Origin of the sequence: Streptomyces sp. NPDC050560 (assembly GCF_044457285.1) — a bacterium.
GTDB lineage: Bacteria > Actinomycetota > Actinomycetes > Streptomycetales > Streptomycetaceae > Streptomyces.
Map to the genome: position 1 here is coordinate 110,939 of NZ_JBITGT010000011.1, position 57,013 is coordinate 167,951.

Here is a 57,013-nt window from a genome sequence, read left to right on the forward strand (position 1 = left end):
GTCTCCGGTTGCTCCTGCCCGTCGTCGTGGTTCAACGCCGCGCGGGCGGTGGCTAGCCTGGACGGCATGTCCCTCAGTACCGCTCGACCCGATCCACTGACCGTCGAGGTCGAGGACCTCATCGGCACCGTCGTGGCGCGTTACTACGAAGAGTACGAGCGGGCGGCCGCCAGGCACGCGCTGACCGGCCCCCAGGCGCGGATACTGGCCCTGCTGACCCCCGCGCCGCTGCCGATGCGGCAGATCGCGCGGGCGCTGAAGTGCGAGCCGTCCAATGTGACCGGCATGATCGACCGGCTGGTGGCCAGGGGGCTCGTGGAGCGGCGCCTCGACCAGGACGACCGGCGCGTCAAGCTCGCCGCCGCCACCGAGCGGGGCGCCGCGATCTCCCGGCATCTGCGGGAGTCCCTCGACTTCGCGCGGGTCCCGCTGGCGGGCCTGACCGACGCCGAGCGCCTGACCCTGCGCGACCTGCTCCGCCGCATGCTGGCCTGACCGCCGCCCCGTTCCGCACCCCCGGGCCCCCGCGCTCCCCCGGCCGCCGCCCCGCCCGGCCGGCCCGTCACCCGCACCCCCGTCCGTTGACACCCTCCGCACACCCCTTTACCTTTGTCTTCAAATGTGATTTGCAAGCAAAGCATATGGAGGAACGATGACCATCCTCGTCACGGGGGCCCGCGGCAACATCGGCGCCCGTCTCGTGGCCGGGCTCGCCGCGGCCGGACACCCCGTGCTCGGCTCGGCCCGCGACCCGCGCGGCCTGGCGCTGCCGCCCGGTGCGAGCGCCAGAGAGCTGGACATCACCGCCCCGGGGGACGCGCTGCGGGGCGTGGAGGCGGCGTTCCTCTACCCCGCGCGCGAGGGCGTCGGGGCATTCGTCGAGGCGGCCGTCGCCGCGGGGGTGCGGTACGTGGTGCTGCTGTCGTCGCCCGCCGCCTTCGAGGCGAGCGAGCACAGCGGGCCGATCGGCCGCGTCCACCGGGCCGCGGAGCGCGCCGTCCGGGAGTCCGGCATCCCCGCCACGGTGCTGTACCCGACCTGGCTCGCCACCAATGTGCTGCGGGACTGGGCGGGCGCGATACGTACGTCGGGGCGGGTGCGGCTCGCCCATCCCGACGCGGAGTTCGCCCCCGTCCACCCGGGCGACATCGCCGCCGTCGCCGCCGACCTGCTCACCCGCGAGACCCACCGGGCGCTCTTCCAGATCGCGAGCGGCCCCGCCTCGCTGCGGCAGCGCGACATCGCGCACACCGTCGGGGAGGTGCTCGGCACGCCGGTCGAGGTGGCGGCGCTGAGCCCGCAGGAGGCCCTGGCGGCGCGGCCGCCGCATCTGCCGGAGGACGTGTTCAGGGCGCTGACGGCCGCCGAGGCCGCGGCCGTCGGGGTGCCGTCGCTGGTCACCAACACCGTCGCACGCGTCACGGGCCGCCCCGCCCGCGACTTCCGCACCTGGGCGCGCGAGAACCGCGACCGGCTGCTGAACCCTGAGCCGGGGCCTGGCACTTGAGACGACACCCTTACATGCCTTGACAGTTATATGTACGTGTGAGCATATTAGCGTCATGGAAACAGCCGTGTGGAGCGCGCTCGCCGATGTGAACCGGCGCACGATACTCGGACACCTGCTGGCAGGACCGCGTCCCGTCGGGGAGCTGGCCGAGGCGTGCGGGATGAGCCAGCCCGGCATGTCGAAGCATCTGCGGGTGCTGCGCGAGGCCGGGCTCGTACGGGTGGAGCGGGACGCACAGCGCAGGCTGTACGCGATCGACCCCGCGCCGATGGCGGATCTCGACGCCTGGCTCGCCCCGTACCGGCGGCTGTGGAACGACCGCCTCGACGCCCTCGGCCGCCGTCTGGACGCCACCGCGCGCGAGGAGCGCGAGCGGCCCGACGGCGCCTGAGCGGCACGCAAGAAAGGGAGCGAACCCCCATGACCACCATCGACCCCGGCACCTTCGTCACCCACCAGGGCCGCGACGCGGTGCGCTTCGAGCGGATCTACGACCACCCCGTCGAGAGGGTGTGGAGCGCCGTGACGGAGCCCGCCGAACTGGCCCACTGGTTCCCGCAGCCCGAGATCACCGTCGAACTCGCCGTGAACGGCGTCATCACCCTGGCCGGCGATCCGAACATGCCGGACGACTCCCTCACAGGACGTGTCGTCACCCTCGACCCGCCCCGCGCCTTCGCCTTCACCTGGGGCCCCGACGAACTCCGCTTCGACCTGGAGCCGCTGGACGGCGGCAGGACCAGGCTCACCCTGACCGACGTGCTGGCGGAGCGGAACTCGGCCGCCATGAAGGCCGCCGGGTGGGACGTGTGCCTCGCCTCGCTCGACGCCCGGCTGGAGAAGCGGCCCGTCGCGCCCACCGACTGGGAGGACAGGTACGCGGTCTACACCGCGGAGGGCTTCCCCACGGGGGCGCGCGTACCGGGCCGGGACTGAGCGCGCCGCGAGCGGGGCCGCGGCCCGGCGGCCCGGGCGCCGAGGCTCCCAAGGCAGGCGGGTGCGGGGGGCGTTCAGTAGGACTGTAGTTCCACCAGCGTGCCGTCCGGGGTCCGCAGATGGGCCGTGCGCAGGTTGGCGCCCCAGTCGGGGCGGTCCTGGGGCTCGGTGACCGGGGTCGCCCCGTGGCCCGCGAGGCGGCGGGCCGCGTCGTCGACGTCCGGGACCCGCAGGACGAGCATCGCGGCGTCCTGCGCGGGCGCGGCCGACGGCAGGTCGCCGGTGCCGACGGCGGCGGCGAGGCTCGCGCGGGCGAACAGCACGAGGACGGTCCCGCCGTCCAAATCCCAGTTGGCGTAGCCGGCGGCGGGGATCACCTTGACCGGCTCGATGCCCAGCAGGTCGCGCAGCGCGCCGGTCCAGAAGCGGGCCGCGGTGTCGAAGTCCCCGACGAGCAGGCGCGGGTACAGGGCGTCCATGCCGTGATCTTATCCCGGCCGGTGTGCGGGGCCGCCGCGTGGCGTCGGGCTCAGTACCGGTGGTGGCAGTAGCGGTGGTACGGGTCGCACTGGTAGCCGGACGGGTCGTCGGGGGAGGTGGGGTCCGCCGTCGGCGTGGGGCTCGTCGGGTCGTCGCTCGGCGGGTCCGTCACCGGAGGCGTCGTCCCGGGCGCGGAGGTGGTGGGGTCGGCGGACGGGGTCTGCTGGTCGTCGCCGCCCCCGCCCTGGCCGCCGTGGTCGTCGTCGTGCCACCAGTCGTCTGCCGTGCCGCCGCTCCAGGACGGCAGTCCTGGCGCCGAGCGGCTGCCGCGCGAGGCGGGCTGGTCGGCGCCGCGGCCGACTGACGAGGAACCGGCCGCGGGGGCACCGCCGCCGCTGCCCGACGCCGTCCTTGACGACGGTGTGGCGGGCGACTTGGAGCGGGCGCTCGGGCTGTCGGAGCCGTCGGGGGTGGAGGGCACCGCCGTGGGCTCGTCGGCGGCCGTGTCCGGGGCGGCGACGCTGTCCGGCTCCGGGGAGGACTCAAGGCCCACCTCGGCGAAGCTCAACCCGCCCGCGGCGAGCAGCAGTCCCGTCGTCGCCAGCATCACCGTACGGCGCTTGCGCCGGTGCGCACGCCGCGCCCTGCGCCCCCCGCCCGCGGCGGCCGCCCTGCGCAACTCGGCGCGGCCGGGGCGCGGCCCCGCGGGCTCCTCGGGGACGGAGAGGAGCGGCTGCGGTGCGGTGTCGTAGGCAGCGGTGTCGTACGGGTACGCGTACTCGTGCGCGTGGCCCTGCTCCTCGGCGGGGAGGGGGCCGGCGTCGGCGCGGAACGCCGCTGCGGGCGCGGCGCATCCCTGGCAGACGAGGGCGCCGTTGAGGTGCCTTCGGCACGAGTGGCAGTAATCCATGACAACGGCAGGCTAGGCGGTAAGTCCGTCATATAGAAAGCCGGGTCGGTGAATTTTGTGCAGGGGGCGTCAACTCCCGCCGTCGACCCGGTGTGTGACACCGGGAGAAAACGGGACCGGACTCCCGTGCTCCGCCGGGGCCTTGCCCGGTGCGGGCGCCGCCCCCGGACGCACGGCGTGCGCGTCCATCACCGGCGGCCCCCGACCCATTGACACCCCCACCACCTGGTTCTACTGTCTCGCCAGCATTTCGAACGCATGACGATATATCGAACGAGCGGAACGTACTTCTCCGAACAGCCGGGAGCAACCGTGCGCATCACGGGAATCAGCACACATGTGGTCGGGACACCATGGCGCAATCTCACCTATGTCCAGGTGCACACGGACGAGGGTGTGAGCGGCGTCGGGGAGACCCGGATGCTCGGCCATACCGACGCGCTCCTCGGCTATCTGAAGGAGGCCGGGGCCAACCACCTCGTGGGGAGCGACCCGTTCGCCGTCGAGGACCTGGTGCGGCGGATGAAGTACGGGGACTACGGGCGCGCGGGCGAGATCGTGATGTCCGGGATCGCCGTGGTGGAAATGGCCTGCTGGGACATCAAGGGCAAGGCACTCGGGGTGCCGGTGTGGCAGTTGCTCGGCGGCCGGGTCACCGACCGGGTCAAGGCGTACGCCAACGGCTGGTACACCACGGAGCGGACCCCTGAGGCGTACCACAAGGCCGCCCAGGGCGTGGTGGAGCGCGGCTACCGGGCCCTGAAGATCGACCCGTTCGGCACCGGGCACTACGAACTCGACCACGAGGCCACGCTCTACGCGGTCTCGCTGATCGAGGCGGTGCGCGACGCGATCGGGCCCGCCGCGGAACTGATGCTGGAGATGCACGGCCGGTTCTCGCCCGCGACCGCGGTCCGTCTCGCGCGGGAGATGGCGCCGTTCCGTCCTGCCTGGCTTGAGGAGCCGGTGCCGCCGGAGAACCTGGCGGCGCTCGCCAAGGTCGCGGGCAAGGTGGACCTGCCGGTGGCGACGGGCGAGCGCATCCACGACCGGATCGAGTTCCGGGAGCTGTTCGAGTCGGGCGCCGCCGACATCATCCAGCCCGACGTCGGCCATATCGGCGGCGTCCTGGAGACCCGCAAGCTCGCCGCCACCGCCGAGACCCACTACACGCTGGTGGCCCCGCACAACGTCGGCGGGTCCGTGCTCACCGCCGCCTCGCTCCAGGTCGCGGGCTGCACCCCGAACTTCAAGATCCTTGAGCACTTCAATGACTTCGCGGACGCCGAGATCAAGAAGGTCGTCAGGGGCGCGCCCGTGGTCGATCCCGGGACCGGCTGCTTCACGCTGTCCGACGCGCCGGGCCTCGGCGTCGAGCTGGACACCGACGCGGCGGCCGAGTTCCCGCAGCAGCGGGCCAGGTTCGACCTGTGGGCCGAGGGCTGGGAGAAGCGCGCCCCCGAGGACGGCCGGTGAGCAGCGCCGTCCTCGTCGAGGCGCCCGGCCGCTTCCGCCTCGTCCCGCACGAGCCGGTGCCGCCGGGGCCCGGGGAGGCGCTGGTGCGGGTGCGGGCCTGCGGCCTGTGCGGCAGCGACCGCGAGCTGTTCAGGGGCGATCGCCCCGGGGAGTACGTGCGCTACCCGGTGGTGCCCGGGCACGAGTGGTCGGGCACCGTCGCGGAGGTCGGCGCGGGGGTGCCGCCCGCGCTGGTGGGCAGGGCCGTCGTCGGCGAGGGCTTCCGCAACTGCCAGGTGTGCGAGCGGTGCCGCGCAGGGGACACCACGCTGTGCGCCGCCGGGTACGCCGAGACCGGCTTCACCGAGCCCGGCGCGCTCGCCCCCACCCTCACCCTGCCCGCCCGGCTGCTGCACCCGCTGCCCGAGCCCACGGGCGACACGGGCGACCTGCGCGACACGGGCAGCACGGACGGTACGGGAGGCGAGGGCGGCACGGGCGGCCTGGATCTGGCCGCGGCGGCGCTGCTGGAGCCCGCGGCGTGTGTGGCGGCAGCGGCGCTGGCGGCCGCCGCGCTGCCGGGGCAGCGGGTCGCGGTGGTGGGCACCGGCACCCTGGGGCTGCTCGCGGTGCAGTTCCTCGCCGCCGCCTCACCCGCGCACCTGCTCGCGGTCGGCGCCGGGACCGGGCGCGGGGACTTGGCGCTGCGTCTTGGCGCCACCGAGGTGCGCGACCGCGCGGACCCGGGGCCCGGCGGCTACGACACCGTGATCGAGGCCGCGGGCTCGCCCGCCGCGGCGCACGAGGCGGCGGCGCTGCTCAGGCGCGGCGGCCGGCTCGTCCTCACCGGCATCCCGGGCGCGGGCGCCGTCGGGCTCGACCCCGCGGACCTCGTGGTGCGCCGGCTTGAGGTGCGCACCGTGTTCGGGGCCACCCCGGCCGCCTGGGCGCACGCGGTACGGGCCTTCGCGGCGGGGCTGCTCACGCCACGGGCGCTGGTCACCCACGAACTGCCGCTCGCCGAGTACGGCAGCGCGGTGGACCTCGTCGGCTCCCCCGGCACCGGAAAGATCCTGCTCACGCCCTGACCCGCGGCGCGGCCCCACCGGGCCGGGCCGTCCCACCGGGTGCGGCGCGCGCCGCGCCTCGCACCGCCATCGACCGTAAGGACAGCACGTGACCGACAAGTCCCCCGCGGCGGCCCGCAGGCCAGGAGAGCGGGCGCTCGACGCCCTCGGTCTCGCACCGCCGCCGCCCGTGCCCGCCGACGCCTCCCCGCACACCTTCCCCGACGGCGGCACCTGGCGTGTCGAGATCCCGTCCGTCGAGGGTCCGGAGGCGGTCGCCACCGTGCTCAAGGAGTCCGCGCGGCTCGACGTGCCGGTGCACAGGATCAGCCAGGGCAGCGGCGTCTGGATGCTCACCGACGACGAGATCACCGAGATGGCCGGCGCCTGCGCCGCGCGCGGCGTCGAACTCTGCCTGTTCACGGGCCCCCGCGGCACCTGGGACATCGGCGCCTCCACCCGCAGCCCCTCGGGCGGCGGCGGCCTTCGCGCCCGGGGCCACGACGCGGTCGCCGGGTGCGTCGAGGACGCGCTGCGCGCCGTCGAACTCGGCGTGCGCTGCCTGCTGGTGGCCGACGAGGGGGTGCTCTGGACGCTGCACAGGCTGCGCGCGCACGGCACCCTGCCCGCGGACACCACCTTCAAGGTGTCGGCGCTCGTCGGCCCCGTGAACCCGGTCTCGTTCGCGGTGTGGGAGGGCCTGGGCGCCGACTCCGTCAACATCCCGTCCGACCTGACCCTCCAGCACCTCACCGAGATACGCCGTCTCTCCCGCACCCCGCTCGACTTCTACGTCGAGGCGCCCGACGACCTCGGCGGCTATGTGCGGATGTACGACACCGCCGAGCTGATCAGGCGGGGCGCCCCGCTCTACCTGAAGTTCGGCCTCTCCAGGGCGCCCGGCATCTACCCGTACGGGGCGCATCTGCGGGACGTCACGCTCGACACCGCCCGTGAGCGGGTGCGCCGCGGGCGCCTCGTACTCGACCTGCTGGCCCGGCACGGGGCGGACGGCGGGATGTCGCCGCTCGGCGCCCGGCTGCCCGGCGAGCTGCGGCGGTTCACCCACCCGGTGACAGAAGAAGGGAACTGATGCCATGCGCGTCCGTATGTCACGCCGCACCGCGATACCCGTCGTCGCGATGGTGCTCGCGGGTTCGCTCGCCGCCTGCGGCCAGGAGGCCAAGGGCGGCAGCCGCTACCACCCGGACAGTGCCAAGGACAACACCATCGGCATCGCGATGCCGACCAAGTCGTCGGAGCGCTGGATTCTCGACGGCGAGAACATGGCCGGCCAGTTCGAGAAGGCCGGCTACAAGACCGACCTCCAGTACGGCGACAACAAGGTGGAGAACCAGGTCGCCCAGTTGGAGAACATGATCGCCAAGGGGTACCGGCTGCTGGTGATCGCCGCCATCGACGGCAGGGCGCTCACCGACGTGCTGGGCCGCGCCCACGACGCGGGCATCCGGGTGATCTCGTACGACCGGCTGATCCTCGGCACCCCCTACGTCGACTACTACGCCTCGTTCGACAACGAGCGCTGCGGCAGGGTCGAGGGGCAGTACATCGTGGACAAGCTGAGGCTCGGCAAGCCGGACAAGAACGCGGAAAAGAAATACAACATCGAGCTGTTCGCGGGCTCCCCCGACGACAACAACACCAAGTACTTCTGGAACGGCTCCATGAAGGTGCTCAAGCCGTACCTCGACTCGGGCCAGCTCGTGGTGCGCAGCAGGCAGACCAGGCTGAACCAGACGGAGATCCTGCGCTGGGACGGCGGCACCGCGCAAAAACGCATGGACGACCTGCTGACGAAGAACTACGGCGAGCAGGACGTGGACGCGGTGCTCTCGCCGTACGACGGCCTGTCGATCGGCATCCTCTCGGCGCTGAAGAGCGCCGGGTACGGCACGAAGGGGCACCCGCTGCCGATCGTGACCGGTTCCGACGCGGAGCTGGCGTCGGTGAAGTCGATCATCCGCGGGGAGCAGACGCAGACGGTGTTCAAGGACACCCGCAAGCTCGCCAAGGTGGCCGTGCAGATGGGCAACGCGATGCTCACCGGCAAGAAGCCCGAGGTCAACAACACCACGGACTACGACAACGGCAAGCGGGTCGTGCCCGCCTACCTGCTGACGCCCGGCTCGGTCGACAGGTCCAACACCGATCTGCTCGTCAGGACGGGCTACTTCAAGAAGGGCCAGCTCTCGTGAGCGGCGCGGAGGACCGGGAGGCGCGGGAGCCGGGGGCCGCGTCCGGCGCCGCCGCCGAGCCGCTCGCCGAGGCCGCCCCAAAGATCGACGCGCCACCGAGCGCGGACGAGGTCGCCGCCGCGGAGAGCGCCGTCACCGAGGAGCTGGCGGGCGACGAGGCGCCGCTGCTCGAAATGCGCGGCATCACCAAGCGGTTCGGCGCGGTGACGGCGCTGTCCGACGTGCGCCTGACGGTGCTGCCCGGCGAGATCCACGCGGTCTGCGGGGAGAACGGCGCGGGCAAGTCGACGCTGATGAAGGTCCTCAGCGGGGTCCACGCACACGGCAGCTACGAGGGCGACATCTACTTCGACGGCGCCCCCGTCGCGTTCAAGGACATCAGGGCGAGCGAGCGGCACGGCATCGTGATCATCCACCAGGAGCTGGCGCTGGTGCCGTACCTGTCGGTCGCCGAGAACATCTTCCTCGGCAACGAGCAGACCAGGCGCGGCGTCATCGACTGGAACGACACCCTGCGGCGCGCCGCGGGGCTGCTGAAGCGGGTGGGCCTCAGGGAGAACCCGACGACGCCGGTGGCCGACCTCGGCGTCGGCAAGCAGCAGTTGGTGGAGATCGCCAAGGCGCTGTCCAAGAAGGTGCGGCTGCTGATCCTGGACGAGCCGACGGCCGCGCTCAACGACGACGACAGCTCCAAGCTGCTCGAACTGATCGCGGAGCTGCGGGACCAGGGCATCGCCTGCATCCTGATCTCGCACAAGCTCGGCGAGATCACCAGGATCGCGGACTCGGTGACGATCCTGCGCGACGGCCGCACCATCGAGACGCTGCCGGTGCGCCACTCCCGGGGCGCGGAGCCCGAGCTGTCCGAGGACCGGCTGATCCGCGGCATGGTCGGCCGCGACCTCGACCACCGCTTCCCCGACCGCACCGGCTACGACGGCGAGGACGCGGGCAAGGTCGCGCTGACGGTGACGGGCTGGACGGTGCGCCACCCGGTCGACCACCAGCGCAGGGTGGTCGACGACGTGTCGCTGACCGTGCGGCGCGGCGAGATCGTCGGCATCGCGGGCCTGATGGGCGCGGGCCGCACCGAGCTGGCGATGTCCGTGTTCGGCCGCTCCTACGGGGTGTACGAGGCGGGTTCCGTGGCGGTCGACGGGCGCCGGGTGGACACCCGTACCGTGCCGGCCGCGGTCAGGGCGGGGATCGCGTACGTCACCGAGGACCGCAAGACGTACGGGCTCAACCTGATCGACACGGTGCACCGCAATGTGTCGCTGGCCTCGCTGCCCGGCATGGCCCGCAGGGGCGTCGTCGACGAGCACGAGGAGCGGCGGGTGGCGGAGAGCTTCCGCAGTTCGATGAACATCAAGACGCCGACGGTGTTCGAGCAGGTGGGCCGGCTGTCCGGGGGCAACCAGCAGAAGGTCGTCCTGAGCAAGTGGATTCACGCGGGCCCCGAGGTGCTGATCCTCGACGAGCCGACGCGCGGGATCGACGTGGGCGCCAAGTACGAGATCTACACGGTCGTCGACCGTCTCGCGGCCCGCGGCAAGGCGGTGCTTTTCATCTCCTCGGAGCTGCCCGAGCTGCTGGGGATGTGCGACCGGATCTACACGATGGCCGAGGGGCGGCTGACCGGTGAGGTCTCCCGCGCCGACGCCACCCAGGAAGTCCTCATGCGGCAGATGACGACGGATGGAAGCCGAGGCACGTCATGACCACGACGACCCCACCCCAGCAGGACTCCCCCGCGCCACCGAGCGGCGAGGGCCCCTCGGCGGGTGCCTTGCTGCTGCGCAGCATGCGGACGAACATGCGCCAGTACGGGATGCTGATCGCCCTGGTGTTCATCGTCGTCCTGTTCGAGATCTGGACCGACGAGGTCCTGCTGCTGCCGAACAACGTCTCGAACCTGATCCAGCAGAACGGCTACATCCTCATCCTCGCGATGGGGATGATGATCGTCATCATCGCGGGCCATATCGACCTGTCGGTCGGGTCGCTGGTGGCGTTCGTCGGCGCGGTGGCGGCCGTGCTGATGGTGAAACACGACGTCCCCTGGGGCCTCGCGCTGGTGATCGCGCTCCTCATCGGCGCGGCCGCGGGCGCCTGGCAGGGCTTCTTCATCGCGTATCTGGGCATACCGTCGTTCATCGTGACGCTGGCGGGCATGCTGCTGTTCCGCGGTCTGACGCAGATCATCCTGGACGGGCAGTCGATCGCGCCGTTCCCCGGCGGCTTCCAGGACATCGCGCAGGGCTTCATCCCCGAGTGGGGCCCCTACACGCAGTACCACAACCCGACGCTGCTCATCGGCCTCGTGGTGATCGTGCTGCTGCTCCTTCAGGAGTGGCGTGACCGCAGGCGGCAGCGGCAGTACGAGCTGGAGGTGCTGCCCGCGGGGCTGTGGGCGCTGAAGTGCGTGGCGATCGTGGCCGCCGTGGTGGCGTTCACCCTGACCCTCGCCAGCTTCCACGGGGTTCCGGTGGTGCTGCTGATCATGTGCGGGCTGCTGATCGTGCTCGGCTATGTGATGCGCAACGCGGTCATCGGCCGCCATGTGTACGCGCTCGGCGGCAACAAGGCGGCGGCGACGCTCTCCGGCGTCAAGGACAAGCGGGTCACCTTCCTGGTGTTCGTCAACATGGGCGTGCTAGCGGCGCTCGCGGGCTGTGTGTACGCGGCGCGACTCAACGCGGGCACCCCGCAGGCCGGTGTCAACTTCGAACTGGAGGCGATCGCCGCGGCGTTCATCGGCGGCGCGTCCATGAGCGGCGGTGTCGGCACCGTGCTGGGCGCCGTGATCGGCGGCCTGGTGCTCGGCGTCCTCAACAACGGCATGTCCCTCGTCGGCATCGGCACCGACTACCAGCAGGTCATCAAGGGCCTTGTGCTGCTGGTCGCGGTCGGCTTCGACGTCTGGAACAAGCGCAGGGTGGGCCGCTAGCCTCGCGCCGGTAACGCCTGCTCGGTCACCGACGCCGTGGTCGTCGGCTCCCTGCTGATCGCGCTGCTGCGGCACGCGGACCGGGTGCGCATCGTCTGCCTCGCCCAGGCCGCGGCGTACGGCAGGGGCGAGGTGCTGCACGTATGGGTGGACTCGCCGACGTACACCACCCGGCGCCACGGCGAGGTGCCGCTGCTGCACGCGACGGCGGTACGGGCCGCGGACGGCTCGCTGACGGTGTTCGCGGTCAACCGCGGGCGGCGGGCCCCGCTGCCCCTGGAACTCACTGCGGGCGGTGTCGGGTGACCGCCGCCGGGCGGCCGTGCCCCGGTGGATTGAACCGGTCGCGGGGGACGGCACGTTGTGGCGCCGACGGCCCGGTGGAGTCCCCCGGCGGAAGTCGACCGGCTGTCGGCCGACGGCACTCCAGTCATTGGAGTGGGAAGGTCCGGTTCCCGGGACGAGGAAGGGTAAAGGCCCATGCCGGAAGAACACACCCCGCAGCAGTCTTCCCGAAATGCCGTCGAGAGGGTGGTGTGGAGAGTTCGAGCGGCGGCGGAAGGCTCGCTCAATAATGCCCGCGCGAAAGCGCTGAAAAAGGAAGTTGACGCGCAACGGCAGCGGATAGGCAGCGCCCTGAAGGACCTGGGCAGGGCCGACGCATTCGCCCAGGAGGGGCGCGACCGCAAGCCGGCCGGGGCACCGGAGACGGAGACCGGTCTGATGCGGGACCAGGCACAGCAGGACCGGCATCATCAGGACGAATACTGGAAAACGCTCGAAACGGCGCGCAAGCACGGCGGCAAGCGCCGGAGGGACTGGGACGACAAGGATTCCGCACAGGTTCAGGCGCTGCTCGACGGCACCGCGCCACTGTGGGGAACCAAGGTCGAGTGGGTGTCGGAGAAGGAGCTGGGAAAGTTCGTCCCCGCCATGGCGCTGCGGGATCTCGCATCGAGGACCGCGGCCGACGGGGCACGGCCGGCAGCCGCGGACGAGTCCGCCGCCCGGGAGAACCGGGGCCCCGATGGGCCTTCCGTCGCCGAGACCGCCGCGATGCCCCTCACAGGGGGCGGGCGCACCAGCAAGGAGAAGCCCACGGACGTTCCCCTGCCCGGTCACGGGCCGCACCAGGGCAGCCAGGGGCAGGGGCAACGGCGCGGGCGGGCGCCTCGTGCCCGCTGACATCCCCGCTTCACGCGGGCGCCCTCCGGCGCCCGCCGGGCCGGGCCACCGGCCGCCCCCCTCCCAAGGCCCGCGCGGCGTCGCGCGCGCCGGTCGTCCCGGCCACTAGGCCCAGCGTGACCGGCCGGAGCGCGCGGCAGGCCGTGGGAGGAAGCGGGGGGCTGCCGGTTCCGATCCGCCTCCGGGAGGCGGATCGTACGTGGATACGAGCGCGGGCCCCGTGGTGTTCAACGGGCCCTGCGGTTGGCGAAGTTCTTTTCCGTCGGCTTGAAATGGACGGTGACGCGCGGTCAGCCGGCGAACGCGGGCTGTGCCACCCCCTGCCCGGCCCCCGGCACCACCAGCAGCGACCCGGCGAGCGGGTGCGGCGCGGCAAGGCCGACGCGCGCGCTGGTGATGTACAGGTCGCGCAGGCCGGCGCCGCCGAAGGCGCAGGCGGTGGGGCGGCTCACGGGCAGTTCGACGACGCGGTCGAGGCGGCCGTCGGGGGTGTAGCGGCGCACCGCACCGCCGTCCCAGAGCGCGACCCACACGGCGCCTTCGGCGTCGACGGTGAGCCCGTCCGGGAAGCCCGCGCCCGGCTCGACGGTGGCGAAGGGCCGCCACGGCGAGACATGGCCCTCGTCCGCGGGGCGGGTGTCCGCGACGCACACGGTGCCCGTGGGGGTGTCCGCGTGGTAGACGAGGGTGCCGTCGGGGCTCCAGCCGACGCCATTGCTGACGGTGACCTCGGGGCGGATGACGGCGGTGGCGCCGTCGGGCGCGAGCCGCACCAGGCTGCCGCCGCCCGGCTTCTCGTCGTAGTGCATGGTGCCGGCCCACAGCGACCCGTCGGGGGCGACGGCGGCGTCGTTGCCGCGGCGGCCGGGGACGGGCTCGTGGAGCAGCCAGCGGAAGCCGGAGCCGTCGGGCCCGTAGGCGGCGACGCCGTCGCGGAGGTTGACGACGAGGCCGCCGCCGGTGCGCGGCTTGGCGGCGCCCACGTGCTGCTCGGTGGTGAGGACCGTGCGGTGCCCGGTGGCGGGGTCGTAGCCGTGCACCCGGGAGCCGAGGATGTCGACCCAGAGGAGCCGGCCCGCGGCGGCGTCCCAGGTGGGCCCCTCGCCGAGGGTGGCGGGGCCGCGCACGGCGACCTCGGGCGAGGTGAGCCTGACGGTGGTGGGGGGCGGGGTGGCTGCGCTGCTCATGACGTGGCCGTTCCTCCGGGTGCGTGGCCGGTGCTGACGTGGCCCTACTCTGCCCGGTGCCCGAGGCGTTCGGACAGTTCCACGGCGCCCTTGGCGGCGAGTCCCCCCAGTTCGGCGCCGCGCTCTTCGTTCCAGCGGACCACGGGCACCGAGATGGACAGCGCGGCGACGACCTGCCCCGAGCGGTCCCTGACGGGCGCCGCGACACAGCACACGTCGGAGTTGGACTCCCGGCTCTCGAAGGCGACGCCGCGCTCCCTGATCCGCTCCAGCTCCCGCCTGAGGACCTCGGGCCGGGTGATGCTGCCCGGGGTCATGGCGACCAGCTCGGTGCCCTCGGGGACCCGGGCGGCCAGCTCGGCCTCCGGCAGCGAGGCCAGCAGCATCTTGCCGACGGAGGTGCAGTGGGCGGGGAGCCTGCGGCCCGCGGCGGAGACCATCCGCACGGCGTGGGTGGAGTCGACCTTGGCGATGTAGATGACGTCGCGGCCCTCAAGTATCGCCACGTGCACGGTCTCGTCGCAGGTCTCGGCGACGGAGCGGGCGACCTGCTGACCCTCGGCGGCGAGGTCGAGGTGTTCCGCGTAGCGGCTGCCGAGCTGGTACGGGCGCACCCCGAGCCGGTAGCGGCCCGGGCTGCCGGGCACCGGGGTGAGGTAGGAGCGGGCGACCAGGGTGGTGACCAGCTCGTGCACGGTGGTGCGGGGGAGTTGGAGCGCCCGTACGATCTCGGGCGCCGAGCGGGTGCCGTCGCCGTCGAGGAAGAGTTCGAGGATGTCGAGCGCCCTGGTCACTGCCGGAACGAGCCGTCCCACCGCGGGCCCCCCTTCTTGCGTAGTGCGTACTGTCGACATGACGCGGGTGGATATGGGTGTGTCCTGTGGTGGACCCGGCGGTCGCGGGGTGGGGTTGGCCGGTTTGCGCGGGTGCCGGGGGGGCCGGTGGGACCCCTCCGGCACTGGTTCGATATACCAACTGCCGATCGGAATAACGAACAAAGCTTAGAGGGGGCGCGGAGCAGGGGCAATGGGCTCGTGTGCGGGGGCGCCGTGCCGCCGGGGGGCGCCTCAGCGCGGCGGTGCCTCCGCCGCCTCCCCCACGCCCTGGAGCAGCCCCCAGGTGAAGTCGGCCACATGGCGCCGGGCGGGGGCGCCCGGCTCGGGCGGCGCCGTGAACGCGAGGCGCCAGCGGGTGGGTGCCGAGCCCTCCAGGGGCGTCGCGGGGGCGAAGGCGCGGGCCACCTCGTCCACCGTGCAGGACCAGGGGCGCAACTGCGCCGTGGCGGTGGGCTTCGGCGAGGGGTGTCCTGGGGCGCGTACCAGCCACTCGTTCCATACGGCGCCGTTGGGCGCGGTCAGCACCTCGAAGCGGAGGTCGGGCCAGAGCGGGACGGGCCACAGCAGCGCCTCGCAGTCCAGGTCGCCGATCCGCCGGGGCGCCGTCGCCTCGGGCGGCCCGAGGACGGAGCGGTAGCGGCCGGTGCCGGGGCGGGCGCGCGGCGAGCGTGCCATGGCCTGCCAGCGGCGGTTGGCGTCGCGCATGTCGGCGGTCGAGACGCCGAGTTCGGCGCGGGCGTCGGCCACCAGGTCCGGCTGGTGGTCGGCCATGCGGCGCAGCAGGACGAGCTGGAAGTCGAGCGGGGTCAGCGGGGCGTTCACCAGGTCATCGTGCGGCGTCGGGGGCCTCGGCGGCAAAGGCGGCGACCACGAGGTGCCGCGCCACCGCCGACAGGGACTCGGGGCGTATATGGAGGAACAGGTTGGGCTCGATGAGTTCCAGCTCCATCACCCGGGGCGCCCCGTCGTCGCCGTCGACGAGGTCCACGCGCGCGTAGAGCAGCGGTCCCGCGGCGTCGGGCACCGCGGCGAGCGCGGTCCTGGCGGCGGCGAGTTCGGCGGGAGTGGGCTCCCAGGGGGTGAGTCCTGGGTGGGAGACCTTGCGGTCGTCGTAGGGCACACCGGGGGCGAGTACCGCGCCCTTGCGTACGGCGTGCAGCGGCGCGGAGCCGAGGTGGACGAGGGCGCGCTCGCCGGTCCTGTCGACCCCGCTCTGGTAGGGCTGCACCAGGGCGGTGAGGCCGCGCTCGTGGAGGGCGGCGAGGTGGGCGGCGGCGGCCGGGTCGCCCGGCTGGTGCCGTGCGGCGAGCCTGCCGCCCGCGCCCCTGGTGGGCTTGATGACGAACTCCCGGTCGGCGGGCAGCGCCCCGGGGCCGCCCTCGCCCGGCGGCAGATAGCGGGTCTCGACGACCGGGACCCCGGCCGCCGCCAGGTCGCCCAGGTAGCTCTTGTCGGCGTTCCAGCGCAGTACGCCCGGCGGGTTGGCGAGCACGGTGAGCGCGGCGCAGCGCTCGGCCCACGCCAGGAAGGCGTCGGTGCGCCAGGTGTAGTCCCAGGTGGAGCGGATGACGGCGAGGTCGTACGAGGCCCAGTCGGCCTGCGGGTCGTCCCAGGGCACGGCGGTGGCGTCGGCGCCCGCCGAGCGGACCGCGGCGAGCAGCGCGGGCATGTCGGGGTCCTCCTTGGTCCGCGGCCCGACATGGCAGGTGACGAGGGCGATCCTGGGACGGGCGGGCGGCACGGAGGGCTCCGGGGGGGTGTCGGGGGCAGGGGCCGCCCGCACCGTAACAACCGCGGCCGCCGTACGGCTGTGACCCCCGCCTCCACCGGAGCAGACCGGACAGGAGGGCGGAAAAACGCGAAACAGCGCGATATGTCATACAACGCCGCCGATCCCCCAAGCCCTGCGCCCCCTGTGCGCCCGTTGGTTTTCCCCGGAATCGGCGACCCAGCTCCGCCCGGGGCACCGGAATGCGGCAGGATGCCCACCGTGACGTCGAAGACGAGCCCCCTGTTCCCGGCGTTGGTGGCCGCGCCGCCTCGCCCCGCCCTCCGTTTCGGCGACCGCGAGGTCAGCTACGCGGGCCTGCGCGCCGCCACCGCCGACCTCTCGGCGCGGCTCGCCGGTGCCGACCGGGTCGCCGTGTGGGCCACCCCGACCCTGGAGACCGCCGTGGGCGTGGTCGGGGCGCTGCTCGCGGGGGTCACCGTCGTACCGCTGAACCCGAGATCGGGCGCGGCCGAGCTGACCCACATCGTGTCGGACAGCGAACCGGCGCTGCTGCTCGCGGCCGAGGACGACGAGCTGCCCCCGGCGCTCGACGGCCTGCCGCGCACCGCCATCGACGTCCCCGGCGAGGACCCGGCCTCGGTGCCGGCGCCGCCGCTGCCCGAGCCGCCCGCCTCGGTACCGGCGTTCATCGTCTACACCTCCGGCACCACGGGGCCGCCCAAGGGCGTGCTGATCCCGCGCGGCGCGGTCGCCGCGACGCTGGACGCGCTGGCCGAGGTGTGGGGCTGGACCGGCAACGACGTACTGGTGCACGGCCTCCCGCTGTTCCATGTGCACGGTCTGATCCTGGGCGTGCTCGGTCCGCTGCGGCACGGCGGCTCCGTGCGGCATCTCGGCAGGTTCAGTACGGAGGGTGTGGCGCGGGAGCTGGCCGACGGCGCCACCATGCTCTTCGGGGTGCCGACGATGTACCACCGCATCGCGGAGGCGCTGCCCTCCGACCCGCAGCTCGCGGCGGCGCTGCGCGGCGCCCGGCTGCTGGTGTCGGGCTCCGCGGCGCTCCCGGTGCACGACCACGAGCGGATCGCCGCGGCCACCGGGCGCAGCGTGGTGGAGCGCTACGGCATGACGGAGACGCTGATGAACACCAGCGTGGTGCCGGGCGGCGCGCCCTGCCCCGGCAGTGTGGGGCCGCCGCTGCCCGGGGTGGAGCTGCGGGTGGTGGACGACGCGGGCGAGGAGATCCCGGCGGGCTCGGGCGCCGACGCGGTGGGCGAGATCCAGGTCCGCGGCCCCAACCTGTTCACCGGTTACCTCAACCGCCCCGACGCCACAGGGGAGGCGTTCGCCGAGGGCGGCTGGTTCCGCACCGGGGACATGGCGCTGCGGGACGCGGACGGCTCGGTGCGGATCGTGGGCCGCAAGGCCACCGACCTGATCAAGAGCGGCGGTTTCAAGATCGGGGCGGGGGAGATCGAGAACGCGCTGCTCGAACACCCGGGGGTGCGGGAGGCCGCGGTGACCGGGGAGCCCGACGACGACCTCGGGGAGCGTGTGGTGGCGTGGATCGTGCCCGCGGCGGCGGACGCGCCGCCCGGCACCGAGGAGTTGGCGGCGCATGTCGCGGCCCGGCTCGCGCCGCACAAGCGGCCCCGGGTGGTGCGCTACCTCCCGGCACTGCCGAGGAACGACATGGGCAAGATCATGAAACGCTCCCTCTCCGCCTGATCCCTCTCCGCCTGATCCGTCTTCCCCTGATCTGTCTCCGCCTTTTCGGTCGGGACCCCGCGCGGGGGGCCGCGCCTCCCCGCGGTGCGGCCGTGTCCGAATACGTACCACGGGCGGCGCGCCCCGCCGGGGCCCCGGATGACAGCGGCGGGGCGCTCGGGAACAATGCGGGTGTCCACGGGGGACGAGCGGCGCAGGGGGATTCGTGGCGGAGCTGGTCGAGTTCGAGACCGACGACGGTGCACAGGTGATCGTCGAGATGCCGGAGGCGCCGCGTGGCTCCCGCCCGGTGTCCCGTAATCCGCGCACCGGGATGACCACCGCGGCCCGTACGTTCGAGGACTCCCTCGACGGGGCACGCAGGGCGGCGGAGGCGGCGCTGCGGGTGTTTCGCGACGGGCCGCTCACGCCGGACTCCGTGGAGATCGAGTTCGGTGTGAAGCTCACCGCGGAGACCGGCGCGGTCCTGGTGAAGGGCTCGGCAGAGGGCCATCTCGTGGTGAAGCTGGCGTGGTCGCCCAGGGCGGCGGGAGCCGCCGACCCCTCATGACGCCTCGTCAGGCCGCCTGGCAGGCCCGGGTGGAGTGCGGCCGCGAGGTCGGCGCCGGGCTGCTGGTGTCGGGGCGGCACGTCGTGACCTGCGCGCATGTCGTCCAGCACGCCGCGAACGAGCCGGTGTACGTGGAGTTTCCGCTCGTCGGCGGCCTCGAAGGTCTCTCGGCGCGCGTGGTGTGCGGCGGCGGCTGGACGGCGGGCGGCGACCGCGGCGACATCGCCGTGCTCGAACTCCCCGCCGACGTGCCGCAGGACCCGGTGGAGTTCGCGCCGCCGGGCGCGGGCCCTGGACAGCGGCTGCTGGTGTACGGCTTCCCCGACTGCTACGACGACGGCATCATCGCCGAGTACCGCACCACGGGCGGCCCGCTCATCGCGGGCGAGTGGGAGCAGTTGGAGGCGTACCGGGGCCACGGGCAGCCGCTCGCACCGGGGTTCAGCGGGGCGGCGGTGGTGCTCGCGGACAGCGGGCGCGCGGTGGGCATGGTCACCGAGGCCGACGAGGCGGTGCGCAACGGCCGGATGCTGCCGGCGGCCGTGATGGCGCGCTACTGGCCCGAGCTGGGTGACCTGGTGCCCACCGAGGGCCATGGGCGGGTCGAGCGGCGGGAGTTGCGCCGGCTCGTGGAGCGCGCGGAGGCCGCCGGGGTCGGGTGCGGGCCCGCGCAGCTCTTCGCGCGGGCGGTGGACCCGGTGACCGGGCCCGCGCTGCCGCCGGGCGGCTTCCGCTCGCTGGCGGCGGTGGCCTGGTACGTCCTCGCGGAGGTCGACGACCCGGCGGCGCCCGCCCGGCTGACCAGGCACCTCGCGGAACAGCTCGGCGGCCGGGAGCACGACGCGCTGCGCAGGCGACTGCGGCGCTGGGCCGGACCCGGGGCACCGCCCGACGCCGCCGCGCCGCGGGCGCCGGGCGACTGGTCGCCGATCGTGGTGGAGCTGACGCCGAGCGGCGAGGGGCCGCGGTGGCAGCGGGTCGCGGTGTCCGCGTACCGGGACGGGCAGCGGCGCCCGGTCGGCGAGGCCACCCTGCCGAGGCGCGAGGCACGGGCGCGCGCCGTGGAGCTGATTGACGAGGCGTTCCACGAACTCCCCTACGGCGCCCGGGTACTGATCTCGTTCGTGCTGCCCACGCAGGCACTGAACGAGCCGGTGGCCGAGTGGCCGCGCGGCGCCGACGACCCCAGCCCGCTCGGCTGCTTCTACCCGCTGGTGGTCATGGACAGGCCGCGCCGCGGCAGCGGCAGCCGCCAGCACGACCTGCGGCGCAAGTGGACGACGCTGGAACCGGGCGCGGGGGCGCCGCTGTTCCGGGTGGCGTGCGGCAGCCGCGAGGACCAGGGCAAGCTGACGGTACGGCTCTCCGGCGAGCGGATGCTGGCGTTCGCGTCCCCGCCGCGCGGCGGCACCGCGCGCACCACGCCGCTGAAGGCCGGGCTCAACGCGTCCGTGCCGGTGATCATGTGGCCGCGCACCGGCTGCGCGGGCGGGCACGACGGCGCGGCCGACTGCGCGGGCAGTACGTTCCTCGACTCGCTCGGGGACTTCGTACACGACCTCAGCCCGACCGAACTCCCGGAGCACATACTGGAGTTGCGCAGGGAGATCATGCTCACCCCGGACCCGGGGAGCCACTGGGCGAAGGATCTCACCCTGCTGTGGGAGGACCCGCGCTGCTTCCCCACCGCTCTCGGGCACGCCGGGTCCCCCGTGGGGTGAGCCGCACCCGCCGCCCCGCCGCGTACCCCGTGTCGCCGTTTCCCCCGCCCACCCCGCAAGCCCAGCGAAGGAGAGCCCCACGCGATGTCCCCGTGGCCCGTCTACACCGGTACGAACGAGCCCCACGACGGCGTGGACCTGCTGCCGCCGCCCCCGCCCTGGCGGGCCTTCGACGGCGGCCCCGCGCTCCCGACCCCGGCGGCGGACGGCGACGCGGCGGCGGTCTCCCCCGACCGGGTGCACAGGGCCCGCACCTACCGCGCCACCCGGGAGGCCGTCGACCTGGTCAACGCCGCACTGTTCCTGCGCCGCCCGCTGCTGGTCACGGGCCCGCCAGGCAGCGGCAAGTCGTCGCTCGCGTACGCGGTCGCACAGGAGCTGCGGCTCGGCCCCGTACTGCGCTGGAACGTCACGAGCCGCGCCACCCTGCACGACGGGCTCTACCAGTACGACCCGCTCTCCCGGCTGTACGCGGCGGGGAAGGCCGCCGCGGGCGACGGCGCCCCGGTACCCGGCGACCAGCTCCAGGACCATCTGCGGCTCGGCCCGCTCGGCACCGCGCTGCTGCCGTACGGGCGGCCGCGGGCGCTGCTCATCGACGAGATCGACAAGAGCGACCTCGACCTGCCGAACGACCTGCTGAACGTGCTGGAGGAGGGCCAGTTCGAGATCCCGGAGCTGGTGCGCGCCGCACGGCACGCCCCGAGCGCCGAGGTGATGGTGGACGGCACCGACGACCGGGTGCCGGTGGACCGCGGCAGGGTGCGCTGCCGCGCGTTCCCCTTCGTGGTGCTGACCAGCAACGGCGAGCGCGAGTTCCCGCCCGCGTTCCTGCGCAGGTGTGTCTCGCTGCGGCTGCGCAGGCCCGGCGGCGACCAGCTCGCCGCGATCGTCAGGGCCCACCTGGGCGAGCCCGACGGCTACGCCGCCTCCCTCATCGAACGCTTCCTCGGCCTCTCCGGCGCGGGCGAACTCGCCACCGACCAGCTCCTCAACGCCCTCTACCTGACCGGCACCGCGGGGCTCGACGCGGAGTCGCGCGACGAACTGGCGGCCCATCTGATGCCGTATCTGAGCAGCGAGCCAGCGGACGACGCGTACTGATGGGCGGACCCGACGGCGGCGAGGGGCGCTCGGGCGCCGGGGACGGCGGCGGTGCGGCCGGGGACGGCGGCGCTGCGGCGGCGGGCGGGCCGCTCGCCCGGCTCGCCGCCGTGCTCGGTGCCGCGTCGGACCACGGCCCGCCAGGCGCCACCGAGCTTGCCGAACTGCTCTGGCTGGCGGGGCAGTTGCCGGGCCCCGCCGCGCCGCCACCGCCCCGGGGCACACCCGGCGCCCGGCACGAGCCGCCACCGGCACCCGAAGCGCCCGCCCCGCACACCCCGCCGCCCGCGCCACCGCCGCCGCGGCGGGACACACCGCCCGCCGCCCAGGACCGGGTACCGCTGCGGCTGCCGGGCGCCGACGACGACACCGCGGGCCCCGCCCACACCTCGCTGCTCGCCCCCGCACCGCCCATGCTGACGCACCCGCTGGCGCTGCAACGGGCGCTGCGCCCGCTCGCCCGCCGGGTGGCCTCGCCGGTCGGGCGCGAGCTGGACGAGGAGGCCACCGCGACCCGTATCGCCAACCTCCAGGCGCCGCCCGGATGGTGGCTGCCGGTGCTGCGGCCCGCGCGGGAGCGCTGGCTGCGGCTGCGGCTCGTCGTCGACACGGGCCCCACCATGCCGGTGTGGCGGCCGCTCGCCCGCGAACTGCACACCGCGCTCGCCCAGTCGGGCGTCTTCCGCACCGTGGAGCCGCTGCGCGCCCTGCCCGACGGCACGGTGCGCGGCCCGCTCGGCACCACCGCGGCCGACGGCCGCACCGTCACCCTGCTGGTCTCGGACTGCATGGGCCCCCAGTGGTGGCACGGGGAGGCCGCCGACCGCTGGTACGCCACCCTGCGCCGCTGGGCGGCCCTGATGCCGCTCGCGGTGGTCCAGCCGCTGCCGGAACGCCTCTGGGCGGGCACCGCGCTGCCCGCCGTGCCGGGGCTGCTCACCGCGCGGGCCCCCGCGGCGCCCACCGCCACGCTCGGCTTCGCCCCGTACGACGAACGCGCCCCGGAACCCGGCTCCGTACCGCTTCCCGTGCTGGAGGCCGCCCCCGGGTGGCTGCGCAACTGGGCGGCGCTGGTGGCCGACCCGGGCGGCGCCCGGCTGCCCGCGGCGGTGGCGGCGCTGCCGCGCGCGGGGTCGCCGGTGCCGGTGGACGCCGCGGACCGCGCCGACCTCACCCGGCTGCCGCCGCGCGAACTCGTCGGCGCCTTCCGGGCGTCGGCGTCCCCCGAGGCGTTCCGCCTCGCCGGGCACCTGGCGCTCGGCGAGCCCCGGCTGCCAGTGATGCGCCTCGTCCAGGCCGCCGTCGAGGCCCGCCCCCGGCCCCAGCACCTCGCGGAGGTGGTGCTCAGCGGGATGCTCACGGCGGTGCCTGGACCCCCGGGCACGTACGCCTTCCGCCCCGGCGTACGCGAACTCCTCCTGCGCTCCCTGCCCCGCACCGGCCGCGAACGCACCACGGCACTGCTCGACCGCGTGGGCGCCCTGATCGACGCCCGTGCGGGGGTGGCGCCCGGGGAGTTCCGGGCGCTGGCACCGTCGGAGGGCGGCGGGCGCACGGCGCCCGGCGGGGAGCCGTTCGCGAGGGTCAGCAGGCAGAGCGTGCGGGAGCTGGGCGGGGGCGGCGGGGCACCGCGGGAGACCGGCGGCAGGACGCCCCCGCTGCTCGGCGGGCGCTACCGCGCCCTGAAACAGCTCACGCCCGGCGGGGCCACGTGGCGCGCCGAGGACCTGGAGACCGGGGACACGGTGCTGCTGCGGGCATGGCGGCCGCAGGGCGGTCTCGGGCGGCAGCGGGCGTTCCGGGAGGTGATGAGGGCGCTGCGGGGCGTGGAGCACCGCAACATCACCCGGGTCCTCGACCACGGCGAGCAGGACGGCATCGCCTACGCCGTGCTGGAGTACCTGGACGGTGTCCGGCTGCACACGATGGCGGCCGTCGTGCGCTACCGGCTCCCCGCGGCCCTGCTGGTGTCGGTCGCCCGGCAGCTCGCGGAGGCCGTCGCCGCCGCGCGCGACGCGGGGGCCCCGCAGCACTTCAACGAGCGGATGGTGCTGCTGCTGCCCGACGGCACGGTGAAGCTGAGCCTGTTCGGGGCCAGCGACAGGCGCGAGCGCCTCGACTACCCGGCGCTCGGGACACTGCTGCGTACCGTCGGGGACGGGCTGCCGCCCCCGGCGCGCACCGTCTTCGACGGACTCGTCGACGACCTCCTCGGCCGGGACGAGGAGCGGCAGCGGACGGCGGTCGAGCGGCTGCGCGCCGGTGCGCTCGACCGGCTCCCGGCCGAAGTCGACGACGGGGGGCTGGAGTTCCGGCTGCTCGACGGGGTGGGCGTACGGCAGCGGCACCCCCGGCGCCGGGACCTGCTGCCCGGCGAGGGCGCCCCGCCCGCCCTGCTGGCGTTCCTGACCGCCCTGCTGCTCAGACAGGGCCGGATGGTGACACTGGAGGAGCTGAGCGCGTTCCACTGGGGCGGCGAACTGCTCAGGGACCAGCAACTCCAGTCCTACGCGCGCGAGTTGCGCCGCGTCATCGGGCCCGGCCGGCTCGCCGCCGCCACCGAGGGCTATGCGCTCCACATCAGCACCGACGACCTGGATGTGCTCAGGTCCGCGTCCCTGGCCCGGGAGGCGGCCGAACTGCGCGCCCGCGGCGACCTCCGCGAGGCGTACGAGACCGTCGGCCAGGCCCTGGCGCTGTGGCGCGGCGAGCCGCTTGCGGGCATCGAGGGCGCGGGCGTGCAGGCGGCCAGAGAGCAGTTGCTCGACACGCAGGCCGACCTCTGCCGTGAGCGCGCGGAACTCGGTCTCGAACTGCGGCTGTTCGTCGAGGTGGCGGCCGAACTGGAGCGCGTCACGGCGCGGTTCCCCGCCGACCGGCACCTCGGGGACTTGCGGCAGACCGCGCTCTGGGAGCTTGAGCCTTACCGTGACCGGCCCTCCCTGGCCGTCCCCGACGCCCCGCACACGCAGTACGCCACGTTCCGTATGACGCTCCCGGGCGCCGACCGCCCGGACGCCTTCGACTGCGTCGTCCAGGCCGAATTCCGCTTGGACGGCCATGTGGAGACGCCCAGGCGCCCACAGGACGTGGGGCGCCGTCTTGAGGTCGAGTTCAGGAGGGCGGCCAGGCGGGCCACCGTCACCCACAGATCGACGAGGCCGCGGGCGGCCGAGGAGGAGTTGCACGAGGCACTGCGGGACTGGGCGCCGCCGGGGGTGCGAGTGCTGCGCGTGCACGCCAGGCTGGAGCGCTCCCCCGTCACGCCCACGCCCCCGAAACCACTGCTCCCGCCCCGCGCCCCCGTACTCCTCGGCTTCGACGGCATCGTCGTCGACCGGGTCTTCTCCAAGGAAGCCTCGATCGCCGCCACCCGGGAGCTGACCCGGCTCGCCTCCGAACTCGTCGACCCCGAGGAGGCGTTGGCGGGGCGGCTGCTTGAGAGCACCCGGGACATGGGAGGACGGAGTGCGCGTCTCGACCCGGTGTCGGTGCTGCGGGCGTTCACGAACCGGCGGATGGCCGTCCCACTCGACCGGCGGCTCGCGGAACTTGAGGCCGACGCGCTGGCCGACGCGCGTCCCGCCACCGGGCTGCGGGAGTTCGCCGAGCGAGTGGCCGCCGACGGACACCGGGTGGGGGTGGTGTCGGACGTGTCGGCGACCGAGATGGTCGAGTTCCTGCGCCGTACCGGCCTGTTCGGGGGCCCGGTCGGCATGGTCGACGGGCGCGCGAGCGACGGGGTCCTGCTGTCCGCCCCCGACTGCCTGCTGAGCGCGGCCCGCAACGCCGACGCCGCCCCCGCCGACTGCGTACTGATCACCGCGAGCGAGACCGAGGCGCAGGCCGCCGGGCTCGCCGGGATGCCCTTCGTCGGCTGCCACCGGTCCGCCTCGGCCCGTAGCCGGCTCGAACGCGCCGGGGCGCTGGCCACCGTGCGGTCCCTGACCGAGATCGGCCCCGCGGAGCCCGGCGCCCCGGAGCCCCGCTGACGCGCCGCTACGCGGTGGGCTGCCGGGAGTCGTACCGTGCGAACCCCCGCCACACGAGCCCCAGCACGGTGACCGCCACCACGCAGGCGATGCCGCCGCCCACCACCGCCACCGTGGGCGAGGTGAGGTCGCCGACGGAGCCCGCGATGAAGTCGCCGAGGCGGGGGCCGCCCGCGACCACGATGACGAAGACGCCCTGGAGGCGGCCGCGCAGCGAGTCGGGGGTGGCGGCCTGGAGCATCGTCGAGCGGAAGACCATGGAGATGGTGTCCATGGAGCCGGCCAGGGCGAGGAAGAGCAGCCCGAGCAGCAGGTTGCGGGTGAGTCCGAAGACGGCGATGGCGGCGCCCCAGCCCGCCACCGCGAGCAGGATCGCGAGCCCGTGCTTGTGGATGCCGCCGAGCCAGCCGGAGAACACGGAGCCGAGCAGCGCGCCCACCGCGGGCGCGGCGACCAGCAGGCCGGTGGTCTTGGCGTCGCCGCCGTACCAGAGGGCGGCGACGGCGGGGAACAGCGCCTTGGGGGATGCCAGGACCATGGCGCACATGTCGGAGAAGAACGTCATGCGGATGTTGGGCCGGGTGGCGAGGAAGCGCAGGCCGTCCAGGACGGACGCCCGTCTGCCGCCGCCCGCGTCGCGGTCGGGCCGCATCGACGGCAGCCGCCACATGGCGTAGAGGGCGGCGGTGAAGGTGACGGCGTCGATGAGGTACGCGGACTGGTAGCCCCACAGGCCGACGACGAGGCCGCCGAGCATCGGGCCGAACATGGTGCCCGAGGTGGTGGTCATGGAGTTGAGCGCGTTGGCGGCGGGGAGCTGTTCCGGCGGCAGCAGCCTCGGGATCATGGAGGTCCTCGCGGGCGCGTTGAGCGCGCCGCACACCGCTTGCAGCGCCACGATCCCGTACAGGAACCAGACCCGGTGGAAGCCCGCGACGGCGGCCGCGGCGAGCGCGATGCTCAGGCCGCACAGGCCCCACGCCGAGTAGAGGCCGAGCTTGCGGCGGTCCACGGTGTCGGCGATGGCGCCGCCGTACAGGCCGAAGACGACGAGCGGGACGAGGGAGCAGAGCCCCACGAGGCCGACGGAGAAGCTGGAGTGGGTGATGTCGTAGACCTGGAGCGAGACCGCGAGCGCGGTCATCGCCTGGCCCATCCAGGAGATGGTGTTGCCGGTCCACAGGCGGCGGAAGTCGGGGGACGTCCGCAGCGGGGTGAGGTCGGCGAGTATGCGTCTGACCGCGGGGGCCGCCGGCTTGCCCGGCGCGGCGGGCTCGGCCCGCCCGGAGTCGGCGGGCCCTGAGCCGGCAGGCTCGGTGCCCGGGGGTGAGGGGGTGTCGGCGGCGGGCGGGGTGGGGACGGCGGGTGCTGCGGGGACGGCGGCCGGGCCCGCGGCCCGCCCGGGTATCGGGACGTCGTCCGCGGCACTCCTGTCGTCTTCGTCGGGCGTCGTGCTGGTCACAGGAGATGTTAACCATGCCGTCGGCGGGGTGGCCCGGGTCGCGGACCGTGTGCCTGCTCACCCGCGCGGCGGCGGCCCGCTCGGACCAGTTCACGGTGCGGCGCCGCCGCCTGGCGCCCACGATGCGTTAGAGGGCCGCGGGCGGCGGCCCGGCAACGGCCGCGATCCGGGAGGAACCCCATGACGTCCAGCGCGAGTCTCGAACAGCTCCGGCGCTGCCAGGTGGCTGTGGATCTGGGGGCGGCGCGCACCCGGGTCTATGTGAAGGACGTGGGCCTGGTGGTGGACCAGCCGAGCGCCGCGGCCGTCAACACGCAGACGGGGGCGCTGATCGCGGTCGGCGAGTTCGCGGAGCGGATGACGGGCCGCACCCCCGACTACATCCGGGTGGTGCGCCCGGTGTCGGGGGGCACGGTGGTGGACATCGACATGGCGCAGCGGATGCTGCGTCACCTCCTCGGCGACAAGCTCCGCAGGACGCTGCGGCGCAAGCCCCGGCTGCGGGCGGCGGTGTGCACCCCGCACGAGGCCGACCCGCTGGCGCGGCGGGCGGCGACGGAGACGATGCTGGGGCTCGGCGCGCGCCGGGTGGAGCTGGTGGACACGCTGATCGCGGCGGCGGTGGGGTGCGGGCTCCCGGTGGAGCGCCCGGAGGCGACGATGATCATCGCCTGTGGCGCGGCGACCACGCAGATCGCGGTGCTGTCGCTGGGCGCGATCGTGACGGCGGTACGTATCCCGGTGGGCGGCGAGGCGATCGACCACGCGATCATCCAGCATCTGCGGCAGCGCCATGAGCTGGTGCTGCCCTCCCAGTCGGTGCGCCCGCTGCGGGTGGCGATCGCGGAGAGCGGCATGGGCAGGGCGGGGGTCGCGTCCACGGAGATCCACGGGCGGGACGTGGCGACGGGGCTCGCGCGCAGCGTGACGGTGGACACGGCGGCGGTGCGGGAGGCCATCCACACCCCGCTGACGACGGTGATCGACGGGATCGGGAAGGTGCTGCGCACCTGCCCGCCCGACCTGGTGGCCGACCTGGCCGACCAGGGCATCATGATGGTCGGCGGCAGCGCCCTGCTGCCGGGCTTCGACGACATGCTGCGGACGGCGACGGGGGTGCCGGTGGCGATCGCGGAGCGGCCCGACGTGTGCGCGGTACTGGGGCTCGGCGCGATGCTCGAAGGCCGCGTGGAGCCGATGACGCTCGACCAACTGAGCGTGTAGCCGCCCGCCGCCCCGCACGGCCGCGCCCCGGCCGCCTGCCGCCCGCCGGGGCCGCCGGACCGCGGCCTCGCGCCCGTGGGCTCGTACGATACGGAGCCTGGGCCGCGGGCGGCGGCGGTGCGAGCGGAGGGCGGGACGTGGAGACCTGGGCCGGGGTGCGCGGCGGTTCGCTGGTGTACGAGGACGAGGGGATGCTGGCGCTGAACAAGCCGCCGGGGATCTCGGTGACCGGCGAGCGGCACGACACGGACCTCGTGGAGATGGCGGCGGAGGCCGGGGAGCGGCTCTATCCGGTGCACCGTATCGACAAGGTGACCTCGGGGGTGGTGCTGTTCGCGAAGGACGTGGCCCACCACGGGCCGCTGACGCGGCAGTTCAACCGGCAGACGGTGGACAAGGCGTACCTCGTGGTGACCAGGTCGACGGGGCTGCCCGAGTCGGGCGCGATCGACCTGCCGCTGTCGGTGGGCCGCAAGAACCGGGTGCGGATCGCGGGCGCCCGCGAGGACATCGGCTACGACGCGGCGGCGCGGCGCTGGTCGCTGCGGCCGGGGGCGGAGCTGCCGGGCAAGAAGAACTACCCGTCGCTGACCACGTTCGTCAGGGTCGCGCGGACGGACACCCGTACGTTCCTCGTGGTGCGGCCGGTCTCGGGGCGACGGCACCAGATCAGGGTGCACCTGGCGTGGACGGGCCACCCCATCGAGGGCGATCCGCTGTTCGACCGTCAGAGCGCGGAGAGCGGCGCGCTGACGTGTCTGCACTCGTGGCGGCTGGCGCTGGACGCCGCGTGGGCGCGGCCGAGCAGGGTGCTGTTGGAGGCGGAGCCGCCCGCGGCCTTCTGGGAGGCGTTCGGCGGGGACGGCGGGGAGCTGTCCGCCCGCGCGAAGGAGGCGCTTGCGCTGCTGCCGGGGGCGGGGACGGCGACCTGAGGAGAAGGCCGCGGAGGCGGTCGCCCGCTCAGAGGCTCTTCTTCAGCCCCACCGCGCCGAAGGTGTGCAGATGGACGTCGGACGGGGGGGTGTCGCCGGGGCCCGGACGCCAGTGCTGGACCTCGACGAGTCCCGGCGGGATCAGGTCGAGCGGTTCGAGCACGGCGGCGATGGCCTCCCGGCTGCGGGCGACGAGGGTGATGCCCTGCTCCCGGTAGATCTCCTCCATGGCGCGGCAGGACTCGGGGGCGAACTCGTCGGTGAAGTGCGTGAGGAGCAGACAGCTCCCGGGGGCGAGCGGGTCGAGGAGGTCGGCGACGATCTCGACCGGGCGGTCCTGGTCGGCGACGAAGTGCAGCACCGCGATGAGGAGCACGGCGATCGGCTGTTCGAAGTCGAGGGTGCCGCGGGCGGCGGCCAGGATGGCCTGGGGGTCGCGCAGGTCGGCGTGGACGTAGTCGGTGACACCGCCGGGGCTGCTGTGCAGGAGCGCCTCGGCGTGCCGCATCACGATGGGGTCGTTGTCGACATAGACGACACGGGCGCCGGTCTTGACGTGCTGCGCGATCTGGTGGGTGTTGGGCTCCTGGGGCATGCCGGTGCCGATGTCCAGGAACTGGGTGATGCCGAGTTCGGTGCCCGCGTACTCGATGGAGCGGTTGTGGAAGGCCCGGTTGGCGGGCGCGACCTGCTCCATGTCGATGTGCTTCTGGACCTCCTGCGCGACCTCGTAGTCGACCTCGTAGCCGTTCTTGCCGCGCTGGAAGGCGTCGTACAGGCGGGCTGCGCTGGCCGATGCGGTGTCGACCTGCTTGCGGCGCTGGCGGGAGTCAGACACGGGATCTTCCCCAGGGTGACTCGGGCCGGGACGTGCGGGGGCGTCGCGGCAGGGCGGCGGGGGTCGCTGGCGCGGCGGCGCCCCGCGGGGGTCGCGCGGGGGTGCGGGGCCGTACCGGCGGGGCGCCACCCGACCGGCGGACCGTGGTCCTGGCATCCGGCAAGACCCTGGTCTCCTCTCCGGTGCGAGTGCCGTCGATAGGCCACCTTGTCAGAACTTGCGGGGAAAAAGCGGGCCGCCGTGTCCTGTGTTGCGCCGGGTGCGGGCGCGGCCCGGGGGTGGGGCGGCCCGGGGGACGCGAGCGTACGGGCTCCGACGCGGGACGCGCGGACTTCCGGGTCCCTCGCCGTGCGCAGCGCCCTCGCGGGGCCCGGCGGGCCGACACGCTCTCATCGTAGCCACGCACCTGGGCGGCCGCCCGGTCAGCGGGGCGGCGTTTGCCCAGCTCAGCCCGAGCCCGGGCGGCCCGTCCCGGCCCGGAGCGGCCACCGGCGGCGCGCCCGCCACGGGGCACGAATAGCCTGCCCGGGTGAGAACGGCGGACCGCCGGTCCCGGGTGCCCCGGCGGGGGGACCCGCCCGGCCTGGCCGTCACGTGCCCCGTCTGGCATGATGGGGCGAAAACGGAACGATGCTCCGGAAAGCGTACGGAACCGGTCGGACCCCACGGGCGCGGTCGCCCCAGGAGGCCCGGCGCGGGAGAGGGAGGGCGCACGATGGGTGACGGCAACGCCGGCGGCGGGGGCGCGGGGCGCGCGGCCCGGCCCAAGCGGGCGGACGCCCGGCGCAACGAGGAGACCCTGCTCGACGCCGCCGCCGCGGTCTTCGTCACCGCGGGCGTCCAGGCGCCGGTGCGCGACATCGCGGCCGAGGCGGGCGTCGGTACCGGCACGATCTACCGGCACTTCCCCACCCGCGCCGACCTCGTCATCGCGGTCTACCGGCACCAGGTGGAGGCGTGCGCCGAGGCGGGCCCCGCACTGCTGGAGAGCTGCCCGGGCCCGCACACGGCGCTGGCGCGCTGGATCGACCTCTTCGTCGACTTCCTGGTCACCAAGCACGGCCTCGCCTCCGCGCTGCGCTCCGAGGACACCGGCTTCGACTCGCTGCACGCGTACTTCCTCGACCGGCTCGTGCCGGTCTGCACGGAACTGCTGTCGGCCGCCACCGCCGCCGGGGAGATCGACTCGGACATCAGCGCGCTCGAACTGATGCACGGCGTCGGCAACCTCTGCATCGGCGCGGACACCGACCCCGACTACCAGGCCCGCCGCCTCGTGGCCCTCCTCATCGCGGGCCTGCGCGCACCCCACCACGACTGACCCCGGGGGCTCGCCCGCCCGGCACAGAACACCCGAGACGGGAACGGCCACGGCAAGGTACGCTGCAATTGTTCTACTTCACTTAGAACAACAGCACAGTGCAACTCGACTGCGGCAGCAAGGACGACCGCGGCGAGATCCACAAGGGAACGCGAGGCGTAAGGGGGAGTCGTATGAGCGCCATCCGCAGGGGCGCGCTGACGGCCGTTCCGTTCGGCGCGGCAGCCGCCGTGTACATCAGTGTCTTCCTGGCGAACTACGGGCGGCTGCCCGGCCGTGTCGCCACCCACTTCTCGGGCGGCGGCGCGCCCGACGGCTCCATGGGCAAGGCCGCCGCGCTCTGGCTGGGCGGCGGCCTGATCGTCGGCCTCGGGGTGCTCTTCTCGGTGCTCTCCGTGGCGTCGAGGGACGGCAGGGGGGTGCGGCTGACGGCCGCGGTCGGCGCGGGCACCGCGATCCTCGTCGGCTATCCCCTGGTCTTCACGGTGGTCCTCAACCTGGACGCGCGGGGACCGGGCGAGGTCAGGCTGCCGCTATGGCACGCGGGCGTCCTGCTGGTCGCGGGCCTGGCCGTGGGCGGCGCGACCTGGTGGCTCGGGCAGTCGGGGCCAGGCCCCACGCGCCCGGCGGCGCCTTCGCTGACGCTGTCCAAGGGCGAGGCGGCGACATGGAGCCGCACCGCCGCCTCGCGCACGGTCATGGCGACGGCGGCGGCCGTCGTCCTCGGCGGCGCGCTCGCGACGGCGCTCGACTCGTGGCGGACGGGGGTGCTGCCGCTGCTGCTCGGCTTGGTCTGCCTCGCGTTCGCGGCGATACGGGTCACCGTCGACCGCCGCGGTGTCACGGTCGCCTCGACGGTGCTGCCGCGGCCACGCCTCGTCGTACCGCTCGCGGGCATCAGGGACGCGAGCAGCGTCCGGATCGGCGCCATGACCGACTTCGGCGGCTGGGGGTACCGGATAAGGCCCAACCGGCGCGGGGTGGTGCTGCGTTCGGGAGAGGCGCTGTCCGTCCGCACGGTCCGCGGCCGCGAGTACGTGGTCACCGTCGACGACTCGGCCACCGCGGCCTCCCTCGTCAACGGCCTGGTGGAGCGCGGCACGGAAAGGCGTGGTTAGCCGTGCTGTTCCGGGTGCGCCCCGGCTCTCCCGTACCGCTCGGCGACCAGATCGCCGCGTGCGTACGGGGAGCGCTCGCGGACGGCACACTCGCACCGGGCGAGCGGCTGCCGCCCGCCCGCGAGGTCGCCGACTCCCTGGGCGTCAACGTCCACACGGTGCTGCGCGGTTACCAACGGCTGCGCGACGAGGGCCTGATCGAACTCCGCCGCGGCAGGGGCGCGGTGGTCACCGCCACCCCCGCCATCGCCGACCAGGCCCGCCTGACCGCCTCCCTCCACGACCTCGTCAACCAGTCCCGCACGCTGGGCCTGACGGACGAGGATGTACTGGCGTTGGTCCGCGACACGCTACACAGGACGGCCGGGACGGCCGATGCGGCGGTGGGGGGCGACAGGGTCCGGGGGGTCGGAGAGACCGACGAGGTCAGGGAGGGCAGAGAGGGCAAAGAGACCTGGGAGACCTGGGAGACCCGAGAGGCCAGGGAGGTTCGGGAGGCCGGGGAGACAGCCCCGCCCAAGCCCGACCGCTCCCCCGCGGAACCGGAAGCCCCCTCGCGCACGGGGAAGCCACGCGCCAGCACCCGTTGACCCCACACCTTCTCCCCGCTGGGCCGGGGCCGGGCTTGACCCGCGCACAATCCCGTCGTCCTGAACGACCGTGGTCATGTCGCACCTCTCCTCGTCCGGGTGGATCTCTGAAGGGGGCCCGGCCAGTTGAGGACGTGAGCAGTGCGGGCAGACACACCGCGGTGAACGGCCCGTTGCGCGGCGGGGCGGCCACGCCATGGGGAGGGGCCCGCGCGGTAGCTTGGTCGGGAGGGGGTAGCGATGGATGACCTGGGCAGACGCGAATTCGGCGCCTATCTCTCGCTCGACGAGCCCCTGGAGGCCCTGGAGAGCGTCGCCGCGCGCAGGCGGTGCCCGGACCACATACCGGAGGAGGCCGACAAGGACGACAGCCCCCACGCGTGTGTTCAGCGGGCAGTGGGGTGGCTTCTGGCGCACGACAACGCCCATGGCGGGGACCACGTCGCCGACGCGGCCCTTCAGCAGTGGCGGACGGCGATGGCCGGCCTTGACGGACCCGGGAAGCGCCGGCTCTCCGTGACCTCCGAACTCGCGGAAGTGGCCGGGTGGCTGTTGTTCGACGCCAACCGCCAGCGGGAGGCGCGAGCCGCGTTCATGGGGTCCCTGCGCCTTGCCCGTCTCGCGGGGGACCGGGCCATGGAGTGGTTCGCGCTCGATCTGCTGGCCATGCACGGCATCGAGAACGGCCGCATCGGTGAGGTACTGGCGATCTGCGACGAGGTCACGGGCGGGCCCGTGCCCCCTCGCGTGGCGCTCCTTGCCGACATGCGCCGAAGCCGCGCCCTGGCGCTGGCCGGTGACCGGGCGCGAGCCATGGCGGCGATCGAACGGGCCCGCGGTGCCCTGGAAGACTCCTCACACCCTCGCGACCCGGGCTGGGCGTGGTGGGTCGACGACGTGGAGATCAGCGGCCAGGAGGGCGAGGTGTTCTTGGCGCTGGCCGATACGGAGCGGGCCGTGCCGCACTTCGAGCGGACGAACAAGCTGGTGGCCGCGGGCAATGCGACGGGGCGGGGCGCCTTCTTCTACCGCACCGCCGAACTCTCCGCCCTGACCGCCGCGGGAGCGTGGCGTGAAGCTCAGGAGTCGCTGCACCACTTGGCCCCGATCCTGACCGCGGTGACATCGACCCGTACCCGTACGCGCCTGCGCCGGGTACTGCGAGACCTGGAACACGACGCCCCACGCCGACTCGTGGTCACAGCCCACGACGTGGTGACCGACGACTCCTGGATCGAACATGCGTCCTGGTGGGGCGGGTGGGGCTCGAACCCACGACCGACGGATTATGAGTCCGCTGCTCTAACCGGCTGAGCTACCGCCCCGTCTCGGCGCGTCGCGCACATTTGTGCGCGCCGTCTGCCGCAGCATAGCCGCTCATACGATCTCCTGCCTCGGCTGGTCGGCAACGCTCGTCCTTGAGGACTCCACGCAGGCCAAGGCGGTTGCGAGGAGCACAAAAAAGGACCCCAACGGGGTCCTTCTCGGCTGCTCCCCCGACTGGACTCGAACCAGTAACCTGCCGGTTAACAGCCGGCTGCTCTGCCAATTGAGCTACGGAGGATCGAGCTCCCCCGACTGGACTCGAACCAGTAACCTGCCGGTTAACAGCCGGCTGCTCTGCCAATTGAGCTACGGAGGATCGCCTCGGTGCATCGATGACGCCTCCGGGGGTATCCGCCAGGCGGCGCGCGCTCGCTGCTCGACATACATTAGCGCAAGCAGGGGGGTGCTCCGCCAATCAGTACTGTCGCGCGACAGTAGCGAGCGACTCCGTCTCAAGGAAGGGTGGCCTCCATGCGCTACCGGCTCACATTCACCGCAGGGCTCGCGGTCGGTTACGTCCTCGGGACGCGCTCCGGGCGGGAGCGGTACGAGCAGATTCAGGGCTGGGCCCAGGCGGTCTCCCGCAACCCGGCGGTGCGCAACACCGCCGAGAGCGCGGCGCAGCAGAGCCGGGAGCTGGCGGGCAAGGCGTTCCACTCGGTGAGCGACAAGGTGGGCGAGCGGGTGCCCGAGTCGGTCGCGGGCCGGGTGCGGACCCTGCGGGACCGCTCGCGCACCGACGGCGCGGGCGACTGGGGCTCCTCCTCGGCGACCTGACCCCAGGGCCCGGCGCCCCGGCCCTGGACCGCCCGCGCCGGCTCCGCCATCGGCTCCGCGCTCCGGGCCACGAGGTGCACCCTCGTGGCCCGGAGGGCTTTCCCGGTGCGGCAGAATTCCCGTATGGGGATCGTCGCCGGACTGGACAGTTCATCCGAATTCACCCGTATCGTCGTGTGCGACAGCGATACGGGCGCCGTGCTGCGCCAGGGGCACGCCCCGCACCCCACCGAGGGCGCGGGGGCGTCCGAGCCGGGGCGGCAGGGGGGCGTCGACCCGCAGGCGTGGCTGCTCTCCCTCGGCGAGGCGGCGACCGGCGGGCTGTTGGAGGGCGTGGCGGCCATCGGGGTTTCGGCGCAGCAGAACGCGCTGGTGCCGCTCGACCCCCAGGGCGCCACCGTCGGCCAGGCGCTGACCGGTACCGACCAGCGCGGCCAGGCCGCGGCGGCCGACCTGCTCGACCTGCTCGGCGGGCGGGAGGCGTGGGCGGGCGCCGTGGGCTGTGTGCCGGGCCCCGCGCAGCCGGTGACGAAGCTGCGCACGCTGGCCAGGTCGGACCCGCGGCTCGCGGAGCGGGTGGGCCTGCTGCTCGGCGCCAACGACTGGCTGGTGTGGCAGTTGCTCGGCCGCCCGGCGCGCCGCACCACCGACCGCGGCACCGCGTCGGGCACCGGCTACTGGTCGGCCGCGACCGGCTCGTACCGCCCGGACCTGGTGGAGCTGGCGCTCGGGCACCGGGCGGTGCTGCCGGAGGTGATCGGCCCCGCCGAGGCCGCGGGCACCACCCCCGAGGGCCTGCTGATCTCGGCGGGCACCGGGGAGACGATGGCCGCGGCGTTCGGCCTCGGGCTCGCCGCCGGGGACGCGGTGGTCTCGCTGGGGGCCTCGGGCTCGGTGATGGCCGTGCACCACGAGGCGCTGACCGACGCCACCGGCACCATCACCTCGCTCGCCGACGCCACCGGGATGCATCTGCCGGTGGTGCACACCCTGAACGCGGTCCGGGTGCTGCGCGGCACCGCGGAGCTGCTGAGCACGGACCTGCCGGGCCTCTCCGAGCTGGCCACGCGCTCCACCCCCGGCGCCCACGGCCTCGTACTGCTGCCGTATCTGGAGGGCGAGCGCACCCCGAGCCTGCCGCACACGGCGGGCACCCTCGCCGGGCTGCGGCGCGAGGCGATGCGTCCTGAGCATCTGGCGCGAGCCGCGTTCGAGGGCATGCTGTGCGGGCTCGCCGACGCGCTCGACGTGCTGCGCGGCCGGGGCGTCGCGGTGCGGCGGGTGTTTCTGCTGGGCGCCGCGGCCGAGTTGCCCGCCGTCCGGGCGGTGGCGCCGATGCTGCTGGGCACCCCGGTCCTCGTGGTGCGCCCCGCCGACTACGCCGCGCTTGGCGCGGCGCGGCAGGCGGCCTGGGCCCTCGGGGTGTCCCGGGGAAGGCTCACGCCCGAGGCGCCCCCGGCCTGGGGCGCGCCCGACGCCCAGGTGTTCGAGCCGGGCGACGAGGCGGCGGTGGGCGACGCGGTGCGCAAGCAGTTCACGGCGGTACGGGACCAGACGCACCCGGGCGCGTTCGGCGGGCAGGGCCAGGGCGGCTGACGGCACCCGGGGCCTCCCCCGCGCGGGAGGCGGAGGGGTGTGGGCCGGGGGACGGACGTAGGTCCCGGGAGCCCGCCGGGAGGGCCCGGAGTCCTACGGCCGCGGGGCCCCGGGAGCGGCGGAGGTCCGCGCAATTCAGGGATGCACCCCGACTTTGGTCCCGTTCCTGGAAAATCGCTTGAGGTAACGCCCACGGGATGGTCGACGATGGGGGTGAAGCAGCCCATCACCCCGTACCTTGCCCGCGAGCGAGAGATATCCACAGCGTGCTCATACAGATCCTGCGGACCCATCTGGGCCCCTACAAAAGACCCATAGCCCTGCTGGTCGTCCTGCAACTGCTACAGACCTCGGCCACCCTCTACCTGCCCACCCTCAACGCCGACATCATCGACCAGGGAGTCGTGAAGGGGGACACGGGCTACATCCTGTCCACCGGCGGCCTGATGCTCGGCATCGCCGTCGCCCAGATGGTGTGCAACATCGCGGCCGTCTACTACGGCGCCCGTACCGCCTCGGCGCTCGGACGCGACGTGCGGGCGGCCGTCTTCAACCGCGTGCAGTCGTTCTCCGCCCGCGAGGTCGGCCACTTCGGGGCCCCCACACTGATCACCAGGACCACCAACGACGTCCAGCAGATCCAGATGCTGGTGCTGATGTCGTTCACGCTCATGGTGTCCGCGCCGATCATGTGTATCGGCGGCATCATCATGGCGCTCGGCCAGGACGTGCCGCTGTCCGCCGTGCTGCTCGCGGTGGTGCCGGTGCTCGCGATCGGAGTGAGCCTGCTGGTGCGCAAGCTGCGCCCGCTGTTCCGCTCCATGCAGAAGCGCCTCGACAACGTCAACCGGGTGCTGCGCGAGCAGATCACCGGCAACCGCGTCATCAGGGCGTTCGTGCGCGACGACTTCGAGCGCGGCAGGTTCGAGAAGTCCAACCGGGAGCTGACGGACGCGTCGCTCGGCACCGGGCGGCTGATGGCGCTGATGTTCCCGCTGGTCATGACCGTGGTCAACTTCTCCTCGATCGCGGTCGTCTGGTTCGGCGCGCACCGTATCGACAGCGGCGGCATGCAGATCGGGGCGCTCACGGCGTTCCTCGCGTATCTGATGCAGATCGTGATGTCCGTGATGATGGCCACCTTCATGTTCATGATGGTGCCGCGCGCGGAGGTCTGCGCCGAGCGCATCCAGGAGGTGCTGAACACCGACAGCAGCGTCGTCCCGCCCAAGGCGCCGGTGACCGCGCTGCGGCGCCACGGCCACCTGGAGATCCGGGAGAGCGTGTTCCGCTACCCGGGCGCCGAGGAGTCGGTGCTCAGATCGGTGAGCCTGGTCGCCAAGCCCGGGGAGACGACCGCCGTCATCGGCTCCACGGGCAGCGGCAAGACCACGCTGCTCGGCCTCGTGCCCCGGCTGTTCGACACCACCGAGGGCGCGGTCCTCGTCGACGGCGTGGACGTACGCACCGTCGACCCCGACCTGCTGGCGCGGACCGTCGGGCTCGTACCGCAGAAGCCGTACCTGTTCGCCGGGACCGTCGCCACCAACCTGCGCTACGGCAACCCGGACGCGACCGACGAGGAGCTGTGGCACGCGCTGGAGGTGGCGCAGGCCCGCGGCTTCGTCGAGAACCAGCTCGAAGGCGGCCTCGACGCGCCGATCTCGCAGGGCGGCACCAACGTCTCCGGCGGGCAGCGCCAGCGCCTCGCCATCGCCAGGACCCTGGTGCAGCGCCCGGAGATCTACCTCTTCGACGACTCCTTCTCCGCCCTCGACTACGCGACCGACGCGGCGCTGCGCGCCGCGCTGTCCCGGGAGACCGCCGAGGCCACGGTGGTGATCGTCGCCCAGCGGGTGTCCACGATCAGGGACGCCGACCGGATCGTCGTCCTCGACGAGGGCCGTGTGGTCGGCACCGGACGCCACCACGAGCTGATGGAGAGCAACGAGACCTACAGGGAGATCGTGCTCTCCCAGCTCACGGAAGCGGAGGCAGCCTGATGGCCGGCCCGATGGGACGGATGGCGGGGAACCCCGACGAACAGACCATGGACTTCAAGGGGTCCACCAAACGGCTGCTGCGGCAGTTCAGACCGCAGCGGTCGCTGATGATCGCGATGCTGGTGACGGGCGTGCTCAGCGTCGCCCTCTCCGTGGTCGGCCCGAAGATCCTCGGCCGGGCGACCGACCTGCTGTTCGCGGGCATCATCGGCCGGCAGTTCCCCGACGGGGTGAGCAGGCCGCAGGTCATCGACCGGCTGCGGGACCAGGGCAACGGCAAGATGGCCGACCTGCTGTCGGGACTCGACTTCACGCCGGGCAAGGGCATCGACTTCGGCGCGGTCGGCGGCGTGCTGCTGCTCGCGCTCGGCACGTTCCTCCTCGCGGGCCTCTTCATGGCGGTCTCGGCGCGGCTGTCCAACCGGGCCATCAACCTCACCGTGATGCGGCTGCGCGCCGAGGTGCAGGCGAAGCTGTCGCGGCTGCCGCTGTCGTACTTCGACAAGCGGCAGCGCGGCGAGGTGCTGAGCCGCGCCACCAACGACCTCGACAACCTCAACCAGACCCTCCAGCAGAGCACGGGCCAACTGGTCAACTCCCTGCTGACCATCGTCGGGGTGCTGGCGATGATGTTCTGGATCTCGTGGCTGCTCGCGCTGGTCGCACTGGTCACGGTGCCGCTGTCGTTCGTGGTGGCGACCCGGGTCGGCAAGCGCTCGCAGCCGCAGTTCGTCGCGCAGTGGCGGGCCACCGGCGCCGTCAACGCGCACGTCGAGGAGATGTACACCGGGCACACCCTGGTGAAGGTCTTCGGCCGGCAGCGGGAGGCCGCCAAGGACTTCGACAAGCGCAACGAGGCGCTGTACGAGGCCGGGTTCAAGGCGCAGTTCAACAGCGGCATCATGCAGCCGCTGATGATGTTCGTGTCGAACCTCAACTATGTGCTGGTGGCCGTCGTCGGCGGTCTGCGGGTGGCCTCGGGCTCGCTGTCCATCGGCGACGTCCAGGCGTTCATCCAGTACTCGCGGCAGTTCTCGATGCCGCTGACCCAGGTCGCGTCGATGGCGAACCTGGTGCAGTCGGGCGTGGCCTCCGCCGAGCGGATCTTCGAACTGCTCGACGCGGAGGAGCAGGAGCCCGACCCGGTCGACGCCGAGCGGCCCGCGCGGCTGCTCGGCCGGGTGGAGCTTGAGCACGTCTCGTTCCGCTACGAGCCCGACAAGCCGCTGATCGAGGACTTGTCGCTGTCGGTGGACCCGGGCCACACGGTCGCCATCGTGGGCCCCACGGGCGCGGGCAAGACCACCCTGGTCAATCTGCTGATGCGGTTCTACGAGGTCACCGGCGGGCGGATCACCCTGGACGGGGTGGACGCGGCGCGGATGTCGCGCGCGGAGCTGCGCTCCGGGATCGGCATGGTGCTCCAGGACACCTGGCTGTTCGGCGGCACCATCGCGGAGAACATCGCGTACGGCGCGCCGAAGGACGTCACCAGGGAGCAGATCGAGGAGGCGGCGCGCGCCGCGCACGCGGACCGCTTCATCAGGACGCTCCCCGACGGCTACGACACCGTCATCGACGACGAGGGCACCGGGGTCAGCGCGGGCGAGAAGCAGTTGATCACCATCGCGCGCGCGTTCCTCTCCGACCCGGTGATACTCGTGCTCGACGAGGCGACCAGCTCCGTGGACACCAGGACCGAGGTGCTGATCCAGCGCGGCATGGCCAAACTGGCCAGCGGCCGTACGTCGTTCGTGATCGCGCACCGGCTCTCCACGATCCGGGACGCCAACACGATCCTGGTGATGGAGAACGGCTCCATCGTGGAACAGGGCACCCACGAGCAGTTGTTGCTCGCCGACGGCGCCTATGCGCGGCTGTACTCGGCGCAGTTCGCCCAGGCGGTGGCCGAGGTGGACTGAGCGGCCTGACGGCCTGTCGGCCGGATGGCCGGATGGCCGGATGGGCCTCACGGCCTGGCGGCCGGATACGCGAGGCGGGCCCGGGGGCCGCCTCTTCGCGCGGGAGTACGGCGCGGAGGGGTGGCCCTTCGGGCTGCTCGGGGGTGGGGCTTCGCGCTGCGGGGGTAAGGGGCTCGGGGAGGCGGGAGCCGGGGCTCGGGGAGAGCGGGGCTCCGGGGAGCGGGGCTGGGCGGCGGGGCGGAGTTGGCCCCGGGGTGGCGTCGCGGGTGCTGAGACGTTGGCGTATGCGGCTGAGTCTCGGGGCGATGTTGCGTCCAGCGGGGGCGGGCTTCACTGGTGCCATGACGAACACCGCACCGCACAAGAGCCCGATCCTCGTCACCGGCGGCACCGGCAAGACCGGCCGCCGGGTCGCCGAGCGTCTTGCCGCCCTCGGCCACGGGACCCGCGTCGGCTCGCCCTCAGGGGCGACCCGCTTCCTCTGGGAGGACCGGGGCACCTGGGCCCCCGCGCTCGAAGGGGCCGGGGCCGCCTATGTCGCCTACTTCCCCGACCTGTCCTTCCCCGGCGCCGCCGAGACCGTCGGCGCCTTCTCCCAGTCCGCCGTCGAGCACGGCACCCGGCGCCTCGTCCTGCTGTCGGGGCGCGGCGAGGAGGGCGCGCGGGCGTCCGAGGACGCCATGCGCGCGTCAGGCGCCGACGTGACCGTCCTGCGCTGCTCCTGGTTCGACCAGAACTTCAGCGAGAGCTTCTTCCTCCCCGCGGTGCTCGACGGCGAGATCGCGCTGCCCACCGGGGACGCCGTGGAGCCGTTCGTCGACGTCGACGACATCGCGGACGTCGCGGTGGCCGCCCTCACCGACGACCGGCACACCGGCGCCACCTACGAACTCTCCGGGCCGCGGGCGATCGGCTTCGCGGAGGTCGCCGCCGAACTGAGCAGCGCCACCGGCCGCACCATCGCCTACAAGCCGGTGGACATGGAGGACTACCGGGCCGCGCTCTCCGCCGCGGGCCAGCCGCCGGAGTTCGCCGACCTCTTCGAACTCATCCGCGACGGCCGCAACGCGGAGCCCGTGGACGGGGTGCGGACCGTACTCGGCCGCGCGCCGCGGGACTTCGCGGCATACGCGCGGGACGCGGCGAAGACCGGGGTCTGGAACGCCTGAGGGGCCGGGCCGGAAAGCCCCGCTGCGGCGGTCGCGGCCGGGGACATACCGTGAGGCCATGGACACCCTGACAGGACTGCTGGAGAGCCCGAAGGCGCGCGGCGCTTTCCTGATCAAGTCCGTCTTCCGGCCGCCGTGGGGACTGCGCGTCGAGGACCGGGCGCCGCTGTCGGTGGTGACCGTGATGCACGGGACGGCCTGGCTGCTGCCCGACGGTGGACGGCCGCTGTCGATGGCTCCCGGCGACGTGGCGCTGCTGCGCGGCCCGGACGCGTACAGCATGGCCGACCGTCCCGAGACCGTGCCCGAGGTGATCATCGGGCCGGGGCAGACCTGTGCGAGCCCGGAGGGCGAGGACGTCGCCGGGCGGATGTCGCAGGGCGTGCGCACCTGGGGGCACACCCAGACGGCCGGTGCGGCGGTGCTGCTCAGCGGCACCTACCAGGCGCCGAGCGAGATCGGCGCGCGGGTTCTTGGGTCGCTGCCCACGGTGCTGGTGCGCCCGGCGTCCGCGGGGCCGAGCCCGGCGGTGGCGATGCTCGCCGAGGAGATCGACAGGGACGAGCCGGGACAGGAGATCGTCCTCGACCGGCTGCTCGACCTGCTGCTCGTGCACGTGCTGCGGGCCTGGCTCGCCGAACCCGACTCGGGGGCGCCGCCCTGGGTCAGGGCGCAGGGGGACCCGGTGGTGGGCCCCGCGCTGCGGCTGCTGCACGAACAGCCGCAGCGGCCCTGGACGGTGGCGTCGCTCGCCGAGTCGGTCGGGGTGTCCCGCGCCGGACTCGCCCGCCACTTCACCGAGTTGGTCGGCCAGCCCCCGATGTCGTATCTGACGTCGTGGCGGCTCACCCTCGCCGCCGACCTGCTGCGCGACCCCGAAGCCACGGTGGCGAGCGTGGCGCGCCGGGTCGGCTACGGGGGCGCGTTCGCGCTGAGCACCGCGTTCAAACGGGTGCGGGGGGTCAGTCCCCAGGACTTCCGCAGGGGCGTCGGGCAGTTGGACACCCCGGAACAGGCGCCGCCGCGTGGCACGGTGGTGCTGACCCACTGAGCGGTCCGGGCGCCCGCCGGGACGCGGGCGCCGTCAGTACGGTCAGTACCGTCACTACCGTCGTCAGTACAGATACCCCCTGAGCTGGTCGGCAAGGGCGTGGTCGCGGAGCCGGGAGAGGGTCTTGGCCTCGATCTGGCGGATGCGCTCCCTGGTGACGCCGAAGAGTCTGCCGATCTCCTCCAGGGTGCGCGGCCTGCCGTCGACGAGCCCGTATCTGAGCTGGACAACGCGGCGTTCGCGCTCGCCGAGGGTGGCGAGGACGGCCTCGATGTGCTCGCGCAGCAGCAGGAAAGCGGCGGACTCGGCGGGCGAGGCGGCGTCGCCGTCCTCGATGAGGTCGCCCAGCGCGAGGTCGTCCTCCTCCCCCACCGGCGCGTGCAGCGACACCGGTTCCTGGGCGAGCCGCAGCACCTCGCTGACCCGCTCAGCGTCGAGGCCGAGCTGCGCGGCGACCTCGTCCGGGGTGGGCTCCTGGCCCCGCTCCTGGAGCAGCCGCCGCTGCACCCGCACCACGCGGTTGATCAGCTCCACCACGTGCACCGGGACCCGGATGGTACGGGCCTGGTCGGCGAGGGCGCGGGACATGGCCTGGCGTATCCACCAGGTGGCGTAGGTGGAGAACTTGTAGCCGCGGGTGTAGTCGAACTTCTCCACGGCCCTGATCAGCCCGAGGTTGCCCTCCTGCACCAGGTCGAGCATGGTCAGGCCGCGGCCCGCGTACCGCTTGGCGACGGACACCACGAGCCGCAGGTTGGACTCGATGAGGCGGCGCTTGGCCAGCCGGCCCTGGACCACGAGCCGGTCGAGGTCGAGCGCCAGCGCCGGGTCGGGCGCGGGGCCGTCGGCGAGTCTCTCCCCGGCGAAGAGGCCCGCCTCGACCCGGCGGGCGAGTTCGACCTCGTCGGCGGCGGTCAGCAGCGGGATACGGCCGATCTCGCGGAGGTACTGGCGGAAGAGGTCGGAGGAGGGCCCGCCGGAGTCGAAGGACCGCGTCGGCGCGGGCGCCGGTGGCACGGGCCCGGCGTCGGCCTGTTCCGTACGGGTGGGGGAGGCGAGGGTCTGGGACTGCACGGGTGCGACCTCCAACGTGATCGCTGCCGGGGTGCGGAACCGCGGGAGGTGAGGGACCGACGGCCGGGGCACCCCCCACACGACGAACCGGATCACCGCCCTCCAGTGTGAGGCACGGCACAGGGCGGCCACGAGGGTCGTGCACCACTTTTCGGCCTGCCAACCGCGGAGTCCGCCACGAACGAAGCCCGACCCCTCTGCAACGACGCGTCGGCGTGAAACTCCCGAATACCTTTCGCGATCACCGAGGAGACGCCGGAGCGGTCGCCCGCAGGTACTCCAGGGCGACGGGCAGCAGCCAGGGCAGCCCGCCCCCCTGCCCGATAAGCCGCCGCAGCTACCGAACACACCAGGGTATTCCGTACCACCGCCCCAGCATCTCCCCTTCCGCCCAGCCTTGCGGCGGATTATGGGTTCCCCCGGAGGCCCATTCTCGTCACTCGATACCCCACATGGGACCGAACTTGGACGGAGACCTTGAGTCGCCCTCGTCCTCATGCCAGTCGCAGTGCGTGGCGAATACGTAGTACGGGCCTCCGTTGAGGACGAAGACGTGATGGTTCGGCCGGGAGGCCAATACGACTCCGGGACCAATGACGGAATCCGCCCCCGCACGATCCTGTTCGTCGACCACCAGAGTGTCCCAAGTGGAAGGAACGTGCATCAGCTCGACATTGGTGAAGAGGACGTCGATACGGGTCTCGTACTCGTGGATGTTCAGGCTTCTCAACAACAACCGCGAATAACTGACGCTGTAGTGCCAGATCCGGAACCTGCGCTGAAAATCGAGGAGTCGACGCACGATACAGAGTCTCCTTAAATATCCGGCATATCAAAGGAAGGCACAGCTTCCCCGTCCATGTAGAACGTGATGCTACTCCACGGACGATTCCCCCACTTCACGGCGTCTCCCACCATCGCCATTTCACGTTCCGTTGTGAACCAACCCCCAGAAGCCTTCCCTCGACCGTAGGAGGCGGCAAACAATTCCGCCGGATCGTCCGTGATTCGTTGTCCGAACCCCTTGAAGCCATTCAGCACGATATGAAGATGCACATGCGGCTGCTCGTGCGCGACATGCCGGACACTACCCAGCACCTCATCGAAACCCTGGTCGAGAAAGTGCGTGAATCCATGGCCTTCTGCGAACTCTTTCAACTTGCCTTCGTCTCTGGTTCCCAGCGCCAGATGATCAGGACAAGCCGCAGGCGCCAGTCCGAGCGGGTCTGTATAGCGGAATGGGTTGAGTACGTAGAGATGGGGATTTGGGCCGGGTAAGAGACCGAGCGGATCGGCGGTCAGATACCGCGCCGTCTCCGGATCATACGTCCTGAAGAAGTTGTGGTGCAGGCCCGTTTCCGGGTCGAAGTACTGGCCGGGGAAGCGGAGTGGGGTGTAGGTCTCGGCGTTTGTGTTCCATGTCGTCGTGCCCCACAGGGTTCTTCTTGTGTGCCAGGCCACCTCCCCGTTCTCCGACACCAGTTCCGTCGGTGTGCCGACCAGATCGGTGACGATGGCGTAGAAGCGGGTGTTCACCTCATCCGGGGAGATGACCCGCTCCGTCTGGGCCAGCGGGTGGTGCCCGTCGTGGTCCCAGGTGAGGGAGACCGGGTGGGGAAGGTCCCGCGCCCGGGTCGTCTGCTCGCAGAGGGTGGTGCCGTCCCAGGTGAAAGTGGTCTGCTCGACGGTCGTCGTGCCGTCCGCGGCAAGGCGCCGCTTCGATGTCCTGCGTCCCAGCGGGTCGTACGTGTAGCGCCAGCGGGTGCCGTCGGGGGTGGTGACGGCGATCAGGCGGTCCTCGGCGTCCCAGGTGTAGTGCCAGGTGTCGGGGCGGTGGGACAGACGCTTCTTCTGGCGCAGGACGATACGGCCCGCCGCGTCGTGCTCGTACCGGACGCCGCCCGCCCTGGTGATGCTCGTGCCCGAGTACGCCCGCGACCCCCTGGCCTCGCCCCCGGGGTGGCCGTCGGGCCAGCTCGCCTCGGTCTGGTTGCCCGCGGCGTCGTAGGCGTAGTGCTCGGTCCAGTCCTCGGCGCGCACCGCGGTGACCCGGCCCGCCGCGTCCAGCTCGAAGCCGTGGTCGCCGCCGTCCGGTTCGTGCACGCGGATCAGGTGGCCGTCCGGGCGGTAGGCGTACGACCTGTGCAGGACAGGCCCGCCGCCGCGTGCGGTGGAGCGCAGTGACTGACCGGTCAGGCGGCCGAGTGGGTCGTAGGCCAGGTCAAGCGCGGCGCAGTCGCCGATCCTGCGGGTCAGCTCCCTGCCCGCGGCGTCCCGGTCGAAGGCGAGGGTGCGTCCCGAAGTGGTCAGCGTGGCGCGGTGGCCCGCCGCGTCGTACGTCCATGCCGACTCGGCGCCGCTCGGGGTGGTGCGGCCCGTGCGGCGGCCGAGGAGGTCGTGGGCGAACGTCACCGTGCGGCCGTCGACCGTCTCCGAGTGGAGCCGTCCATGGCGGTCGCGGAGCACGGTGAGACTGGTGTCAGGGCCCACTGCCCGGACGAGTCGGTCGGTCAGGTCGTAGGCGTAGGTGGTGACCTGCCCCGCCGCGTCCTTCCGTGTGACCTGTCCCAGCAGGTTGCGTTCGAACCGGATCGTCTCCCCGAGCGGGGTCGTGCGCGCCGTCAGGGCGCCCGAGGCGTCGTAGGCGTAGGTGGCCGTGCGGCCGTCGAAGTCGGTCTCGGCGGTGAGGCGGTCCGCGTCGTCGTAGGCGTAGGTCCAGGACAGGCCCTGCGGCCCTGTCACCCGCACCAGTCGCAGTTCGGCGTCGTGGTCGAAGGTGTGGCGGGTGCCGTCCGGGTCTGTGCGAGCGGTGAGGACGTCGAAGTGGCCGTACTCGAAGAGGGTGCGGGCCCCCATGGGGTCGGTCCGTGCGGTGCAGTTGCCCTCGCCGTCGTAGGTCCAGGACTCCGCTGTGCCGTCGGGGGCGGTCCGGCGTGCGAGGTTGCCCTCGACGGTCCACTCAAGGCGGGTGGTCGCACCGGTGGCGTCGGTGACGGACACCGGTCGGCCGAAGGCGTCGCGGACGTACCGGGTCACACCGCCCAGCGGATCGCGCAACTCAAGCGGCAGCCCCGCGCGGTCGCAGCGCACCAGGGTGCGGGCGCCCAGGGCGTCCGTGACGGAGGTCGGGCGCCCGGCCCCGTCGTGGGTGAAGCGGGTGGTGGCACCGGCCGAGTCCACCACCGCCACGCGGTTGCCCTGCTCGTCGTAGGAGTGCCGCGTGGTGGTGCCGTCGAAGTCGGTCACCGACAGGGGCAGGCCGAACGCACCGTACACGGCTCGACGGGTCCTGCCGTCGGGGCGCGTCACCTCCGTGAGGTTGCCTTCGTCGTCGTAGGTGAGGCGTGTCGTGCGGCCGAGCGGGTCCGTCAGGGACAGCAGCCGGTCACGGTGGTCACGCACGTAACGCGTGGTGTTTCCCGACGCGTCGGTCTCGGCGACCACCTGGCACGCCTGGTTGACGAGATACCGCCGGGTCCGGCCGTCTCCCGTCGTGACCGTGTTCGTCCTGAGGCCGGTGGCAGGGTCGGGCTCGCCGTAGGACAGCCGCAGGCTCATGTGCCCCGCGGTGCCGCCCTCCGCCACGCAGCGGCCGTGGGCGTCGTATGCGTAGCGGTACCCCCGGCCGTTGGTGTCGGTCCAGGACGTGACACGGCTCTGGTCGTCATAGGTGAAACTCAGCGGCAGGCCGGAGGAGTTCACGGTCCGGGCCAGGTTGCCGGCCTCGTCGTAGCGGTAGCGGACCAGCTCCTGGTCCCCGCCGTCCTCGGCGGCCCCGGCCAGGTGGAGGGCGGTGATCCTGCCGCCCTCGGTGTCCACTCGCAGCCGGTGGCCGGCGCTGTCCCTCAGGGAGAGGGGGACCCCGTGGGCGTCGTGGTCGAAGATGATCCAGTTGCCGTTGCGATCGTCGATCTGCTCCAGCCGGGCGAGAACGGTCCCCCGCGGGCCGTCGGCGCCCGCGGTCCCCGCGCCGCTCGCGCCCTCCGGGCCGTCGGGCGCCCCTTCCGAGAAGTGCCAGGTCCGGCCCGTCTCGGTGTCGGCGACGACGTAGCCGCCCTCGGGCGCACGGTCCAGGGGCCAGGCGGGCCCGTGGTGGGGCAGCACCGGAACACCCGGCGCGGGGTGCGGGTAGGCCAGGACGAGACCGTCCTCGTGGACGAGGACGATCCCCTCGGAGTCGATCTCCAGGCGCTGGTCGAGGGTGCTGGACCACGACGGTCCGAACCAGCGGCCGAGGTGGCTGTCGGAGGCGGCGCGCCGCCGGAAGACGAGCGGCAGAACGCCGGGCAGGGCCACATCGGTCAGCGGCAGGAACATGGTGCCCGTCGCGAGGTCGACCGGGTCCGTTCCCTTCGTCTCGACGCCTTCCCTGCGGGCGTGCGCGGGTCCGTCGTCCGCCTTGTGCCGGGCCTGGCCGCGCTCCGACCGGCGCATACCGTCCTTGGCCGTGTCCGCGAGCCCCTTGCGGGCCCCGGCGCGCAGGAGGCCGCCGGGCCCGCCGCCCGCCAGCAGGCCGGGGATCACCCGGCCGGTGAACTCGGAGGGGTCGCGCCCGGCCTCCGCGACCAGCCCCCCGGCCGTCTGGCGGGGGTGGGTGACGGCCGAAGTGAGGTTCGCCAGCGTCATGTTGACGTGCTGGGCGTAGTCGGCGGGATGAGTCAGGTTGTAGGGGTCGAGCGGGTTGACGCCACGTACGAAGTTCCACAGCCCGGCAGCGCCCTTGGCCGCGCCGCCCGCCAGATGGGTCAGCTCCGTGCCCGCTGCTCCGACGCCGTCCGCCATGTCGGCGCCGATCCGTGCCAGCGGCGGGGGCTCGGCCGGGGCGTGCTCCAGGGCGGCCCTGACTGCTTTCGCCGCGTCCTTGCCCGCGTCGTCGCGCTGGCGGCGGGCCTCGCGCAGGGTGTCCTTCGCGCTCCGGATGTCCTCGGTGCCGGGGTCGGAGAACGCCGCGGGGCGCGGTCCCGGGGGGCCGTCGCCCTTCAGCGCCGCGTTGTAGGCGTCGACGCGCCTGTGGTACGCCGCGACGGCCAGGTCCGAGTTCTCCTTGCCCCGCTTGTAGATGTCGATGGCGTCCTTCGCCCGGCCCTGCGCCCACTGGACGGTGTCCGCGAAGGCTTCGAGCGCCTCGGCGGCCTTCTCACAGGCGTCCGCGGCCTGTGTCCACTTGGTGGGGTGCATCGCGAACTTCTTGCGGAAGGCATCGCCCCCGGCGCCGCGCCAGTGTGTGGAGTCGAGCTTCCCCATGCCCTTGGCGACGGCGGCGAACGCCTTGTGGAAGTCGCGCAGATGACCGCCGGTCGTGCGTAACTCGGCGGGGCTGCCGTGGATCAGTTCGCCGGCCTCCTCGGTCTCGCCGAGCCCGCGCTCCCCCGGGGTCGCCCCGAGATCGGACGCGAACTCGTCGCCCCAGTCCTCGACCGCGTCCGCGACGCCGTCGGCGCCCACCCGTTCCAGACCGGCGCCGACCAGGTCGGTTGCCCGGTCGACCCCCTCGCCGATGTCCTTCTTTGCGGCGTTCCAGCCGTCCTCGGCGGCTCCCGCGAGCTTGTCGAGGCCGTCGCCGATGTCCCCGAAGATCCCCATCAGTGCGCGTCGTCGTCGGGTTGTTGCTGCCGCGGCGTCCAGGACCTGTGTGGTTCGGCGTCGGCCCGGCCGCCGTCGGCCGGCTGCCCGGTGTCCGTGGGCGGGTCCTGGCCCGCGGCGGTGAACGACTCCGTGGTGCCGGGGGCCTGGTCGGCGTGCTGCCAGGCGTCCACGCTGTTGCGGTAGGCGGCCTGGAAGGAGTCACCGCTGTAGTCGGGGTGCGCGGCCTGGGTGACGGGGTTGTCCCCCACCACCTGGCCCCACGACCGGTCGGCGACCTCCTGCTCGCTCAGGTACGGGTCGCCGAACGCGGAGTTGACCACGGTCTTCAACGCCCCGTCGACGTACTGGTCCGTCTCGTAGTACGTCCCCGCGGACAGGCCGACGTCCTCCGCGAAGGTGTTGCCCTCGTCGATCAGGGACCGTACGCCCCACTCCCACCGCTCGCAGAACGATCGGAAGGCGTCGGTGAGGTCCCCGTGACCGACGTCGAGACCGCTCAGGGCCAGCTCCCCGAAACCCCGGCCCTGACCCGCGGCGCCCGTCATGCCGATGTCCTTCAACTCTCCGAGGGCGTCGGTCAGTCCCTTGGTGATCAGGGCGAACCCCTCGGAGCCGGCCGCGAGGTCCGTGCCCTCCCCGGGTATGAACCGCTCGGTCATCGGTCTCCTTCCGGCGCCCCGGCCGGTGGCTCCTGGCCGCCGAACGCGTCGGCGTCCACCGCCGCGTGTTCCGGTACGACTCCACGGACCGGCGGGAACAGCGCACCGCCCGCGCCGTCGGCAGCGTCGAGCGCGACCCCGCAGGGGCCCGCCACCGAGGGCACCACCACGTCCAGCAGCCGGGCGCCCGGCAGGCGTTGGTACTCCCACTCACGGTCGGCCTCGCCGCGGGCCGTGGCGAAACGGGACAGCGCCTCCTCGTGCGAGAACGCGTAGATCCACAGGACGCCGCCCCGTTCGGCCATGAGCACACCGGCGTCTCCCCCGCCGTCGGGACGGACGACCGGGACCAGCACGGGAGTGCGCCGGAACTCCCCCAGCACCGCGGCGAAGGACCGCCCCGCCCCGACGGCGCTGCCGGGGTCGTCGGTTCGTCCAGGCGCGGGAGAGGCGGGGCTGGTCTTCTGTGTCGCTGTCGGGGGCGGTGCCGGGGCTCCCTCCCCGGAGGTGTCGCGGCGTTCCTCAAGCCCGGTGTCCTCCGCCGTCGTCACCAGGTCGGCGATACGGGAACGGGGCGGGGGCGTGGCGGAGGAATCGGCTGTGTTCTTTCCGGTCACACACACGTACAAGATGATTGCATACCGTGATGGGCGGGTGCCGGGGGCCTTCGCCGTCCTCATGCCCCCGCCGCCCCCGAAAAAATCCCCCCTCCCCTCCCCCGCTCTCTGCCACCCTCTCCCCATGGGGGATTTCGAGGCTCATGTCACCGTGGGTGGGGATGAGGGCGGGCGGTTGGTGGGGTGGGGGCGGGAGCGGGGGGTCAAGGTGGCGCAGATCGTGTTGGCGCGGGGGGAGCGGGTTTCGCAGCCGATGGTGACGTTGCGCGGGGGCGGCTCGTACCGGGAGCAGTACGCGGCGGCACGCCGGTGTGTGGAGGCGCTGCGAGGCGCGGGGTTCACGGTGGTGCGGGTGAAGGTGGAGTGTGCGGCGTGGGCGGAGGCGGTGCCCGCGCCGCCGTACCGGAAGGACCAGTACTACGAGCACCATGTGAAGCTCGCCCTGGGCGCCGGGGCCGAACTCGGCGCGCTCGCGCGGGCGGTGGCGGGGCACGGGGCGCATCTGTCGTGGAACGCGCGGCGGGTGGCCGGTGGCGGGCGGCACGAGCGGTTCGTCACCCAGCGCTGCCACGGGGGCGGCGCGGGGGCGGCGCGCTCGGCGCTCGGGCGGCTGCTGCATGAGTTGAGGGGACGTCAGATCGTGTCGGTGGAGCGGGAGTTCGTGTTGTACGACAGTGATCTCTCGGTCGACGAGGGATGGCTCGACGGCGGTACGACGGCGGGGGGCGAGGAGACATGACGGATGCGACGGACGGCTCCGGGCGGGTGCGGAGGCTGCTCGCGGGCGAGGGGGACGACGCGGCGCGGCAGCGGGCGACGCTGCCCAGGACGCTGCTCGCGCCGCAGGACGGCTCCGCGCCGGGGCGACCGGTGTTCGACCCGGCGCTGAAGCAGTACGGCGACGCCTACCGTGCGGGGGCGCCCGAGCTGGCGGAGCCGGGGGCCGCCGAGGCGTGGCGGGCCGCGCGGCGGCGGGCGCTCGACACGGTGGTGGCGGCCGTCGCGGCCTCGCCGTGGGCGGACTCGCTGGTGCTGCGCGGGAGTTGGACGATGGCGCGGTGGTTCCCTGGCGAGGCGCGGGAGCCCGGGGACCTGGACTTCGTCGTCGTGCCCACCTCGTGGGACATCGGGGACGCGCGCACCGGCCGCATGCTGGCGGACGTGGCGCGGGCGGCCGAGGAGGCGGCCGGGGAGGCCGCGGGGGACGGGCCGGTCATCGCGGCGGACGGGCGGCGTACGGACGAGATCTGGACGTACGACCGGGTGCCGGGGCGGCGGATGGTGCTGCCGTGGTCGGCGGCGGGGCTGCCGGGCGGCCTGGTGCAGTTGGACTTCGTGTTCGGCGAGGCCCTGCCGCGGCCCCCGGTGCGCGAGCCGCTGCCGGGCGGCGGCAGCGTACCGGCCGCGTCGCCCGAGCTGTCGTGCGCCTGGAAGGTGTTGTGGCTGCTGTCGGACATGCATCCGCAGGGCAAGGACATCTACGACGCGATGCTGCTCGCCGAGCGGTACCCGCCGTCAGAGGCGCTGGTGCGCGAGGTGCTTGAGCAGGCCGCGGCCTGGGAGGAGCCGCCGCCGCCCCGGTCCACGACGGCCGAGCTGGGGCGGGCGCTGGGGCCCGCATGGCACGAGTGGCCGCACTTCGCCGCCGAGCATCCGCGGCAGGGCGCGGACTTCGCGGACACCACCGCCCGGCTGCTCGCCGCGCTGCGCCCCGTCATGGGCTGACACCGGCCCCGCGGGACAACGGCAACCACCTCCGGGCCGGCGGCCGAGGCGGGCTACAGCGCCTCCGCCCGTCGTACCCGCAGGGCCTCCCCGTACTGCTGGAGGACCCAGAGTTCGTTCTGCGCGGCGGAGAGCCGGGCCGGGTCGCCGCCCGAGGAGAGGCGGGCGACGGTGCCGTGGATCTCCGTGATGCGGCGGTCCACGGCGCGCAGCCGGACGGCGACGAGCTGTTCGCCCGCGTACAGCTCGTCGACGGTCCTGCGGCGTACGGGCTCCACGGCCAGCTCGGTGACCAGAGCGCGCACCGTGTCGTTCGGGGCGGCCTCGCGGACGCGGGCCAGGTACGCCTGTTCGTCCTCGGCGCCCAGCTCGGCGCCGCCCGCCTCCTCGATGACCTCGCGGACCGCGCCGTAGGGGGGCGCGGTGAACTCGTCGGCGCCGTACGCGTCGAAGGCCGGGGAGACCAGGGCCGGGTACTGGAGGGCGAGCTTGAGCAGTTCGCGCTCGGTGCGGTGGGCGGGGCTGCGCAGGTTCAGCGCGGGTCCTGAGAACGCGGGGCGTGCCGCGCCCTGCTCCGGCTGCCGGTCCCCGGTGGCGCCGGGGCGCGGCGCGGGGCCCCGGCCGCCGCGGTCCTTGGCCCAGCGGGCGAGCTGGGCGACCCTGCGGACCACGAACTGGGTGTCGAGGATGCCGAGCATGCCCGCGAGTTCCACCGCGACCTCGTGCTGGGACGCGCTGTTCTTGATGCGGGCCACCACGGGCGCGGCCTCGTCGAGGGCGGCGGCGCGGCCCGCGGGGGTCTCCAGGTCGTAGCGGGCCACGATCTGCCGCAGCGCGAACTCGAACAGCGGGGTGCGCGGCTCCACCAGGTCGCGTACGGCGTCCTCGCCCTTGGCGATGCGCAGTTCGCAGGGGTCCATGTTGTCGGGGGCGATGGCGATGTAGGTCTCGGCGGCGAACTTCTGGTCGTCCTCGAAGGCGCGCAGCGCGGCCTTCTGCCCGGCGGCGTCGCCGTCGAAGGTGAAGATGACGCGGGCGGAGCCGTTGTCCATCAGGAGCCGCCGCAGGATCTTGATGTGCTCGCCGCCGAACGCGGTGCCGCAGGTGGCGATGGCGGTGGTCACCCCGGACAGGTGGCAGGCCATGACGTCGGTGTAGCCCTCGACGACGACGGCGCGGCTCGCCTTGGCGATGTCCTTCTTGGCGAGGTCGATCCCGTACAGCACCTGTGACTTGCGGTAGACGGGCGTCTCGGGCGTGTTGAGGTACTTGGGCCCGTTGTCGTCGTCGCGCAGTCTGCGGGCGCCGAAGCCGACGACGTCGCCCGCGATGTCCCTGATGGGCCACATCAGCCGGCCGCGGAAGCGGTCGATGGGGCCCCTGCGGCCCTCCTGGGCGAGCCCGGACAGCAGGAGTTCCTTGTCGCTGAAGCCCTGGCCGCGCAGGTAGCGGGTGAGGTGGTCCCAGCCCGCGGGGCTGTAGCCGACGCCGAAGTGCTCGGCGGCGCCGTGGTCGAAGCCGCGTTCGGTGAGGAAGGCGCGGCCCGCCTCCGCCTCGGGGCTCGTGGTGAGCTGCTCCGCGTAGAAGCGGGCGGCGACCTGGTGGGCCTCGATCAGCCGGATGCGCTCGCCGCGCTGGTGGCTGGGGTTGTAGCCGCCCTCCTCGTAGCGCAGGGTGATGCCCGCGGTGGCGGCAAGCCGTTCGACCGCCTCGGAGAAGGAGAGGTGGTCGATCTTCATCACGAACGTGATGGTGTCGCCGCCCTCCTGGCAGCCGAAGCAGTGGAAGAGCCCCTTTCCCGGGCTGACCTGGAAGGACGGGGACTTCTCGTCGTGGAAGGGGCACAGGCCCTTCAGATTGCCGCCGCCCGCGCTGCGGAGCTGGAGGTACTCGGAGACCACGGCGTCGATCGGGACGGTGTCCCGCACCGCCTTCACGTCCTCGTCCCTGATCCTTCCCGCCACGCGGAGATTCTACGGCGGCCGGGGAGGCGGCGGGACGCCCAGGGCCCCCGCCCGTGGCGGGCGGGGGCAGGGCGGGCCGGGTGCGGTACCGGTCAGGGCAGCAGGGACTCCAGCGGGGTGGCGGGGTCGCCGATGGCCTCGGCGGAGACCTGGGTCCTGGTGCGGATGAGGTCCTGGATGGGGGCTGTGACATCCCACACATTCACGTTCATCCCGGCGAGCACCCGCCCGCCGCGCAGCCAGAACGCGATGAACTCCCGCTTGCCCGCGTTGCCGCGCAGCACCACCTGGTCGTACGAACCGGGCGGCGCCCAGCCGGAGTACTCAAGGCCGAGGTCGTACTGGTCGGAGAAGAAGTACGGCACCCGGTCGTACACCGTGTCCCGGCCGAGCATCGCACGGGCGGCGGCGGGGCCGCCGTTGAGGGCGTTCGCCCAGTGCTCCACGCGCAGCCTGGTGTCGAACAGCGGGTGGTGGGTGGCCGCCACGTCCCCGGCGGCGTGGATGTCGGGGTCGGAGGTGCGCAGCGCGGCGTCGACGGCGATGCCGCCGCCGTGCACCGGGTCGGCGAGTTCCAGCCCCGCGGACTCGGCGAGCGCGGTGCGGGGCGCGGCGCCGATCGCGGCGAGCACGTCGTGCGCGGGGTGCTCCTCGCCGTCGTCGGTGCGGGCCGCGAGGACCATGCCGTCCTGCCCGGTGATCTCGGTGAGCCGGGCGCCGAAGTGGAACCGTACGCCGTGCTCCTCGTGCAGGTCGCGGAAGATCTGGCCGACCTCGGGCCCGAGCACCGCGTGCAGCGGGGTCGCGGCGGCCTCGACGACGGTGACCTCGGCGCCGTACTCGCGGGCCGCGGCGGCCACCTCAAGGCCGATCCAGCCGGCGCCCGCGATCACCAGGTGCCCGTTGTCCCTGCCGAGGGAGGCGAGGACGCCGCGCAGCCGCTCGGCGTGCGCGAGCCGCCGCAGATGGTGGACGCCCGCGAGCCCGGTGCCGGGGATGTCGAGCCTGCGCGGCTCGGAGCCGGTGGCGAGCAGCAGCTTGTCGTAGCGGACGGGGGTGCCGTCGCCGAGCCGCACGGTCCGCGCCTCGCGGTCGATGGCGACCGCGGTCTGGCCGAGGTGCAGCTCGATGTCGTTCTGCGCGTACCAGGACGGCTCGTGGACGAGGGCCGAGTCGCGTTCCTCCTTTCCGAGCAGGTACCCCTTGGACAGGGGCGGCCGCTCGTAGGGGTGGTCGCCCTCGTCACAGATGAGGATGACCCGCCCGCTGAAGCCCTCCGAGCGCAGTGTCCCGGCCGCCTTGGCCCCGGCGAGCCCTCCTCCGACGATGACGAACGTCTGATCCGCGTCGACCACTTGATGCCTCCTCATAACCGTGCCGCCACCATCGAGCGTCCCGCACCCTCGGTGTCCCGGGAAGGGGGAGTGCCCCGAACAGGTCAGTCGGCTCACACCCCGCGGGTGGCGGCGGGCGCGGCACCGGGCGCGTACCGCGGTGCCGCACTCTCCTGTCGGGGACGGGCCGCGGCCCGTCCTTTGCGTCGCGGGCGCTCAGCCCGCCCGTTCCGTGAGCCCGGCGTGCAGGGCGCGGGCGGCGGCGTCCGTCAGGGACGCGATCTGGTCGACGATGACCCGCTGTCGCGCGCGGTCGTCGCCCGCCTCCGCGAACAGCGCCCTGAACTGCGGGTCGAGGCCGACCGGCGCCCGCGCGGCGAGCGCGTCGGCAAGCTCGGCGACGATGACGCGCTGTCTGGCCCGCAGCCGCTCCTGCTCGGCCCTGCGCATGACGTACCGGTCGGCGACCGCCTTCAGCACGGCGCACTCGTGCCGGGTCTCCTCGGGGACGACAAGTCCCGCGGCGTAGCGGGCGAAGCCGCCGGCGCGTGGGCCCCAGCGGTCCCGGGTGGCGGCCTCGGCCGACTGGCAGAAGCGGCCGATGAGCTGGCTGGTGGAGTCCTTGAGGCGGGCCTGGGAGACGGCGGTGCCGTCGTAGCGGTGCGGCCACCACTCCTGGGCGAGCAGCCGGTCGAGCGCGGCGAGCAGTTCTGCGGGCTCCGTGCCGGGGGGCGCGTAGCCGAGCGCGACGTCGGCGACGCCGCGGCGCTCCTCGGGGGAGCGCAGCTCGCGGGGGTCGATATGGCCCGCGTGCAGGCCGTCCTCCAGGTCGTGGGCGCTGTAGGCGACGTCGTCTGCCCAGTCCATGACCTGGGCCTCGAAGCAGACGGCGCCCGGGGGCGCGCCGCGCCTGACCCACTCGTACACCGGGCGGTCGTCCTCGTAGTGGCCGAACTTGGGCGAGCCGGGTTCCGTCGGGTGCCCGCCGCGGGCCCAGGGGTACTTCACGGTGGCGTCGAGGGCCGCTCGGGTGAGGTTGAGCCCGACGCTCACCAGGCCACCGGCGGTGGTGGGCCCCGAGTGCGCGGCGACCTCGGCGGGCGGTGCGAAGCGCTTGGGCTCGATCCTGGTGAGCAGCCTGAGCGACTGGGCGTTGCCCTCGAAGC

Annotated in this window: 44 protein-coding genes, 3 tRNA genes and 2 pseudogenes (1 of these 49 only partly in view); 30 read left to right on the forward strand and 19 right to left on the reverse strand. The window is 73.4% G+C overall.

What is annotated here, in order from left to right:
• The first annotated feature begins 66 nt into the window (after nt 1-66).
• From ACIBIW_RS25350 to ACIBIW_RS25365, 4 genes are all read left to right on the forward strand, one after another.
• Nucleotides 67-495: a MarR family winged helix-turn-helix transcriptional regulator gene (locus tag ACIBIW_RS25350; protein WP_399339318.1), complete on the forward strand. Its 429-nt coding sequence runs from the start codon at nt 67-69 to the stop codon at nt 493-495.
• A 157-nt stretch (nt 496-652) separates the two neighbouring features.
• Nucleotides 653-1,507, forward strand: a complete 855-nt coding sequence (locus ACIBIW_RS25355; RefSeq protein ID WP_399339319.1) for an NAD(P)H-binding protein — start codon at nt 653-655, stop codon at nt 1,505-1,507.
• A 55-nt stretch (nt 1,508-1,562) separates the two neighbouring features.
• A complete protein-coding gene (locus ACIBIW_RS25360) occupies nt 1,563-1,901 on the forward strand; it encodes an ArsR/SmtB family transcription factor (RefSeq protein ID WP_399339320.1) in 339 nt (112 codons plus the stop codon).
• A gap of 29 nt (nt 1,902-1,930) precedes the next feature.
• Nucleotides 1,931-2,446: an SRPBCC family protein gene (locus tag ACIBIW_RS25365; RefSeq protein ID WP_399339321.1), complete on the forward strand. Its 516-nt coding sequence runs from the start codon at nt 1,931-1,933 to the stop codon at nt 2,444-2,446.
• Between the two features lie 74 nt (nt 2,447-2,520).
• Here ACIBIW_RS25365 and ACIBIW_RS25370 read toward each other — a convergent pair whose 3' ends face one another.
• Together ACIBIW_RS25370 and ACIBIW_RS25375 are read right to left on the reverse strand one after the other, a co-directional pair.
• Complete coding sequence (locus ACIBIW_RS25370) at nt 2,521-2,925, reverse strand: VOC family protein (RefSeq protein ID WP_399339322.1); 405 nt, start codon at nt 2,923-2,925, stop codon at nt 2,521-2,523.
• 50 nt (nt 2,926-2,975) lie between these two features.
• Nucleotides 2,976-3,836 (reverse strand): hypothetical protein, encoded by an 861-nt coding sequence (locus tag ACIBIW_RS25375; RefSeq protein ID WP_399339323.1) that lies wholly within the window; start codon nt 3,834-3,836, stop codon nt 2,976-2,978.
• 312 nt (nt 3,837-4,148) lie between these two features.
• Here ACIBIW_RS25375 and ACIBIW_RS25380 point away from each other — a divergent pair, with 312 nt between their 5' ends.
• The 8 genes and pseudogenes from ACIBIW_RS25380 to ACIBIW_RS25415 all read left to right on the forward strand — a co-directional run bounded on the left by ACIBIW_RS25380 (nt 4,149) and on the right by ACIBIW_RS25415 (nt 12,709).
• The gene (locus tag ACIBIW_RS25380; protein WP_399339324.1) at nt 4,149-5,312 is read left to right on the forward strand and encodes a mandelate racemase/muconate lactonizing enzyme family protein; all 1,164 of its coding nucleotides are present in this window, start codon (nt 4,149-4,151) and stop codon (nt 5,310-5,312) included.
• A complete protein-coding gene (locus ACIBIW_RS25385) occupies nt 5,309-6,379 on the forward strand; it encodes a zinc-binding dehydrogenase (protein ID WP_399339325.1) in 1,071 nt (356 codons plus the stop codon). The genes ACIBIW_RS25380 and ACIBIW_RS25385 overlap by 4 nt, the downstream gene beginning before the upstream one ends.
• Before the next feature lie 88 nt (nt 6,380-6,467).
• Complete coding sequence (locus tag ACIBIW_RS25390) at nt 6,468-7,451, forward strand: hypothetical protein (RefSeq protein WP_399339326.1); 984 nt, start codon at nt 6,468-6,470, stop codon at nt 7,449-7,451.
• A gap of 4 nt (nt 7,452-7,455) precedes the next feature.
• Nucleotides 7,456-8,574 carry a multiple monosaccharide ABC transporter substrate-binding protein gene (chvE, locus tag ACIBIW_RS25395; protein ID WP_399339327.1) on the forward strand — a complete coding sequence of 373 codons (1,119 nt, stop codon included), beginning with the start codon at nt 7,456-7,458 and terminating at the stop codon, nt 8,572-8,574.
• A gap of 173 nt (nt 8,575-8,747) precedes the next feature.
• Nucleotides 8,748-10,295 (forward strand): multiple monosaccharide ABC transporter ATP-binding protein, encoded by a 1,548-nt coding sequence (gene mmsA / locus ACIBIW_RS25400; RefSeq protein WP_399339483.1) that lies wholly within the window; start codon nt 8,748-8,750, stop codon nt 10,293-10,295.
• A complete protein-coding gene (mmsB, locus tag ACIBIW_RS25405) occupies nt 10,292-11,524 on the forward strand; it encodes a multiple monosaccharide ABC transporter permease (RefSeq protein WP_399339328.1) in 1,233 nt (410 codons plus the stop codon). The genes mmsA and mmsB overlap by 4 nt, the downstream gene beginning before the upstream one ends.
• A gap of 21 nt (nt 11,525-11,545) precedes the next feature.
• Nucleotides 11,546-11,824 (forward strand): annotated as a pseudogene (locus tag ACIBIW_RS25410) (alpha-L-arabinofuranosidase C-terminal domain-containing protein); the annotation flags it as partial.
• A 180-nt stretch (nt 11,825-12,004) separates the two neighbouring features.
• Nucleotides 12,005-12,709 carry a hypothetical protein gene (locus tag ACIBIW_RS25415; RefSeq protein WP_399339329.1) on the forward strand — a complete coding sequence of 235 codons (705 nt, stop codon included), beginning with the start codon at nt 12,005-12,007 and terminating at the stop codon, nt 12,707-12,709.
• Nucleotides 12,710-12,999: 290 nt separating this feature from the next.
• Here ACIBIW_RS25415 and ACIBIW_RS25420 read toward each other — a convergent pair whose 3' ends face one another.
• The 4 genes from ACIBIW_RS25420 to ACIBIW_RS25435 all read right to left on the reverse strand — a co-directional run bounded on the left by ACIBIW_RS25420 (nt 13,000) and on the right by ACIBIW_RS25435 (nt 16,401).
• Nucleotides 13,000-13,896, reverse strand: coding sequence for an SMP-30/gluconolactonase/LRE family protein (locus ACIBIW_RS25420; protein ID WP_399339330.1), 897 nt, complete (start codon nt 13,894-13,896; stop codon nt 13,000-13,002).
• A gap of 44 nt (nt 13,897-13,940) precedes the next feature.
• Nucleotides 13,941-14,711: an IclR family transcriptional regulator gene (locus ACIBIW_RS25425; RefSeq protein ID WP_399339331.1), complete on the reverse strand. Its 771-nt coding sequence runs from the start codon at nt 14,709-14,711 to the stop codon at nt 13,941-13,943.
• A gap of 252 nt (nt 14,712-14,963) precedes the next feature.
• A complete protein-coding gene (locus ACIBIW_RS25430) occupies nt 14,964-15,503 on the reverse strand; it encodes a hypothetical protein (protein WP_399339484.1) in 540 nt (179 codons plus the stop codon).
• A gap of 55 nt (nt 15,504-15,558) precedes the next feature.
• Nucleotides 15,559-16,401 (reverse strand): RimK family alpha-L-glutamate ligase, encoded by an 843-nt coding sequence (locus ACIBIW_RS25435; protein ID WP_399339485.1) that lies wholly within the window; start codon nt 16,399-16,401, stop codon nt 15,559-15,561.
• 312 nt (nt 16,402-16,713) lie between these two features.
• Here ACIBIW_RS25435 and ACIBIW_RS25440 point away from each other — a divergent pair, with 312 nt between their 5' ends.
• From ACIBIW_RS25440 to ACIBIW_RS25460, 5 genes are all read left to right on the forward strand, one after another.
• Complete coding sequence (locus ACIBIW_RS25440) at nt 16,714-18,192, forward strand: acyl-CoA synthetase (protein ID WP_399339332.1); 1,479 nt, start codon at nt 16,714-16,716, stop codon at nt 18,190-18,192.
• Between the two features lie 205 nt (nt 18,193-18,397).
• Nucleotides 18,398-18,742 (forward strand): CU044_2847 family protein, encoded by a 345-nt coding sequence (locus ACIBIW_RS25445; RefSeq protein ID WP_399339333.1) that lies wholly within the window; start codon nt 18,398-18,400, stop codon nt 18,740-18,742.
• Nucleotides 18,739-20,463 carry a trypsin-like peptidase domain-containing protein gene (locus ACIBIW_RS25450; protein ID WP_399339334.1) on the forward strand — a complete coding sequence of 575 codons (1,725 nt, stop codon included), beginning with the start codon at nt 18,739-18,741 and terminating at the stop codon, nt 20,461-20,463. Before ACIBIW_RS25445 ends, ACIBIW_RS25450 begins: the two co-directional genes overlap by 4 nt.
• 84 nt (nt 20,464-20,547) lie before the next feature.
• Nucleotides 20,548-21,567 (forward strand): AAA family ATPase, encoded by a 1,020-nt coding sequence (locus tag ACIBIW_RS25455; RefSeq protein ID WP_399339335.1) that lies wholly within the window; start codon nt 20,548-20,550, stop codon nt 21,565-21,567.
• Nucleotides 21,567-25,559, forward strand: coding sequence for an SAV_2336 N-terminal domain-related protein (locus ACIBIW_RS25460; RefSeq protein ID WP_399339336.1), 3,993 nt, complete (start codon nt 21,567-21,569; stop codon nt 25,557-25,559). Before ACIBIW_RS25455 ends, ACIBIW_RS25460 begins: the two co-directional genes overlap by 1 nt.
• 7 nt (nt 25,560-25,566) lie before the next feature.
• Here ACIBIW_RS25460 and ACIBIW_RS25465 read toward each other — a convergent pair whose 3' ends face one another.
• Nucleotides 25,567-26,790 (reverse strand): MFS transporter, encoded by a 1,224-nt coding sequence (locus tag ACIBIW_RS25465; RefSeq protein ID WP_399339486.1) that lies wholly within the window; start codon nt 26,788-26,790, stop codon nt 25,567-25,569.
• 411 nt (nt 26,791-27,201) lie between these two features.
• On the opposite strand from ACIBIW_RS25465, the gene ACIBIW_RS25470 reads away from it, so the two are divergent.
• On the forward strand, nt 27,202-28,245 hold the full coding sequence (locus ACIBIW_RS25470) for a rod shape-determining protein (RefSeq protein ID WP_399339337.1): 1,044 nt from the start codon (nt 27,202-27,204) through the stop codon (nt 28,243-28,245).
• A 137-nt stretch (nt 28,246-28,382) separates the two neighbouring features.
• A complete protein-coding gene (locus ACIBIW_RS25475) occupies nt 28,383-29,177 on the forward strand; it encodes an RluA family pseudouridine synthase (protein WP_399339338.1) in 795 nt (264 codons plus the stop codon).
• 28 nt (nt 29,178-29,205) lie between these two features.
• On the opposite strand, the gene ACIBIW_RS25480 is transcribed toward ACIBIW_RS25475, so the two are convergent.
• Nucleotides 29,206-30,015 carry an SAM-dependent methyltransferase gene (locus ACIBIW_RS25480; protein WP_399339339.1) on the reverse strand — a complete coding sequence of 270 codons (810 nt, stop codon included), beginning with the start codon at nt 30,013-30,015 and terminating at the stop codon, nt 29,206-29,208.
• Between the two features lie 715 nt (nt 30,016-30,730).
• Here ACIBIW_RS25480 and ACIBIW_RS25485 point away from each other — a divergent pair.
• The 3 genes and pseudogenes from ACIBIW_RS25485 to ACIBIW_RS25495 all read left to right on the forward strand — a co-directional run.
• A complete protein-coding gene (locus tag ACIBIW_RS25485; protein WP_399339340.1) occupies nt 30,731-31,336 on the forward strand; it encodes a TetR/AcrR family transcriptional regulator in 606 nt (201 codons plus the stop codon).
• A gap of 173 nt (nt 31,337-31,509) precedes the next feature.
• Nucleotides 31,510-32,454 (forward strand): DUF1648 domain-containing protein, encoded by a 945-nt coding sequence (locus ACIBIW_RS25490; protein WP_399339341.1) that lies wholly within the window; start codon nt 31,510-31,512, stop codon nt 32,452-32,454.
• A 2-nt stretch (nt 32,455-32,456) separates the two neighbouring features.
• A pseudogene (locus tag ACIBIW_RS25495) lies at nt 32,457-32,807 on the forward strand (GntR family transcriptional regulator); the annotation flags it as partial.
• A 1,485-nt stretch (nt 32,808-34,292) separates the two neighbouring features.
• Here the strand turns inward: ACIBIW_RS25495 and ACIBIW_RS25500 are convergent.
• From ACIBIW_RS25500 to ACIBIW_RS25510, 3 genes are all read right to left on the reverse strand, one after another.
• Nucleotides 34,293-34,369, reverse strand: a tRNA-Ile gene (locus tag ACIBIW_RS25500).
• Between the two features lie 166 nt (nt 34,370-34,535).
• Nucleotides 34,536-34,608, reverse strand: a tRNA-Asn gene (locus tag ACIBIW_RS25505).
• A gap of 5 nt (nt 34,609-34,613) precedes the next feature.
• A tRNA-Asn gene (locus ACIBIW_RS25510) sits at nt 34,614-34,686 on the reverse strand.
• A 155-nt stretch (nt 34,687-34,841) separates the two neighbouring features.
• Here ACIBIW_RS25510 and ACIBIW_RS25515 point away from each other — a divergent pair.
• The 6 genes from ACIBIW_RS25515 to ACIBIW_RS25540 all read left to right on the forward strand — a co-directional run bounded on the left by ACIBIW_RS25515 (nt 34,842) and on the right by ACIBIW_RS25540 (nt 42,888).
• Complete coding sequence (locus ACIBIW_RS25515; RefSeq protein ID WP_399339342.1) at nt 34,842-35,147, forward strand: YtxH domain-containing protein; 306 nt, start codon at nt 34,842-34,844, stop codon at nt 35,145-35,147.
• Between the two features lie 123 nt (nt 35,148-35,270).
• Nucleotides 35,271-36,743 carry an FGGY-family carbohydrate kinase gene (locus tag ACIBIW_RS25520; protein WP_399339343.1) on the forward strand — a complete coding sequence of 491 codons (1,473 nt, stop codon included), beginning with the start codon at nt 35,271-35,273 and terminating at the stop codon, nt 36,741-36,743.
• A gap of 266 nt (nt 36,744-37,009) precedes the next feature.
• Nucleotides 37,010-38,746, forward strand: coding sequence for an ABC transporter ATP-binding protein (locus ACIBIW_RS25525; RefSeq protein WP_399339344.1), 1,737 nt, complete (start codon nt 37,010-37,012; stop codon nt 38,744-38,746).
• Entirely contained in the window at nt 38,746-40,668 is a 1,923-nt protein-coding gene (locus ACIBIW_RS25530) for an ABC transporter ATP-binding protein (RefSeq protein WP_399339345.1), read from the forward strand. Before ACIBIW_RS25525 ends, ACIBIW_RS25530 begins: the two co-directional genes overlap by 1 nt.
• A 341-nt stretch (nt 40,669-41,009) precedes the next feature.
• On the forward strand, nt 41,010-41,837 hold the full coding sequence (locus ACIBIW_RS25535; RefSeq protein ID WP_399339346.1) for an NmrA family transcriptional regulator: 828 nt from the start codon (nt 41,010-41,012) through the stop codon (nt 41,835-41,837).
• Nucleotides 41,838-41,895: 58 nt separating this feature from the next.
• Nucleotides 41,896-42,888, forward strand: coding sequence for an AraC family transcriptional regulator (locus tag ACIBIW_RS25540; protein WP_399339347.1), 993 nt, complete (start codon nt 41,896-41,898; stop codon nt 42,886-42,888).
• 63 nt (nt 42,889-42,951) lie between these two features.
• Here the strand turns inward: ACIBIW_RS25540 and ACIBIW_RS25545 are convergent, their stop codons facing one another.
• From ACIBIW_RS25545 to ACIBIW_RS25565, 5 genes are all read right to left on the reverse strand, one after another.
• Entirely contained in the window at nt 42,952-44,043 is a 1,092-nt protein-coding gene (locus ACIBIW_RS25545; RefSeq protein ID WP_399339487.1) for an RNA polymerase sigma factor, read from the reverse strand.
• A 355-nt stretch (nt 44,044-44,398) separates the two neighbouring features.
• Nucleotides 44,399-44,764, reverse strand: a complete 366-nt coding sequence (locus tag ACIBIW_RS25550) for a hypothetical protein (protein ID WP_399339348.1) — start codon at nt 44,762-44,764, stop codon at nt 44,399-44,401.
• 14 nt (nt 44,765-44,778) lie between these two features.
• The gene (locus tag ACIBIW_RS25555) at nt 44,779-49,545 is read right to left on the reverse strand and encodes a putative T7SS-secreted protein (protein ID WP_399339349.1); all 4,767 of its coding nucleotides are present in this window, start codon (nt 49,543-49,545) and stop codon (nt 44,779-44,781) included.
• Nucleotides 49,545-50,207 (reverse strand): hypothetical protein, encoded by a 663-nt coding sequence (locus ACIBIW_RS25560; RefSeq protein ID WP_399339350.1) that lies wholly within the window; start codon nt 50,205-50,207, stop codon nt 49,545-49,547. The genes ACIBIW_RS25555 and ACIBIW_RS25560 overlap by 1 nt, the downstream gene beginning before the upstream one ends.
• The gene (locus tag ACIBIW_RS25565) at nt 50,204-50,830 is read right to left on the reverse strand and encodes an SseB family protein (RefSeq protein ID WP_399339351.1); all 627 of its coding nucleotides are present in this window, start codon (nt 50,828-50,830) and stop codon (nt 50,204-50,206) included. The genes ACIBIW_RS25560 and ACIBIW_RS25565 overlap by 4 nt, the downstream gene beginning before the upstream one ends.
• A 118-nt stretch (nt 50,831-50,948) precedes the next feature.
• On the opposite strand from ACIBIW_RS25565, the gene ACIBIW_RS25570 reads away from it, so the two are divergent.
• Together ACIBIW_RS25570 and ACIBIW_RS25575 are read left to right on the forward strand one after the other, a co-directional pair.
• Nucleotides 50,949-51,563, forward strand: coding sequence for a hypothetical protein (locus ACIBIW_RS25570; protein WP_399339352.1), 615 nt, complete (start codon nt 50,949-50,951; stop codon nt 51,561-51,563).
• Complete coding sequence (locus tag ACIBIW_RS25575; RefSeq protein WP_399339353.1) at nt 51,560-52,549, forward strand: nucleotidyl transferase AbiEii/AbiGii toxin family protein; 990 nt, start codon at nt 51,560-51,562, stop codon at nt 52,547-52,549. Before ACIBIW_RS25570 ends, ACIBIW_RS25575 begins: the two co-directional genes overlap by 4 nt.
• A gap of 53 nt (nt 52,550-52,602) precedes the next feature.
• On the opposite strand, the gene dnaG is transcribed toward ACIBIW_RS25575, so the two are convergent.
• From dnaG to ACIBIW_RS25590, 3 genes are all read right to left on the reverse strand, one after another.
• A complete protein-coding gene (gene dnaG, locus ACIBIW_RS25580; RefSeq protein ID WP_399339354.1) occupies nt 52,603-54,513 on the reverse strand; it encodes a DNA primase in 1,911 nt (636 codons plus the stop codon).
• 92 nt (nt 54,514-54,605) lie between these two features.
• The gene (locus ACIBIW_RS25585; protein WP_399339355.1) at nt 54,606-55,868 is read right to left on the reverse strand and encodes an NAD(P)/FAD-dependent oxidoreductase; all 1,263 of its coding nucleotides are present in this window, start codon (nt 55,866-55,868) and stop codon (nt 54,606-54,608) included.
• Nucleotides 55,869-56,063: 195 nt separating this feature from the next.
• Nucleotides 56,064-57,013 carry the 3' portion of a deoxyguanosinetriphosphate triphosphohydrolase gene (locus tag ACIBIW_RS25590; protein ID WP_399339356.1) on the reverse strand. Its footprint extends 430 nt past the window's final position, so only the last 950 of its 1,380 coding nucleotides appear in the window; its start codon lies off the right edge, out of view; the stop codon is at nt 56,064-56,066.

Excerpts from the sequence above, each read along its gene's own strand:
- ACIBIW_RS25350 (WP_399339318.1), top strand. The coding sequence starts at position 67 with ATGTCCCTCAGTACCGCTCGACCCGATCCACTGACCGTCGAGGTCGAG.
- ACIBIW_RS25355 (WP_399339319.1), top strand. The coding sequence starts at position 653 with ATGACCATCCTCGTCACGGGGGCCCGCGGCAACATCGGCGCCCGTCTC.
- ACIBIW_RS25360 (WP_399339320.1), top strand. The coding sequence starts at position 1,563 with ATGGAAACAGCCGTGTGGAGCGCGCTCGCCGATGTGAACCGGCGCACG.
- ACIBIW_RS25365 (WP_399339321.1), top strand. The coding sequence starts at position 1,931 with ATGACCACCATCGACCCCGGCACCTTCGTCACCCACCAGGGCCGCGAC.
- ACIBIW_RS25370 (WP_399339322.1), bottom strand. The coding sequence starts at position 2,925 with ATGGACGCCCTGTACCCGCGCCTGCTCGTCGGGGACTTCGACACCGCG.
- ACIBIW_RS25375 (WP_399339323.1), bottom strand. The coding sequence starts at position 3,836 with ATGGATTACTGCCACTCGTGCCGAAGGCACCTCAACGGCGCCCTCGTC.
- chvE (WP_399339327.1), top strand. The coding sequence starts at position 7,456 with ATGCGCGTCCGTATGTCACGCCGCACCGCGATACCCGTCGTCGCGATG.
- mmsA (WP_399339483.1), top strand. The coding sequence starts at position 8,748 with ATGCGCGGCATCACCAAGCGGTTCGGCGCGGTGACGGCGCTGTCCGAC.
- mmsB (WP_399339328.1), top strand. The coding sequence starts at position 10,292 with ATGACCACGACGACCCCACCCCAGCAGGACTCCCCCGCGCCACCGAGC.
- ACIBIW_RS25415 (WP_399339329.1), top strand. The coding sequence starts at position 12,005 with ATGCCGGAAGAACACACCCCGCAGCAGTCTTCCCGAAATGCCGTCGAG.
- ACIBIW_RS25420 (WP_399339330.1), bottom strand. The coding sequence starts at position 13,896 with ATGAGCAGCGCAGCCACCCCGCCCCCCACCACCGTCAGGCTCACCTCG.
- ACIBIW_RS25430 (WP_399339484.1), bottom strand. The coding sequence starts at position 15,503 with ATGGCCGACCACCAGCCGGACCTGGTGGCCGACGCCCGCGCCGAACTC.
- ACIBIW_RS25435 (WP_399339485.1), bottom strand. The coding sequence starts at position 16,401 with ATGCCCGCGCTGCTCGCCGCGGTCCGCTCGGCGGGCGCCGACGCCACC.
- ACIBIW_RS25440 (WP_399339332.1), top strand. The coding sequence starts at position 16,714 with ATGCCCACCGTGACGTCGAAGACGAGCCCCCTGTTCCCGGCGTTGGTG.
- ACIBIW_RS25450 (WP_399339334.1), top strand. The coding sequence starts at position 18,739 with ATGACGCCTCGTCAGGCCGCCTGGCAGGCCCGGGTGGAGTGCGGCCGC.
- ACIBIW_RS25455 (WP_399339335.1), top strand. The coding sequence starts at position 20,548 with ATGTCCCCGTGGCCCGTCTACACCGGTACGAACGAGCCCCACGACGGC.
- ACIBIW_RS25460 (WP_399339336.1), top strand. The coding sequence starts at position 21,567 with ATGGGCGGACCCGACGGCGGCGAGGGGCGCTCGGGCGCCGGGGACGGC.
- ACIBIW_RS25470 (WP_399339337.1), top strand. The coding sequence starts at position 27,202 with ATGACGTCCAGCGCGAGTCTCGAACAGCTCCGGCGCTGCCAGGTGGCT.
- ACIBIW_RS25485 (WP_399339340.1), top strand. The coding sequence starts at position 30,731 with ATGGGTGACGGCAACGCCGGCGGCGGGGGCGCGGGGCGCGCGGCCCGG.
- ACIBIW_RS25490 (WP_399339341.1), top strand. The coding sequence starts at position 31,510 with ATGAGCGCCATCCGCAGGGGCGCGCTGACGGCCGTTCCGTTCGGCGCG.
- ACIBIW_RS25515 (WP_399339342.1), top strand. The coding sequence starts at position 34,842 with ATGCGCTACCGGCTCACATTCACCGCAGGGCTCGCGGTCGGTTACGTC.
- ACIBIW_RS25520 (WP_399339343.1), top strand. The coding sequence starts at position 35,271 with ATGGGGATCGTCGCCGGACTGGACAGTTCATCCGAATTCACCCGTATC.
- ACIBIW_RS25530 (WP_399339345.1), top strand. The coding sequence starts at position 38,746 with ATGGCCGGCCCGATGGGACGGATGGCGGGGAACCCCGACGAACAGACC.
- ACIBIW_RS25535 (WP_399339346.1), top strand. The coding sequence starts at position 41,010 with ATGACGAACACCGCACCGCACAAGAGCCCGATCCTCGTCACCGGCGGC.
- ACIBIW_RS25540 (WP_399339347.1), top strand. The coding sequence starts at position 41,896 with ATGGACACCCTGACAGGACTGCTGGAGAGCCCGAAGGCGCGCGGCGCT.
- ACIBIW_RS25555 (WP_399339349.1), bottom strand. The coding sequence starts at position 49,545 with ATGGGGATCTTCGGGGACATCGGCGACGGCCTCGACAAGCTCGCGGGA.
- ACIBIW_RS25560 (WP_399339350.1), bottom strand. The coding sequence starts at position 50,207 with ATGACCGAGCGGTTCATACCCGGGGAGGGCACGGACCTCGCGGCCGGC.
- ACIBIW_RS25570 (WP_399339352.1), top strand. The coding sequence starts at position 50,949 with ATGGGGGATTTCGAGGCTCATGTCACCGTGGGTGGGGATGAGGGCGGG.
- ACIBIW_RS25575 (WP_399339353.1), top strand. The coding sequence starts at position 51,560 with ATGACGGATGCGACGGACGGCTCCGGGCGGGTGCGGAGGCTGCTCGCG.